Genomic DNA, 54,178 nt, shown 5'->3' with positions numbered 1-54,178 from the left:
CTTCGTGCGCCATCTCAGGGGCGCGTCTTGGGGGAAGGCGCGGCGAAGCCGCATGCCTTCAGGGGCGCGGGGAACTGCGCGACCAGCCACGACGAAAGCCGCGGCCGGCAACGCACAGCACCCCGCAGACGCTCAGGCCTTGCCCTCAAGCTGCAGCAGGACTTCATTCGGGGTGGCCCCGCCGAAGCGCCGGTCCCGCGAAGCGAACTCCACGCACGCCCGCCACAGATCCCGCCGGTCGAAGTCCGGCCACAGGACGTCCTGGAAGACCATCTCCGCGTACGCGCTCTGCCAGAGCAGATAGTTGGACGTGCGCTGTTCGCCGCTGGGCCGCAGGAACAGGTCGACGTCGGGCATGTCCGGGTAGTAGAGATACTTCGCGAACGTCTTCTCGCTGACCTTCGACGGGTCGAGCCGGCCTGCCTTCACGTCCTCGGCGAGAGCCATCGCCGCGTCGGCGATCTCGGCGCGGCCGCCGTAGTTCATGCAGAAGTAGAGGGTGAGCCGGTCGTTGTCCTTGGTCTGTTCCTGGGAGATCTCCAGCTCCCTGGCGACCGACTTCCACAGCTTGGGCATGCGCCCGACCCAGCGGACCCGGATGCCGAGCTCGTCGAGCTGGTCGCGGGTCTTGCGGATGAAGTCCCGGTTGAAGTTCATGAGGAAGCGGACCTCGTCGGGCGACCGCTTCCAGTTCTCGGTGGAGAAGGCGTAGAGCGAGATCGCGCCGACGCCCAGTTCGACGGCGCCCTGGAGGACGTCGAGGACGCGTTCGGCGCCGACCTTGTGGCCCTCGGTGCGCGGCAGCCCGCGCTCCTTCGCCCACCGCCCGTTGCCGTCCATGACGATGGCGACGTGATTCGGCACCAGCTCGCCCGGGATCTTCGGCGGCCGCGCGCCCGACGGATGCGGTTCGGGTGTGACGTACTCCCGGCGGGACCGTCCGAGGATTCCGCGACGTGCCATGTTTCCGGCCTCTCCCCTAGCTCAGTTGGCTCAGTGTGCAGCTCGATCAACGGCTCACCGGCGTTCGCCGGCTCGCCTCAGCTCTTCTCGACGTAGCGCAGGGACCGCAGTCCGCGCTCCAGGTGCCAGTGCAGATAGGCCGACACCAGGCCGCTGCCCTCCCGCACGAAGCGTGGCTCGCTCGCGTCGGCCGTCTCCCAGTCCCCGGTGAGCAGCGCGCCAAGGAGGGTGAGGGCCTGCGGTGAGGGTACGACGCTGCCGGGCACCCGGCAGTCGACGCAGACGGAGCCGCCCGCGCCGACCGAGAAGAACCGGTTGGGTCCGGGCAGGCCGCACTTGGCGCAGTCGCCGAAGGTGGGCGCGTACCCGTTGACGGCGAGGGAGCGCAGGAGGAACGCGTCGAGGACGAGGTGCGGCTCGTGCTCGCCGCGCGCGAGGGTGCGCAGGGCGCCGACGAGGAGCAGGTACTGCTGGACGGCCGGTTCGCCCTCATGATCGGTGAACCGTTCCGCCGTCTCCAGCATGGCGGTGCCCGCGGTGTAGCGGGCGTAGTCGGTGACGATGGAGCCGCCGTACGCGGCGATGGTCTCGCTCTGCGTGCACAGCGGCAGGCCGCGGCCGATGAGTTCGCTGCCGCGCGCGAAGAACTGCACGTCGACGTGGGAGAACGGTTCGAGCCGCGCGCCGAACTTGGACTTGGTGCGGCGTACGCCGCGGGCGACCGCGCGGACCCGGCCGTGGCCGCGCGTGAGGAGGGTGATGATGCGGTCGGCCTCGCCGAGCTTCTGCGTCCGCAGGACGATCCCGTCGTCCCTGAAGAGACTCATCGCACACCCCGGCGGGCGGCGGCGTCGTCTTCGGGGAGCGGGGTCATGTCTCCATTCTGCCTTGCCCCGCCGACTGCCCGGTGCCCGGTCAGGGGACCTCGCCCCGGCTCCTTCTGTTCGCGTAGGCCGTGGCGGCGCGCAGCCGCTCCGTGGTGGTGGCCTCCCGCACCATGTCGGGCGCGCAGTCCCATTCCCGGCCGCCGCCGAACGGCCGCAGTTGTACGTACGGGCCCTCGTGCCCCATGACCCGTCCCACCCGGCCGGTGCTCATGTCGACCGCGTACGAACCGATCGCTGGCTTCATCGGGTGGCGCTCCTGTCCGATAGTGCGTCCTGCCGCGCGGGGGTACGGCGGCCACGGCGACCAGGGGGCGCCGCGCGTCAACCGGACAACGCCACGGTTCCTCCGATGGACACGGGGCAGTCGGTGCGTTTGGCCAACCGCCCTCCGTTCGCCTCAGGCGCGGGCGGGCGGGCACAGGTTTCCGACCGTCCTTTCGAGTCGGCGGCGCCGGCCCGCGGCGCCCAGGTGGAGCACGATCCCGGTGGTGCAGAGCGCGAGGGCGGCGAGGAGGCCGAGCCCGAGGGCGGCGAGGGCCGCCGGGCCGGGTCCTTCGGTGGCCAGGAGCCGGTGCAGGGCCTCACCCTGGTCCCGTGCCGGCGTTCCGCGCAGGGCCGTGGCGGCGCGGCGCGCGAACGGGACCACGGCCGCGCACGCGGCCAGGAGCGGCAGCAGGGCGGCCGCGAGCAGCCGGCGGCCCCTGCGCCGGGTGGCGTGGATGTCGTCGAGGAGGCTGTCGCGTTCGTGGCGGATCTGCTGGACGTAGAGGGCGTAGAGCTCGTACTCGCCCGGCTGCCGGGCCGGTGCGGCGGCCGAGGGCAGGGCGGTGACGGTCTGGAGCGAGGCGTTGCGGGCCGCCTCGTCCTGTTCGTAGCGGGCCTCCACGGTGCCGAACCGGATGACGTCGCCGTGGCTGAGCGGGCGGGCGGCGGTGACGGGGGCGCCGTTGACGCGGGTGCCGTTGCGGGAGCACAGGTCCTCGATGACGACCCTGCCCCCGCCGACGGCCTTCAGCACGGCGTGGCGTCCGCTGACGCCCGGGTCGTCGAGGCGCAGGCCGCAGGTGTCCGCGCGGCCGACCAGGAACGGGCCGCCGGAGACGTCGACGATCGCGCCGCGCAGGGGTTCCGGGCCCAGCAGGGTCAGACGGTGGGCGCCGCCGCTCGGAGTGCTCATGGCGGCCTTGACGTGCGGGTGCGGCGGTCCGGTTTCGTGGGTTTTACACGGCCCGCCGATGTGTCGGGTACCGGTGCCGGACGGTGACGTTCCGGGGCGGGCGCGGGCTCAGTGCACGCCCCGTGTGCGCCGTTCGGCCCGCTTCTCGATGCCCCGGAAATGTGTGGCCATGGCCTGCTGCGCGGCGGCGGCGTCCCCGGCGCGCAGGGCGGTCACGATGGCGCGGTGCCGTTCGACGGTGACCTCGGGCGCCGGGTCCCCGGCCCACCGGCGGGCCCCGGCGACCCGGTCGAAGACGTTCCAGAACGCGCCGAGCAACTGCGGGATCAGCTCGTTGCCGAGCGAGCGGCAGAGCGTCTCGTGGAAGGCGCGGTCCAGGTCGGCGAAGGGCTCACCGGCCTCGCCCGCCTCGCTCATCCGCCGTACGAGCGCGTCGAGCCGGTCCAGGGTCTCGGCGTCGGGCGGGGCGGCCGCGATCCGGCGGACGAGACCCTCCTCCAGGATCTCGCGGACCTGGAGGATCTCGGCGAGGGCGTGCGCGTCGTCGCCGGGGCGCAGGAGGGTGCGGAAGGTGAGGCCGTCGGCGAGCGGGGTCAGCGAGGCCTGGCCGACGTAGGTGCCGTGGCCGTGCCGGATCTCCACGATGTCGAGCGCCTGGAGGGCTTTGAGCGCTTCGCGCACCGAGTTGCGGCTGACGCCGAGCGAGGCCGTCAGCTCGGCCTCGGTGGGCAGGAGTTCGCCGGGGCGCAGCCCTTCGTCGAGGATCCGCTGGGTCACCGCGCGCTGGACCTGGCGGCTGACGCGGCGGGGGTGGACGGCCGGACGCGTGGGCTCCTCTGACATGCGCCGCATCGTAGGCGCCCTGGACATCCCACGTCCCACCTCCGGGTGAAACTCCTTGCGCGATCTCTTGACCGCCCCTCCCGGTCCTCTTATGGTCGCGTCGCTGCCCAAGACGTAGGACGTTGGATCTCCGGGTCACGGAAGTCACGTCGGCCACGGAGCCGTTGCGAGTCATCGGAGGCACCATGAGCGATCACGACGCGACCGGCCGCCGCTCCTTCCTCAAGTACACCGGCGCCCTGGGCGCGGCGGCCGCCGTCTCCGCGTCCCTCTCCGCCTGCTCCTCCGGGCCGAAGTCGACGAACGACACGGGCGACGACGACGGGGGCGGCTCCACCTCCCTGACGGCCGTCATCGGCTACGGCAACGACGGCAGCTGGGACCCGACCCAGACGGCGTCCGCCTTCGCGATGGCCGGCAACCAGCACATCTACGAGGGGCTCGTCGACACCGACCCGATCACCCGGGCCCCGTACGCGGCGCTCGCCACCGAGGTCCCGGACGAGGCGCAGCTCAAGGGCGCGACCTGGCGGTTCACCCTGCGCCAGGGCGCCAAGTGGCACGACGGGAAGCCGGTCACCGCCGACGACGTGGTCTTCGTCTTCGACCGGATCCTCGACCCGAAGACGCAGACGCTCGCCAAGGGCTTCTTCGAGAGCTGGCTGAAGGAGGTCAGGAAGACCGGGGACTCCTCGGTCGAACTGGTCCTGAAGTTCCCGTTCCCCGAGGGGGTCGCGCGGCTGACCCTCGCGAAGATCATGCCCAAGCACGTGTTCTCGCAGCCCGGCGCGTGGGACGACGCGATGAAGGGCAAGGCCGTCGGCTCGGGACCGTACCGGCAGACCTCGCACCAGCCGAAGACGAACACCACCTTCGCCGCGTTCGACGACTACAACGGCCCCCGCAGGCCCGCCTTCAAGAAGATGAACTGGCTGACCATCGTCGACGCCGCGCCCCGCGTCGCGAAGATCTCCGGCGGCAGCGCGGACGCGCAGATCGCCGACAACATCCCCTACGCCAACATCCAGCGCCTCCAACAGGACGGCCTCACCGTCGAGGGCGGCGCCGGGATGAACAACCTGTTCCTGATGTTCAACACCGCGCACAAGCCGTTCGACGACGTACGGGTGCGGCAGGCGCTGCACTACGCGATCGACACCAAGAAGATGATCGAGGTCGCGCTCAAGGGGCACGGCAAGGCGGCGCGTTCGTTCCTCGACGAGGGCAACCCGACCTTCCGCCCCGCGAGGACCGTGTACGCGTACGACCCCGAGAAGGCCAAGAAGTTGTTGAAGGAGGCCGGGGTCAGCGGGCTGCGCATCAACCTCATGGCCGTCAACGTGTCCTGGATCGTCGACTGCCTGCCGACCGTCAAGGCCTCCTGGGACGCGATCGGCGTGCAGACCACGCTCGACCCGCAGGAGACCACCGCCGTCTTCACCAAGATGGACCAGAAGAAGGACTACCAGGTGGTGGCGGCGGCCTCGAACCCGAACCAGTTCGGCCTCGACGCCGACCTGATCATGCGCTACAACTACGGCCCCGACAACCTGTGGATGGGCTACGCGCGCTGGGCCGACGACCCCACCGCCAAGCAGCTCTTCCGCCAGATGGACCAGGCCACCCGGGAACCCGACGCCGCCCGCAAGAAGACGATGATCCAGGACTACCTCGACACCGTCGCCGAGCAGGCCGTCATCTACCCCGTCGTGCACAACGAGCTGATGACCGCGTGGGACGCCCACAAGATCACCGGAGTGCGGGCGCAGCCCTACCCCGGCATCAACCTTCTGAAGGCGCACCCCGCGTAAAGCCCCCGCCAGCCAGAGGAGCCCCTCTCCGTGGCCGTGATCGCCAGAATCCTCGCCCGGCGGCTCGTGCTGCTCGTGCCGCTGCTGCTCGGCATCGCCGCGTTCGTGTTCCTCGTGATGCGCTTCGCCGACATCGACCCGGCGTCCGCGTACTTCCAGGGCGCGAACCCGACGCCGGAGCAACTGCACGAGTTCCGCGAGCGCAACGGGCTCCTCGACCCGCTGCCCCTGCGCTATCTGCACTTCGTCGGCGACCTGCTCCACGGCGACCTGGGCATCAGCGTGCTGACCCGGCAGCCCGTCGTGGAGCAGGTGACGACCGCGCTGCCGCTCACCCTGCAACTGACGTTCCTCGGGCTCGGCATCGCCGTCGTCGTGTCCCTGGTGCTCGGAGTCAGCGCCGCCATCCACCGCGACCGGACCTGGGACCAGATCGTCCGCGTCGTGTCGCTGACCGGCGTCGCCGCGCCCGGCTTCTGGCTGGCCCTGCTGATGATCCAGTACCTGGCGGTGAACCGGGGCTGGTTCCCGACCGGCGGCTACGTCAACCCGGCCGACTCCCTCACCGGCTGGCTGCGGACCATGACGCTGCCCGCGCTCGCCCTGTCCCTGCCGGTCGCGGCCCAGCTCACCCGGATCGTACGGACGGCGGTCGTGGAGGAACTCGACAAGGACTACGTGCGCACGGCCGTCGGCAGCGGGCTCCCGCCGGTCGTCGTGGTCGGCCGCAACGTCCTGCGCAACGCCCTGATCAACCCGCTCACCGTGCTCGGCCTGCGCGTGGGCTATCTGCTGGGCGGGGCGGTGGTCGTCGAGACGATCTTCTCCCTGCCCGGGATGGGGAAGCTGATGATCGACGCGGTGAAGAACGGCGACCCGGCGGTGGTCCAGGGCGTCGTCCTGACCACGGCCGTCGGGTTCGTCGTCATCAACCTGGTGATCGACGTGCTGTACCTCCTGGTCAACCCGCGCCTGCGGGCGGCCTCATGAGCCGGTTCGACCCGCGCGGGCTGCGCCGCCTGCCCGTCCTCTCCCGGATCGCCCTCGGCGTGATCACCGTCGTCGTCCTCATGGCCGTCCTCGCCCCGCTGCTCGCGCCGCACGACCCGCTCGACCAGCAGCCGCAGGTCGACGGCGTCGGCCACCCCTCCGCCGACCACTGGATGGGCCAGGACAGCCTCGGCCGCGACATCCTCAGCCGGCTCATGTACGGGGCACGGTGGTCGCTCGCCATCGGGCTCGGGGCGACACTGCTCGCGCTCCTCGCCGGCGCGGTCCTCGGCGCGGTCGCGGCGACCTCCAGCAAGGCGGCGGACGAGACGGTCATGCGCTGCCTCGACGTCGTCATGGCGTTCCCCGGCATCGCCCTCGCGGCCGTCCTCGTCGCCGTGTTCGGCGGCGGCATCCCGGTCCTCATCTGCGCGCTCGCGTTCCTCTTCACCCCACCGATCGCCCGGGTCGTGCGCGCCAACGTCCTCGACCAGTACGGCGAGGACTACGTCACCGCCGAACGGGTCATCGGGGCCCGCACCCGGCACATCGTGGTCAAGCACGTCGCCATCAACTGCGCGGCCCCGATCCTCGTCTTCTGCACCGTGCAGGTCGCGGAGGCCATCGTCTTCGAGGCGTCCCTGTCCTTCATCGGCGCGGGCGTCCGGCCGCCGGACCCGTCGTGGGGCAGCGTCATCGCCGACGGCAAGAACATGGTCCTGATCGGCGGCTGGTGGGCGACCGTCTTCCCCGGCCTCCTCATGCTGGTCACGGTCCTGTCCCTGAACATCCTCAGCGAGGGCGTCTCCGACGCGTGGGCCGCGCCCGCCGCGCGCGACGTCCCCACGACGAAGGAGCCCGACCGGCTTGAGACGGCCGCCCCCGGCACCGGCAAGGTCCTGGAACTCCCCGGCCTCACGGAGGCGGCGGCCCGCCTGCGCGCCCGGGGGCGCCCCCTGCCCGACGCCCCGCCCGTCCTCTCCGTACGGGACCTGGCCATCGGCTTCGACGGACGGCACGGCGGGGTCGACATCGTCGACGGCATCAGCTTCGACGTACGGCCCGGCGAAGTCCTCGGCCTGGTCGGCGAGTCCGGCTGCGGCAAGTCGCTGACCGCGCTGACCGTGATGGGCCTGCACCCGGCGGGTGCCCGGATCCGCGGCCACGTCACCTTCGAAGGACGCGAACTCGTCGGCCTCCCGATGAGCGCCCGGCGCCGCCTCCTCGGCCACGACATGGCGATGATCTACCAGGACGCGCTGTCGTCCCTGAACCCGGCGATGACGGTACGGGCCCAGCTCAGACAGGTGGCCCGGCGCGGCGGCCGGCGCTCCCCCGCCGAACTCCTCGACCTCGTCGGGCTCGACCCGGACCGCACCCTGCGCAGCTTCCCGCACGAACTCTCCGGTGGACAGCGCCAGCGCGTCCTCATCGCCATGGCGCTCTCCCGCGACCCGAAGCTGATCATCGCCGACGAGCCGACGACGGCGCTCGACGTGACCGTGCAGGCCCAGGTCATCGAGTTGCTGCTGCGGCTCCGCGCCGAACTCGGCTTCGCGCTCGTCCTCGTCTCCCACGACCTCGCACTCGTCGCCGACGTCACCGACCGCGTCGTCGTCATGTACGGCGGCCAGATCGTGGAGACGGGCGTGACGGCCGACCTGGTCGAGGCCCCCCACCACCACTACACGCGGGGCCTCCTCGGCTCGGTCCTCTCCCTGGAGGCGTCGGCGGCCCGCCTGACCCAGATCAGGGGCGTGGTCCCGTCCCCGGCGGACTTCCCCCCGGGCTGCCGCTTCGCGGACCGGTGCCCGCTGGCGTCACCGGTGTGCAGGGAGACCACGCCGCTGCTGGAGGGCGCCCGCACCCACCGCACGGCCTGCCACCATCCGGCCTCCAGGGGCGCGGGGAACCGCGCGAGCGACCACGACGAACCCGTGGCCGCGGACGCCTCCTCCGTCCCCACGGCGCACCGCGCGGCCCCTACCGACACGGAGCCGAGATGAAAGCCCCCCTCATCGAACTGGCCGACGTGCACGTCACGCACAAGGCCCGCTCCGGCGGCCTGTTCACCCGCGACCACGTCCACGCCCTCACGGCAGCCGACCTGGCCATCGCCCCCGGCGAGACACTCGGTGTCGTGGGCGAATCGGGCTGCGGCAAGTCAACGCTGGCCAAGGTCCTGGTGGGCGTCCAGCGCCCGACGACCGGCACGGTCACCTACCGGGGCGACGACCTGTGGACCATGCCCACCGCCGAACGCCGCGCAGCGCTCGGCACGGGCGTCGGCATGATCTTCCAGGACCCGTCGACGGCCCTCAACCGCCGCCTGACCGTACGCCAGATCATCCGCGACCCGCTGGACGTGCACCGCCGCGGCACACCCGCCGAGCGGGCCGACCGCGTACAGGAGCTGCTGTCCCTGGTGGGCCTGCCGAAGCCGCTGGCCGACGTGCTCCCCGGCCAGCTCTCCGGCGGCCAGCGCCAGCGCGTCGCCATCGCCCGCGCACTGGCCCTGGAACCGGAGCTGGTGGTGGCGGACGAACCGACGAGCGCCCTCGACGTGTCCGTGCGCGCCCAGATCCTCAACCTCCTCCTCGACCTGAAGGAGCGCCTGGGCCTCGCCCTGGTCTTCGTCTCGCACGACATCCAGACGGTGCGGCGGATGAGCGACCGGGTGATCACCATGTATCTGGGCCGGATCGTGGAGGAGACCCCGGCGGCCGACGTCCTCGACCGCTCCCGCCACCCCTACACCCGCGCCCTCTTCTCGGCCACGCCCGGCCTCCTGGACCCCATCGACCCGATCCCCCTGACGGGCCCGGTCCCCTCGGCCACGCGCCCGCCGTCCGGCTGCCCGTTCCGCACCCGCTGCTGGCGGGCGGACGTGACGTGCGCGACGACGATGCCGGGCCCGCGCGGCGCGGACGGCCACGTCTTCCGGTGCCATCACCCGGTGGACGCGGAACAGTCGACGCACGACCTGGTGCACGAGGTGTAGCGGCCGCGGGGAAATCAAGCCCCCCCCCCCGGCGATTGAGGAGCGGGGGCCGGGGCGGAGCCCCGGGGCTGGGCGCCGTCGCCGGGTGCCGCGCCGTCGTGGCCGGGCGCGCAGTTCCCCGCGCCCCTGGGTCAGCTGGGCGTGCGCGCCGCCACCGTCAGCAAGCGGCTCACCTCGTCCGTGCACATGGTCAGGGCCGCGCCCACCGTCCCCAGGACGTCCCGTTCGGCGGCCGAGTACGGGCCGTCCGCGAGGGCGATGCGGGCGCCTTGCAGCAGGATCGATTCGCGGCCTGCCGGGGCGAGGTGCGGGGCGAGCGGGTCGAGGGCCTCGTGGAGCTCTATGGCCAGACCGGCGCCGGGCCCACAGTGCTCGGGCAGGCGCCCCGCGTCCGTGACCAACCCCTCCACGAGCGCGGCCAGTTGGACCTCGGAGGAGTCCTCGAAGCCCGCCGTGCGCAGCACCCCGACGGCGCACTCGAGCGAGGGGCGGGACATGGCGCCGCCCGTCGCGAGCACCGCGAGGACGACCGTGTGCACGGCGTCGCGCAGCATCCCGGAGAAGCGGTGCGTGGTGGGGTGGTCGAGCGCGTCCGTGCCGAACCGGCCCTCGCAGGCGGCGCAGCGGACGACGGGCCCGGTCTCGCCGCGCGGCACCACGGGGACGCCGAGCACGGTGAAGCGGCGGCGGCCCGTGCACCGCTGGTAGTTGCGGTCGCCACCGCAGTCGGGGCAGAAGAACTCGCCGTCCCCCACGGTGGTCCATGTGGTGTGCACGCCCAGAACCCGCGAGTTCCCGGTTCGTCGCATACGTCCCCAAATCGGCAGCACGTCGCACACCTCCCTGACGGCGCCGCAACATCGCGGCGTTGGCGTGATGTTAGCCACATTGCCCGCGCGGCGTCAGCACCTTGGTCACGCGGAGGTCACGAAGAAGCCACCCCCTGGCCGGTACACGACGCGGCCCCGCACCCCGACAAAAGGGGTACGGGGCCGCGAACGCGCAGCTCAGTCGGGTCAGCGCGCGGCGCGGTTGACGGCGGAGACGACCGCCTTCAGCGACGCACGTGTCGTATTCGCGTCGATGCCGATGCCCCACAGAACCTTGTCGCCGATGGCGACCTCGATGTACGAGGCGGCGACGGCGGAGGCGCCCTCGCTCATCGTGTGCTCCTGGTAGTCCAGCAGACGGGCGTCGATGCCGATGCCCTGCAGCGCGTGGAAGAACGCGGAGATCGGACCGTTGCCGGTGCCGACCAGGACCTGCTCGACGCCGTCGACCTCGGCCTCGACGGTCAGCGTGTCGACGCCGTCGGTGTCCGTGGTCGTCTGCCCGGCCTTGACCTGGATGCGGCCCCACGGGTTCTCGGGGTTCGGCAGGTACTCGTCGCGGAAGATGTTCCAGATGTCCTTGGGCGTGACCTCGCCGCCCTCGGCGTCTGTCTTGGTCTGGATGACCTTGGAGAACTCGACCTGCATACGGCGCGGCAGGTCCAGGCTGTGGTCGTTCTTCAGGACGTAGGCGATGCCGCCCTTGCCGGACTGCGAGTTGACGCGGATGACGGCCTCGTAGGAGCGGCCGACGTCCTTGGGGTCGATCGGCAGGTACGGGACGGCCCACTCGATCTCGTCGACGGTCTTGCCGGCCTGCGCGGCGCGGTTCTCCATCGCCTCGAAGCCCTTCTTGATGGCGTCCTGGTGGGAGCCGGAGAAGGCGGTGTAGACCAGGTCGCCCGCGTAGGGGTGGCGCGGGTGGACCTCCATCTGGGTGCAGTACTCGGCGGTGCGACGGATCTCGTCGATCTCCGAGAAGTCGATCTGCGGGTCGACGCCCTGGGAGAACAGGTTCATGCCCAGGGTCACCAGGTCGACGTTGCCGGTGCGCTCGCCCTGGCCGAACAGGCAGCCCTCGATGCGGTCGGCGCCAGCCATCAGCGCCAGCTCGGCGGCGGCGACGGCGGTGCCCCGGTCGTTGTGCGGGTGCACGGACAGGCACACGTACTCGCGGCGCGTCAGATTGCGGCTCATCCACTCGAAGCGGTCCGCGTGCGTGGACGGCGTGGAGCGCTCGACGGTGGCGGGCAGGTTCAGGATGATCTCGCGGTCCGGGCCCGGCTGCCACTCGTCGCAGACGGCCTCGCAGACCTCCAGGGCGAAGTCCAGCTCGGTGTCGGTGAAGATCTCCGGGCTGTACTGGTAGCCGAAGACCGTCTCGGGGCCGAGCAGCTTCTCCGCGTACTCCATGACCAGCCGCGTGCCGTCGACGGCGATCTGCTTGACGGCGTCCTTGGAGCCGCGGAAGACGACCTCGCGCCAGACCGGCGCCGTCGCGTTGTACAGGTGGACCGTGGCGCGCTTGGCGCCCACCAGGGACTCCACGGTCCGCGCGATCAGCTCCTCGCGGGCCTGGGTCAGTACGGAGATGGTGACGTCGTCCGGGATGGCGTCCGGGTCCTCGATGATCGACCGTACGAAGTCGAAGTCCGTCTGCCCGGAGCTCGGGAAGCCGACCTCGATCTCCTTGTAGCCCATGCGGACCAGCAGGTCGAACATCTCGCGCTTGCGGGCGGGCGACATGGGGTCGATCAGCGCCTGGTTGCCGTCGCGCAGGTCGGTGGAGAGCCAGCGGGGCGCCTTGGTGATGCGGTTGTCCGGCCAGGTGCGGTCGGCGATGTCCACCTGCTCGTACTGGCCGTACTTGTGGATCGGCATCGACGTGGGGCGCTGGAAGTTAGGCATGTGCGTGGGGCTCCTCGGAGGGTGGCCGGTGAGGCGGCCGACGGCGCAACGCCAAACTCCGCGGGGAGGGGGTCGGCCTCGACTACAGGCCCTCGCCGCGGCAGCTAAGGAGAAGCATCCCGAAACACATGATGCCTCGCACTCTAACCGAGACGCGGCGGGCGTGAAGGCCCGTATCAGTATGCGGGATCACCCATACGGCGTTCACGCAGCGCTCATACAGCAGAGGGGCGGCAGGTACCGGGTAAGGGGTGATCAATACCTCTATTTCGCTAATCATGGTGGCAGGTAGTGACAGCGGCATGACCCAGTGCCACATTGCTGCGCATGACCGCCAACCCAACGGGGAACCCGAAGGGGTTCGAGCCCGTCTTCTGCACGATCATCCCGCCGCACCTCCAGGACCGGGTCGCCCAGTCCGACAACCGGGCGGTCGCGGCCAAGGCCCGCAAGAGCCTCGAACGTGACGCCCTGGAGCGCACCCGCCGTCGGATGACGACCGTCCTCGGCGCCCCTTCCGTCGCCCCGCCGCCCGGCGCGGGCCCCGATCAGACACCGCACCGCACCATCTACGACGCCGGCCACGGCACGGACCTGCCGGGTCGCAAGATCCGCGGCGAGGGGGACCAGCCCGCCCAGGACGCGACCGTCAACCGCGCGTACGCGGGGCTCGGCGCGACCTTCGAGCTCTACCTCCAGAAGTACGGCCGCTACTCCATCGACGGCGAGGGCCTGCCGCTGAACGCGACGGTCCACTACGACCAGGACTACGACAACGCCTTCTGGAACGGCGAGCAGATGGTGTTCGGCGACGGGGACGGCGAGATCTTCCTCGACTTCACCCTCCCCATCGACGTCATCGGCCACGAGCTGACCCACGGCGTCACGCAGTACACGGCGAACCTGACCTACTTCGGCCAGCCCGGCGCGCTGAACGAGTCGCTGTCGGACGTCTTCGGCTCCCTCATCAAGCAGTACTCGCTCGGCCAGACCGCCGCCGAGGCCGACTGGCTGATCGGCGCGGGCCTGCTCGCCCCGAACGTCACCGGCGTCGCCCTGCGCTCCATGAAGGCCCCCGGCACCGCCTACGACGACGACGTGCTCGGCAAGGACCCGCAACCCGCCGACATGGCCCACTTCGTGCGGACCGGCCGGGACAACGGCGGGGTGCACATCAACTCCGGCATCCCCAACCACGCCTTCTACATCCTCGCCGAGACCCTCGGCGGCAACGCGTGGGAGCGGGCCGGACAGATCTGGTACGACACGCTGACCGGCGGCCGGCTGAAGCACGACGCCCTCTTCCACGACTTCGCGAAGGCGACGGTCAAGAGCGCGCAGGCCCGCTACGGCGGCGGCGAGGAGTACCAGGCCGTCCTGAAGGCGTGGGAGCAGGTCGGGGTCCCCACCCACTGACCTGACCGGATTCCCGCCCCTGACCAGGCGGCCGATGTGGAGTAGACAGGGACCCATGCGTATCCACGTCTCACGCACGGGCGGCTTCGCCGGGATCGACCGCCACGCGACGGTCGACACGGCCGGCCGCACCGACGCCCATGAGTGGCATGCCCTGGCCGAGAAGGCGCTGGCCGCGGGCCGGAGCACGCCACCCATAGGCGTCCCCGACGGGTTCAGCTACACCCTCACCGTGGACGGGCAGACCGTGTACTGCGCGGACCCCCGGCTCACCGAGGAACAGCGCAAACTGATCACGCGTGTGCTCAAAGAAGGAGCGTAAGTCCCGGTTCCCGCAAGGCCGTTGACTTCGTACTGACCGGTACGGATGATCGCGGCCATGGCCACTACCGCAGGCGCGCTCCCGTCCTTCCCGCCCGGCTTCCAGTGGGGCGTGTCCACCTCGGCCCATCAGATCGAGGGCGCCGCCGACCGGCGCGCGCCCTCCATATGGGACCGGTTCTCCGCCGAGCCCGGCCGGATCAAGGACGGCTCGACGGCGGACACCGCCTGCGACCACGTGGCCCGCCACCGCGAGGACGTGGCGCTCATCGGCGACCTGGGCGTGGACGCCTACCGCTTCTCCCTCTCCTGGCCGCGCGTCCTGTCCCCCGGCGGCCTCGACTTCTACGACCGCCTCGTCGACGAACTGTGCGCGCAGGGCATCCGCCCGGTGCCGACCCTCTTCCACTGGGACCTGCCGGTGTCCGTCGCGGAGGCGGGCGGCTGGCTGGAGCGGTCGACGGCGACACGGTTCGCCGAGTACGTCACCACGGTCGCGGCCCGCCTCGGCGACCGCGTCGAGCAGTGGATCACCCTGAACGAACCCGCCGAACACACCCTGCTCGGCCACGCGCTCGGCGAACACGCCCCCGGCGCCAAGCTCCTCTTCGACGCGCTGCCGGTCGCCCACCACCAGCTCCTCGCGCACGGCCTCGCGGCGCGGGCCCTGCGCGCGGCGGGCGCCCGGTCGATCGGCATCGCCAACTCCCACGGCCCGACCTGGCCCGCCTCCGACGACCCGGCCGACACGGCGGCGGCCGACCTGTACGACACGATCCTGAACCGGCTCTTCGCCGACCCGCTGCTGCTCGGCGCGTACCCGGAGGGCTTCGCGGAGCTGATGCCGGGCGACGACGTGGCGGCCGACCTGAAGCTGATCTCCGAGTCCACGCTCGACTGGTACGGCGTCAACTACTACCAGCCGACGCAGGTGGGCGCCCCGACCGCGAGCGACGGGGAGTTCTCCGGCCTCACCCTCCCCGCCGAACTCCCCTTCTCCGTACGGGAGATCACCGGCCACCCCGTGACGGACTTCGGCTGGCCGGTGGTGCCGGACGCGCTCACGTCCCTCCTCACCGGCTTCCGCGAGCGCTACGGCGACCGGCTCCCACCCGTGATCATCACCGAGAACGGCTGCGCGTACGAGGGCACCGACGACCAGGACCGGATCGCGTACCTGGACGGTCATCTGCGGGCGCTGCACCGGGCGATGGCGGCGGGGGTGGACGTACGCGGCTACTTCGTCTGGTCGCTCCTTGACAACTGGGAGTGGGCCGAGGGCTACACCAAGCGGTTCGGCCTCGTGCACGTCGACTTCGCGACGCAGGCCCGCACGCCGAAAGCGTCGTACCGGTGGCTGCGGGACGCGCTGCGCGCCCAGCGCGCATGACGGCGGTGAGCGGCGAGGCGCTGCGGGAACCGGTCGAACGGGTCGGCCGCGGCTGGACCACCGCCCTCTCCCTCGCCAACGGCGCGATCTGGGTCGGCTGGTACGGCCCGCTGCAGATCCTGCTCGCCAAGCAGTCCGAGCACTTCGCGCCCGGCACCGGCATGTCGAAGGAGTCGCTGCTCGCCTGGGTGACAGGGGTCGGCGCGGTGGTGTCCCTCGCGGCGAACCCGCTGTTCGGCGCCGTCTCCGACCGCACCGTCTCCCGCCACGGACGGCGTACGCCCTGGATCGTGGCCGGCACCGCCGGCGGCGCGCTCTCCCTGCTCCTGCTCGGCGGCGCGGGCGCGGTGTGGGTGCTCTTCGCGGGCTGGTGCCTCGTGCAGCTGACGCTGAACGCGGCGTTCGCGGCGGTCACGGCGGCCGTCCCCGACCGGGTGCCGCGGCTGCAACGCGGCGCGGTCGGCGGCTGGCTCGGGGCGGCGCAGATCCTCGGCGTGGTCGTCGGCACGGGGCTCGCGACGGTGGCGGGCGGGGTCGGGGCCGGTTATGCGGCGTGCGCGGTGTTCACCGTGGTGGGCGTCGCCCCGTACGTACTGCTCCACCGGGACCTGCGCCTGGACCCGGCCGACCGCCCGGCGTGGTCCTGGCGGGGGTTCGCGGCGGGCTTCCGGCTGAGCCCGCGCAGGCATCCGGACCTCGGCTGGGCGTGGCTGACCCGCTTCCTGATCAACCTCGGCAACGCGCTCGTCCTCCTCTACCTCTTCTACTACCTGCGCGACCGCCTCCACCACGACGACCCGGAATCCGGCGTGCTCGTCCTCACCGCCGTGAACGGGGTGACCCTGCTCGCCACCGTCGTCGTCGGCGGCGTCTGGTCGGACCGGGTGGGGCGCCGCAAACCGTTCGTGCTGTGGTCGGGCGTGCTCATGGCGGCGGCGACCGCCCTCCTCTCCGGATGGCAGACATGGCCCGGCGCGATCGTCGCGGCGGCCGTCCTCGGGATCGGCTTCGGGATCTTCACCTCGGTCGACTTCGCGCTGATGACGGACGTGCTCCCGGCCGCGCTCGACCGCGGCAAGGACCTCGGCGTCATCAACATCGCCAACTCCCTGCCCCAGGTCGCCGCGCCCGCGCTCGCGGCGCCGCTCGTCAACCACCTCGGCGGCTACCGGGTGCTGTACCTGGTAGCCGCGGCCGTAGGGCTGTGCGGGGCGCTCCTCGTCCGCAAAATCCGCTCGGTGGACTGAGGAGGCATGCCGTAGCCTCCGCGCCCATGACCGAAGCCGACGCCGACACCCACTCCGCCGCCCTCCTCAGCCGCATCGAGCGGTACTACGACGCCGTGCCGCGCGCCGCCGCCCGCGTCGAGGAACACGGCTCCCTCACGCTCTTCGTCCGCGAAGGTGCGGGCTGGCCGTACTACGCCCGGCCCGCGCTCCGCCCCGACGCGCCACCGCCCAGCGCCGCCGACGTGACCGCCGTGGCCGCGCGCCAGCGGGAGCTGGGGGTGCCCGAGGCGTTCGAATGGGTCGCGGAAACGACGCCCGGGATGCGGGCGGCCGTCGAGGAGGCCGGGCTGCGGATCAGCGCGCATCCGCTGATGGCGCGCGGCGCCTCCGCTCCGCTCCCCGACCCGCACCCGCTCGTCCGGGTCCTCAATGCGCGGGACCCGTTCCTCGCCGCCGCTCTCGCGCTGCCGCACGTGGCGTTCGCCGAACCCGGTACGGGGGTCGGCTCCGCCGGGGCCGCGGAACTCTCCTCCATGGTCGCCGAACGCGCCGGGGACGGCAGCGTCCCCGACGCCCAGGACCGCATCCGCGCGGGCCGCCTCGTCCTCGCCGCCGCCGTCGAGAACGGGGTCGTTCTCTGCTCCGGCATGCACTTGCCCGTCGGCGACGTCACGGAGATCGCGGGCGTCGGAACGCTGCCCGTGGCGCGGCGACGGGGTCTCGGTCTGGCGGTGACTTCCGCCCTGCTCTCCGAGGCGGTGGCCTCCGGCGCTTCTACGGTGTTCTTGTCGGCCGGGGACGATGAGGTTGCCCGGATCTATGCGCGGCTGGGTTTTGCCCCGGTGGGCACGGCGATGATCGCCTCCGCGCCGGACCCGTCAAGCCCCTCCGGCGATTGAGGAGCGGGGGCCGGGGCGGAGCCCCGGGGCTGGACGCTAGGGGGCCCAGCTACAGGGCGCCCATGTCTTGAGCCACCCAGACCGACGGGTAGAACGGGCGGTACCCCAGTTCCCGGCGGATACGGGACGTGGACAGCACCGCTCGCCAAGGATCCGGGTCCACCTGCTCGTACAGGGCCGGCGGCACCGGAAGTCCGTTCAGGGCGTACACGTCCACGGTGGTCAGCGGAGCGTCATCCGCGATGTTGTAGACGCCCTTCGCCCCCGGCGCGTACAGAAGGCGTTGGAGGCCCTGGGCGACATCCGCGTGGTGGCCCATGTGGAGGCGCTGGGTGGCGGGCCAGTTCGGGGCCCATTGCATCGCGTTCACGAGGTGGGGGTCACCGTCGCCGTAGACGAAGGGGAGCCGCGCGATGCGGAGGTCGGTGAGCCCGTCCATGGCCGCCAGCGCCTGCTCCGCCTCCCACTTGGATTCCGGGTAGGCGCCCCACATGGGCCCACCCGGCACCGTCTCGTCGGACTCCACCAGGGGCCGCCCCCGCCCGGCCCCGTAGACGAGCCCCGTGCTGACCTGCACGAACCTCCGAACCCCAGCGGCCACCGCCGCCCGCCCCAGTTCGATCGCCGCGTCCCGGTTGACCGCGCGGGCCTCCTCGTCCGGCACGCCCCGGAACGCCGCGGCGACGTTGACCACCGCGTCGACCCCCGCCGTCGCCTTGCCGAGCGCCTCGGTGTCCCGGAGATCGCCGATCACGACCTGCGCCCCCAGCTCGGCGAACCGTTCCGCGCGGGACGCGTCCCGCACCATGACCCGGACCTCGTCGCCGGGCGCCGCGCTCTGCAGCAGCCGGGGCACGAACCGCTTGCCGACCTGCCCGGTCGCGCCTGTCACCAATGTCAGCATGGCCGCCTCCTCGTCGTCGTAGCCATGCCCCTCACGATCGGCGCGGCAGCGGGCGGGCGGGAGAGACGCGCTTATCCAGGGAGCGGCACGCCCTGGATAAGCCGGGCGGCCCGCGCGACCCTGAAGGGGTGAACCGTGGAGAACTCGCCGACTTCCTGCGCCGCTCCCGCACCCGCCTGGCCCCGTCGGACGTGGGTCTGACGGCGGGCGCCCGGCGCCGTACGCCGGGCCTGCGCCGCGAGGAGGTGGCGCAGCTCGCGGGGATGTCCGTCGACTACTACACGCGGCTTGAGCAGCGGCGCGGCTCGCACCCTTCCCGTCAGATGCTCAACGCCCTCGCCCGCGCCCTGCGCCTGACGGTGGACGAGCGCGACCACCTGTTCCATCTGGCGGGCGAGGAGCCGCCCCGCACAGGCGGCTCGTCCACGCACGTACGGCCGGGTCTGCTGCTGATCCTGGACCGGCTGCACGACCTGCCGGCGCAGGTGCTGAGCGACTGGGGCGAGGTGCTGGCGCAGAACACGATGGCGGTGGCCCTGTCGGGCGAGCACACGGGCGAGAACCTGGTGCGCCGCTACTTCACGGACCCGGCGCTCCGCGCGATGGTCCCGCCGGAGGACTACGAGACGCACGCCCGCGCCCACGTGGCGCATCTGCGCGCGGTCGTCGGGGCGCGCCCGGACGACCCGGGCCCGGCCGCCCTCGTCGCGGAACTGCGGGCGAGCAACCCGCACTTCGCGGACCTGTGGGCGTCGCACGAGGTGGCGGTACGGCACGCGTCGACCAAGCGCTTCCTGCACCCGGTGGTCGGCACCTTGGACCTGGACTGCGAGGTGCTGCTGAGCGACGGCCACGACCAGCAGCTCATCGTGCACTCGGCGCGGCCGGGCACGGACACGTACGAGCGCCTGGAGCTGCTGAGGGTGATCGGCCTCCAGGACCTCACCCCCACCGGTGGCTCCAGGGGCTAGAATCCGAGCTTGCGGAGCTGGCGCGGGTCGCGCTGCCAGTCCTTGGCGACCTTGACGTGCAGGTCGAGGTAGACGGGCGTGCCGAGCAGCGCCTCGATCTGCTTGCGGGACTTGATGCCGACTTCCTTGAGGCGCTTGCCCTTGGGCCCGATGATGATGCCCTTCTGGCTGGGCCGCTCGATGTAGACGAAGGCGTGGATGTCGAGGAGCGGCTTGTCGGCGGGCCGGTCCTCGCGCGGCAGCATCTCCTCGACGACGACGGCGATGGAGTGCGGCAGCTCATCCCGTACGCCTTCGAGCGCGGCCTCGCGGATCAGCTCGGCGACCATGACCTGCTCGGGCTCGTCGGTGAGGTCGCCCTCGGGGTAGAGGGCGGGGCCCTCCGGAAGCAGCGGCACGATGAGGTCGGCGAGCAGGCCGACCTGCTTGTCGGCGACGGCCGAGACGGGGATGATCTCCGCCCATTCGAAGCCCAGCTCCTTGCCGAGCTGGTCGATGGCGATGAGCTGCTCGGCGAGGGCCTTGCTGTCGACGAGGTCGGTCTTGGTGACGACGGCGATCTTCGGCGTCTTCTTGATGGACGCGAGTTCCTTGGCGATGAACCGGTCGCCGGGCCCGATCTTCTCGTTGGCGGGCAGGCAGAAGCCGATGACGTCGACCTCGGCCCAGGTGGTGCGCACGACGTCGTTGAGCCGCTCGCCGAGGAGGGTGCGCGGCTTGTGGAGCCCGGGGGTGTCCACGAGGATCAGCTGCGCGTCCTCGCGGTGCACGATGCCGCGCACGGTGTGCCGTGTGGTCTGCGGCTGGTCGGCGGTGATGGCCACCTTCTTGCCGACCAGAGCGTTCGTGAGGGTGGACTTGCCCGCGTTGGGACGGCCGACGAAGCAGGCGAAGCCGGCGCGGTGGGCGGATCCGGCGGCGGGGGTGTGAACGCTCATGGCGCCCATTGTCCCTGATCCGGAACGCCCGCGAGCACCGAGAGGTCCCGGTAACGCCCCGGCAACACGAAACACGGCGGAAACGTCGAGGTACGGATCCCGAAACGCGGACCGGTGACGCTGAGGCGCATGCCTGCCACGCCTGTCACGCCCAGCCCCCTCGCGGCCCCCGCCCTGGACACCGGCGACACCGCCTGGCTGCTCGCCGCCACGGCCCTCGTCCTCCTCATGACGCCCGGTCTGGCGCTGTTCTACGGCGGCATGGTCCGGGCGAAGAGCGTCCTCAACATGCTCATGATGAGCTTCGTCTCGATCGCGCTGGTGACGGTGGTCTGGCTGGTGGCGGGCTATTCGCTCGCCTTCGGCGACGACTCGTTCGCGGGCCTGATCGGTGGCCTGGAGCACGCGGGCATGGCGGGCATCGGCCCGCAGTCCCTCACCGGCACGGTCCCCACCTTCCTCTTCACCACCTTCCAGCTGACGTTCGCGATCATCACGGCGGCGCTGATCAGCGGCGCCGTGGCGGACCGGACGAAGTTCGCGGCGTGGCTGGTCTTCGTCCCGGTGTGGGCGCTGCTCGTATACGTCCCGGTGGCGCACTGGGTGTGGGGCCCGGGCGGCTGGATCGGGCAGCACCTGGGCACACTCGACTTCGCGGGCGGCCTGGTCGTCGAGATCGCCTCGGGCGCGTCGGGCCTCGCCCTGTGCCTGGTCCTGGGCCCGCGCGCGGGCTTCAAGAAGGAGGCGATGCGCCCGCACAACCTCCCCATGGTCGTGATGGGCGCGGGCCTGCTCTGGTTCGGCTGGCTCGGCTTCAACGGCGGCTCGGCCCTCGGCGCGAACGGCCTGGCCGCCGCCTCCCTCTTCAACACGCTGATCGCGGGCTGCACGGGCCTGCTGGGCTGGCTGTTCGTGGAGCAGCGGCGGGACGGCCACCCGACGACGTTCGGCGCGGCGTCCGGCGCGGTGGCGGGCCTGGTGGCGATCACCCCGGCGTGCGGCGTGGTGGGTGTCGTGGGCGCGGCTGTCGTAGGACTCGCCGCCGGGGTCGTCTGCTCGTACGCGGTGGCCTGGAAGCTCAAGTTCCACTACGACGACTCGCTGGACGTGGTCGGCGTGCACTTCGTCGGCGGAGTCGTGGGCACGCTGCTGATCGGCCTGTTCGCCACATCGGCGATGACGGGCTCGACGGCGAAGGAGGGCCTGCTGTACGGCGGCGGCCTCGGCCAGCTCGGCAAACAGCTCCTGGCCGTCCTGGTGGTGGCGGCCTACACCTTCCTGGTGACGTACGGGATCGGGAAGGCGCTGCACAAACTGATGGGCTTCCGGGCGTCGGCGGAGGAGGAGCTGACGGGCCTGGACCAGACGGTGCACGCGGAGAGTGCGTACGATCACGGCGTCCTGGGCGCCACGGTCCACCCCGCGTCCGCCCCCGCCGCCCGAAAGGTCGCGCCATGAAGCTGATCACCGCGGTCGTCAAGCCGTTCCGCCTGGACGAGGTCAAGACGGCGCTCCAGGAGCTGGGCGTGGACGGTCTGACGGTGACGGAGGCCAGCGGCTACGGGCGCCAGCGCGGGCACACCGAGGTGTACCGGGGCGCGGAGTACCAGGTCGACCTCGTACCGAAGGTGCGGATCGAGGTCGTCGTGGAGGACGCGGACGCGGAACCGGCGATGGACGCGATCGTCCGCGCGGCCCGCACCGGCAAGATCGGCGACGGCAAGGTGTGGGCGGTCCCGGTGGAGAGCGTGATCAGGGTCAGGACAGGCGAAAGGGGCCCGGACGCGGTCTGAGCCCCTTGATTCACTAGAGGTTCTTGCCGCAGACGGGCCAGGCGTTCGGCCCCTGGGCGGCGAGCACCTTCTCGGCGACGGAGATCTGCTCGCCCTTGGTGGCGAGGTTCGCGCTCGACGCGTACGCGGTGCCGCCGTACGCGGACCAGGTGGACGACGTGAACTGCAGACCCCCGTAGAAGCCGTTGCCGGTGTTCGCCGCCCAGTCGCCGCTGGACTCGCACTGCGCGACGGCGTCCCAGTCGTGCGCGGAGGCGCTCGTCGCCGCGGAGGCCGAACTCGTACCCGCGAGGACCATGGCCCCGGCGGCGCCGGCGAGGGCGCCGGTGGCGGCGAGACGGCGGACGCGGGAGGTACGGGCGGCGGTGGGACGGGCGGAGAAGATCACGGAAAAGCCTTCGTTCGGGGACGGTGACGGCCGCGGCGCGCTCCCCGTGCCGGGGACGCGCTCCGAGCGCTCTCGGCGCCGGGCGACCTCTCCACCATGGCCCGCGCACCCACACCGCTCCCATGGGTCACAGGCCCTCCCGCAGGGACCTCCGCCCTGTCCCAGGGCCCGGCCCGACAGAGGTGTTAAGCCCCGGGCCAAAGGTCCCCGGGCCCCGTCACGGCGCGCCCGGCAACCCCCACCCCTCACCACCACACGGCAGGACCGACGCCCCTGACCTGGCCTGAGGTGACGATCCCCACACCATCACCTCACCCGGCCTGGACGGTGTCCCGCACGGTTCCGTCGGGGCCCGCGAGGAAGACGGGCGTGCCGGAGCCGCCGAGATCGCGCACGGCGGCCACGTCCTCCTCGGGCAGGGCGTCCGCGCCGGAGACGACGGCGGCGGCCTCCAGGGACTGCGCGCCGGACGCGACGGCCATGGCGACGGCCGTCCGCAGCGCGCTCAGCTTCAGCGAGTCGAGGGCGACGGTCCCGGCGACGTACGTACGCCCGGTCTCGTCGCGCACGGCGGCGCCCTCGGGCACACCGTTGCGGGCCCGCGCGGAACGGGCCAGGGTGACGATCTTGCGGTCCTCGGGGCCGAGGTCGGTGCTCTCAGTCATGGGGTGAGCATAAGGAGAACGACCGGCCCGGCGACGCTCAGGGCCGGTCGAGCCGGAGCCGCTCGGCGCGCGGCAGCCCGGCGACGACCAGGTCGTACGAGTCCTCGACGAGCTCCCGCACCAACCGGTCCGGGAGCGCGCCGACGGTCACGGTGTTCCAGTGCCGCTTGTTCATGTGCCAGCCGGGCACGACGACACCCGCGTACTCCTCCCGCAGCCGCACGGCGTCCTCGGGATCGCACTTGAGATTGACGGTGAGGGGTTCCTTGTCCAGAGAGCTCAGCGCGAAAACCTTCCCCAGCACCTTGAAGACGGACGTCTCCGGGTTGAAGGGAAACTCCTCGACCGCCGCGTTGAACGACAGGCACAGGGCGCGCAGCTCCTGGGGCGTCACTCCTCGCCCGCCTCCTTCTCGTCCTCGTCGGGAACGGGCTCCACGAGCACGGTGACGATCTTGTTCCGTCGCCCGGCGGCGGCCTCGGCGGTGAGCCGCAGGCGCCGCTCGTCGGGCAGGGTGACGACGGACGAGGCCCCGGCGATGGGAACGCGCCCCAGCGCCTTGGCGAGCAGCCCGCCGACGGTCTCGACGTCCTCGTCGTCGTACTCCTCGATGCCGTACAGCTCACCGAGGTCCCCGATGTCGAGCCGCGCGGTGACCCGGAAGCGGTCGTCACCCAGCTCCTCGACGGGCGGCAGCTCACGGTCGTACTCGTCGGTGATCTCGCCGACGATCTCCTCGAGGATGTCCTCGATGGTGACGATGCCGGCGGTGCCGCCGTACTCATCGATCACAACAGCGACATGATTACGAAGCTGCTGCATCTCCCGCAGCAGATCCCCGGCGTTCTTCGTGTCGGGAACGAAGGTCGCGGGCCGCATGGCGGTGGAAACCAGCTCGGCCTCGGAATCCCGATTGATATGGGTCTTCCGAACAAGATCCTTCAGATAAACGATGCCCACAACATCATCCTCGCTCTCCCCCACCACCGGAATCCGGGAGAACCCGGACCGGAGGGCGAGCGTGAGAGCCTGCCGGATGGTCTTGTACCGCTCGATGACGACGAGATCGGTACGGGGCACCATGACCTCGCGAACCAGCGTGTCGCCCAGCTCGAAGACGGAGTGCACCATGCGGCGCTCCTCGTCCTCGATGAGGGACTCCGCCTCGGCGAGGTCGACCATGGCCCGCAGCTCGGCCTCGGAGGCGAAGGGCCCGCGCCGGAACCCCTTGCCGGGCGTGAGGGCGTTGCCGATGAGGATGAGCAGCGGCGGAATGGGCCCCATGACACGGGCGAGCGGCAGCAGCACATAGGCGGCCGCGGTGGCGGTGTTGAGCGGATGCTGCCGCCCGATGGTCCGGGGCGAGACCCCGACCGCCACGTAGGACACCAGCACCATCACACCGATGGCGACGAGCAACGCCTGCCACGTGGCGGCGAACTCCTCAAGACACGCATAGGTGACAAGAGCGGCAGCGGCCATCTCGCACGCGACACGCACCAGCAACGCGACGTTGAGGTAACGCGTCGGGTCGGCGGCGACCTGCGCCAGTTTGGCGCTGCCGCGCCGCCCGGACCGTACGGCCTCGTCGGCGCGGAAACTGGAGGTGCGGGCGATACCGGCCTCGGCGCACGCGGCGAGCCAGGCGACGACGACCAGTGCGACGGCCCCGGCGATCAACGAGAAGCTCATGACACGGTCGGCGCCGGAGACGGCCCGCTCAACCCCTTCTCGGCACGCCAGCCGTCCACGATGGCGGCCTGGAGCCCGAACATCTCGGCCTTCTCGTCAGGCTCCTCGTGGTCGTAGCCGAGCAGATGCAGCACTCCATGAACGGTCAGAAGCTGAAGCTCCTCGTCCATGGAGTGCCGCGTAGGAGCCTCGGCACCCTGCCGCGTGGCGACCTCGGGGCACAGCACGATGTCACCGAGCAGCCCCTGGGGCGGCTCGTCGTCGTCCTTCATGGGCGGCCGCAGCTCGTCCATGGGGAAGGACATGACATCGGTCGGCCCCGGCAGGTCCATCCACTGGACGTGCAGTTGCTCCATGGCGTCGGCGTCCACGACGATCACCGAGAGCTCGGAGAGCGGGTGGATACGCATCCGCGCGAGCGCGTAGCGGGCGATGTCGAGGATCGCCTGCTCGTCGACCTCGGTTCCGGACTCGTTGTTGACGTCGATCGACATGGGGCTCTCGAACTACTTTCCTTGGGTCCCTCTGGAGGAGCGGCCCTTGTGGGTGCCGTTCTCCGTACCGTTCTCGGTGTCGTACTTCTCGTACGCGTCGACGATACGGCCGACCAGCTTGTGCCGGACGACATCCTGGGACGACAGCCGCGAGAAGTGCACGTCGTCGACGCCGTCGAGGATGTCCTGCACCTGCCGCAGCCCGCTCTTCGTGCCACCGGGCAGGTCGACCTGCGTCACGTCACCGGTGATGACGATCTTCGAGTCGAACCCGAGCCGAGTGAGGAACATCTTCATCTGCTCGGGGCTTGTGTTCTGGGCCTCGTCGAGAATGATGAAGGCGTCATTCAGGGTCCGCCCACGCATGTAGGCGAGCGGCGCCACCTCGATGGTCCCCGCGGCCATCAACCGCGGAATGGAGTCCGGGTCGAGCATGTCGTGCAGGGCGTCGTAGAGAGGCCGCAGATAAGGATCGATCTTCTCGTACAGCGTCCCCGGCAAAAACCCGAGCCGCTCCCCGGCCTCCACCGCAGGCCGCGTCAGAATGATGCGATTGACCTGCTTGGACTGGAGCGCCTGCACGGCCTTCGCCATGGCCAGATACGTCTTGCCGGTACCGGCGGGCCCGATCCCGAAGACGATGGTGTGCTTGTCGATGGCGTCGACGTACCGCTTCTGATTGAGCGTCTTCGGCCGGATCGTGCGCCCACGCGACGACAGGATGTTCTGCGTGAGCACCTGCGCCGGAGTCTCACTCCCATCCCCCTGACCACTCTCCGTGGCCTTCAACATGGCGATGGACCGCTCCACGGCGTCCTCTGTCATCGGTGCCCCTGTCCTCAGGACCAGCATCATCTCGTCGAACAGGCGCTGCACCAAGGCCACTTCCCCCGGCCGCCCCGTCGCGCTGATCTCATTGCCCCGGACATGAATATCGGCCTCCGGGAAAGCCTCCTCGATCACACGCAACAAAGCATCACCGGAGCCCAGAACCTCGACCATCGGGTGCTTGGCCGGGACGGTGAACTGCGCACGTGCGCTGGATGGTGTCTGCGTCATGGGCGGGCTCTGAGGGCCGCATTCTCCTTGTGACAGCCGATGTCTGATGTGCGTCCCAGCGTACGACGCTCCGCTCGGTGACCCGAAGTGTTTTCGCGCCGCTGCTCATCGGGGGGCCGGGTTTTCATCGGCCCCCTTCCATCGTGCGCCCGGCGCTGCGGCCCAGCCCCGGGGCTCTGCCCCGGACCCCGCTCCTCAATCGCCGGAGGGGCTTAAACGGGCGATATGGGTAAGCCGATGGTCGGCGGGAGGGGGCGGTCGGGGTATGTGCGCGCGCAGCACTCGCGCACGCGGTGAGGGCAGCCGAAGAGAGCGGCGATGCCATCAAGATGGCGAGCACGGACATGCCCCGGGCGCCCCCGTACCCACCCACACACCTGTCGGATCGAAACGGATGGCCGCCAGGAGACCCCAGACGGCCACCCTCCATTCAAGCGTTCAAGCGTTCACGCCGACCGCCCGAACCCGATCGTCGGCACCGCCCGCCGCAACGGCCACGGCCGCCCGACATCAGGCAGCAACGGCTCCAGGAACGCATACCGCTCAAGCGCCGCAGGATCCTGCTCACCCCGCTCCTCGATCGCATGGATCTGCCGCCACCAGGCCGCCACCTCCGCCCACCCGGGCGCCGACAACGACCCCCCGAACTCCTGCACGGACAGCGCCGCGGTGAGCCCCGCGAACGCGAGCCGGTCCGCCAGCGGCCACCCCGCCAGCGTCCCGGTCACGAACCCGGCGACGAAGACGTCCCCCGCCCCGGTCGGATCCAGCGCCTCGACCTCGATGGCCGGCACGGACGCGGTCTCACCGGTCCGCCCGTCGACGGCGTACGCCCCCTCCGACCCGAGCGTGACGACGGCCAGCGGCACGTACTCCGTCAGCGCGTGCGCCGCGTCCCGGGGACACGACGTACGGGTGTACCGCATGGCCTCCTCCGCGTTGGGCAGGAACGCCTCGCACGACCGCAGATCGTGGAGCGCCGAGAGATCCCACCGCCCGGTCTCGTCCCACCCGACGTCCGCGAAGATCCGCGTCCCGTTCCGCGCCGCCTCCCCCACCCAGGCCGCCTCGACCCCCGGCACGAGCGAGGCGACGGCGGCCCGGGCCCGCGGCGGGCACCGGGGCGCGGGCTCCTCCGGCGGCGGCTCGTGCCCGTGGCTGACCATGGTGCGTTCGCCTTCGTACGCCATGGAGACGGTGACGGGCGAGTGCCAGCCGGGCACGGACCGCGAGTAGCTCAGGTCGATCCCCTCGCCCCGCTCCAGCGTGTCCCAGCAGTACTCCCCGTAGTGGTCGTCCCCGAACGCGGCGGCGAGCGACGTCCGCAGCCCGAGCCGCGCGAGCGCCGCCGCCATGTTGGCGACGCCGCCGGGGCTCGACCCCATGCCGCGCGCCCAGGACTCGGTGCCGCGCACGGGCGCGCTGTCGAGCCCGGTGAAGACGATGTCGAGGAAGACGGTGCCGGTGAGGTACACGTCGCAGTCGGGGTCGCCGGGCGCGCGAAGGGCCGCGAGAGGGTCCGTGTGCGCCGTTTCGGGCCGGGCCGGTTCGGGGTGGGTCACGTCCTTCTCCCCTGCAGAGGTACGGGTCCGGCCAGTGTGCCCGAAGCCACCCGCCACCTGGGCGGTTGACATGGTCCCGAACCCGGCCCGGGTCACCCCTCCCCCCCCCGCCGTGGCTACCAGCGCGGGACGGCCGGCGTGACCCACTCCGGGTCGAGCACCCGCATGGCCGCCGCGTCGTCCCGGTCCCGCAGCGCGGCGAACCGTTCGTCGAGCCACCGTTCGTGCAGGACCCGCACCTTGTCCGGGTCGAGCTCGACACCGAGTCCGGGCGCGTCGGTGACGGCGACGCGCCCACCGTCGAAGGAGAGCCGCTCGGTGAGCACGTCCTCGGACTGCCACGGGTAGTGCGAGTCACACGCATGATGCAGGTCGGGCACGGTGGCGGCGACGTGTGTCATGGCGGCGAGGCTGATGCCGAGATGGGTGTTGGAGTGCATGGAGATGCCGACGCCCCATGTACGACAGACAGCGGCGAGCGCCTGCGTGTTGCGCAGCCCGCCCCAGTAGTGGTGATCGGACAGCACCACCTGAACGGCACCACGACGAAACGCTTCCGCGACCTCCCCAAAAGTGGTCACACACATGTTGGTGGCGAGCGGCACTCCCGCCCGGGCGGCGACCTCGGCCATGGCGGGCGTCCCGAGCGCGGGGTCCTCCAGATACTCCAGGACGTCCCGCAGCTCGTCGGCGACCTTGAGCGAGGTCTCGACGGACCAGGCCCCGTTGGGGTCGAGCCGCAGCGGCTTCCCGGGGAACGCCTCGGCCAGGGCCCGTACAGCGGCGATCTCCTCCTCCGGGGGGAAGCATCCGCCCTTGAGCTTGAAGGACTGGAACCCGTACCGCTCGTGGAAGAGCCGGGCCTGTGCGACGACCCCGGCGGGATCGAGCGCGGCCCCCCAGTCGTCGGGCTCGCCCCCGGCGTCCTCCGGGTGGGTGGCGTACTTGTAGAAGAGGTAGGCGCTGTACTCGACGGAGTCCCGCACCTTCCCTCCGAGCAGCGCGTGCACGGGCAGCCCCACCGCTTTGCCGAGCGCGTCGAGGCAGGCGACCTCAAACCCGGAGACGACGGAGAGCCGCAGCTTGTCGGCGGTCTGGACGCCGCGCAGCCCGCCGACGTCGACCTGGTGGCTGACGCGTGAGCCGTCGACGGCGACGGTGTCGGCGAGACCGAACAGCCCGTTCACATCACTGACCGACCGCCCGACGATCCGCTCGGCGAGGGGCCGGGCCAGCTCCAGGTACTTGGCGTCCCCGTAGGTCTCGCCGACGCCGGTGACACCGTCCGCGGTGGTGACCTCGACGATGAGCCGGGGCGTGTAGGGCTGGTGCAGCCCTTGCGTGTTCAGCAGCGGCGGATCCGCGACGAGGATCGGCGTGAGACGGACGTCGGCGATGGTGAGGTCGGTCATCGGGCGGCTCCTGCGTCGACGGGCGCGCGGACGACATCCCCCTACGTGGATGCTGTCCACACATGTGACTGGAGCCTACGAAGCGGCGAGACGGCCAGTCAACGGCACCAAAAAGCAGCGCCCGGACGGAAAGCCACCGCAACTACCCCCGCCCCCCATCCCCAAACCGAATGTGCCGCAGCTCACACAGCCCCGACTTCTTCCAACACCCCGCCCCTTGATACAAATTGGCCGCGCCCCAACGTCCCCGGTTCGGTCCCGTTCGCAAAGACGTCGCGCCCCCAACCCCCTCCCCATACCACCCCCTTGCCCAAAACCGGCCCAGCGCGGCGGCCTCGGCAGGGGGTCCGTCCACAGGACTGCCCGTGTCTTCGCGCGCTCCCCGGCCCGCACTGATCGCCCTCTTCACGGCCGGCTATCTCGCTGCATACCTGCTCCCCACCGTCGTCGGCCGCCTCGCCGACAGCCTGCGGCTTTCCCCGACCCAGGCGGGCCTGATCGGCAGCGCGCTGCTGCTCAGCTCCGCCGGCGCGGGCTTCACGCTCGCGGCCCGCGTCGAACGGATCGGCGCCCGCCGCGCCGCCCGCGCGGGCCTCCTCCTCGCGACCGCCGGCTACGGCACGGCGGCGCTCTCCACCTCCCTCCCGCTGGTCGTCGCGGGTGCGATGATCGGCGGCTTCGGCTCGGGCACGGCGACGGCGGTCGCCGCCACCGGGATCGCCGCGCAGAAGGACCCGCACCGCGCGTCCACGCTCGGTCTGCTGAGCGTCTCGGCGCTCGCGGGCGCCCTGTATCTGTCGATCCCACGGATCAGCCCGACGGGCCACGCCCTGCCGTTCGCGGCGCTCGCGCTCACGGCGCTCGCGGTGTGGCCGGCGACCCGCCGCCTGTCGGACCCCGCGAACGAGGACACCGTCCCCACCCACACCCACGCGGACCCGGCGGCCCCCAAGTCCCCGCTCCCCCACGCCCGTTCCGGCGCGGCGCTCGCCGCCGTCATCGTCTGCTGGTCGATGGCGCAGAACTCGCTGTGGGGCGTGAGCAGCCGCATCGGCACCGTCCAGGCGGGCCTCAGCGAGGTCACCGTGGGCAGTGTCTTCGCGATCGCCCTCGGCGCGGGCCTGCTCGGCGTGGTCGGCGCGGGCGCGCTCGGCACCCGTATGGGCCGCGCGCTGCCCATCGGCGCCGGTACGGCGGCCATCGCCTGCTGCATCGCGGTGAGCGCCCGCGCCGAGGGACTGGCCACCTTCGCGACGGGCGAGATCGCCTGGAACACCCTCTACCCGGTGGTGCTCTCCTACCTGCTGGGCCTCGCCGCTTCCCTCGACCCGCGGGGCCGCTGGGCGGTCCTGGTCGGCTCGGCGTCCTCGCTCGGCACGGCGTGCGGCCCGCTGGTGGGCAGCTCGCTGTCGCAGGCGGTCGGCTTCCCGGCGATGGGCGCGGCACTGGCGACCGTACTGCTCCTGCTCGCGGTGCCGCTTACGGCGGTGGCCCTGCACACCGGCGGACGCCCGCTGTTCGCGGGCGCGGCCCGGCGCCGCAGCGGCGCCCCGGTCGGCGCGACAGTCCCGCCGTCGGGCCTGCTCGAACAGCCGGTGGTCGAGGTGGAGCTGCACCCGCTGGAGACGCCCGCCGCCACCGTCCACACCAGGGACGAGTTCACGACGGCGGGCCCGGACGGGCTTCAGCCCGAGATGTCGTCCAGCGGATACGCCTCGACCTCGGCGAGATAGCGGGCGCGCCGCGCCTCGTCCTCCGCGCTGCCGTCGAGGAAGGACGCCACGAACGAGTTGCGGGCCAGCTCCCGCACCCGTTCGTGGTCCAGCGCCAGCGCCTCGTGGACGGCGTGGAAGGTGTCGCCGACGTAGCCGCCGAAGTAGGCGGGGTCGTCGGAGTTGACGGTGCACAGCAGCCCGGCGTCCATCATCTTGACGAGCGGATGCTCCTCCAGGACGTCGATGGCGCGCAGCCGCACGTTGGACAGCGGGCAGAGCGTCAGCGGAATCCGGTCCCGTACGAGGCGGGCGACCAGCTCCGGGTCCTCCAGGGACCGCAGCCCGTGGTCGACGCGCTCGACGCCCAGCACATCGAGGGCCTCCCACACGTACGACGGATCGCCCTCCTCCCCCGCGTGCGCGACCTTCCGCAGACCCAGCGCGCCCGCGGCCTCGTACACCTCACGGAACTTGGACGCGGGGTTGCCGACCTCGGCGGAGTCGAGGCCGACGCCCACGATCCGGTCCAGGTACGGCTTCGCCGCCTCCAGGGTCTCCATCGCCGACTCGGCGGACTGGTCGCGCAGGAAGCACATGATCAGCTTGGTGGAGATCCCGTGCCGCTCCTCGCTGCGCGCGAGCGCCCGGTGCAGCCCCTCGATCACGGTGCCGATGGCGACGCCGCGCGCGGTGTGCGCCTGCGGGTCGAAGAAGATCTCGGCGTGGCGGACGCCCTGCTCGGCGGCGCGCGCGAGATAGGCGTCGGCGAGCGCCTCGAAGTCGTCCTCCGTGATGAGGACGGCCATCAGCTCGTAGTAGAGGTTCAGGAAGGACTGGAGGTCGTCGAAGAGGTAGGCCTTGCGCAGGGCCTCGGTGTCGGCGTACGGCAGGGTGATGCCGTTGCGGTCGGCGAGGGCGAAGGCCAGCTCGGGTTCGAGGGTGCCTTCGATGTGGAGGTGGAGCTCGGCCTTGGGGATGCGTGCGAGTGGTGCGAGGGACATCCGAGCATCGTACGCATCCCCTGAGGGTTCCCCGAGGTCAGCGGCGTTTCGGCACCGGTACGCGGTCCAGGTCGCGGGCGACGGTCAGCTCGCCGTCGAACCCCGTGGCCCGCGCCTGCCGCGCGAACTCCTCGGGGTCGGTGTAGCGCTGGCTGAAGTGCGTGAGGACGAGATGGCGCACGCCGCCGTCGCGCGCGACCCGGGCGGCCTGCCCGGCGGTGAGGTGCCCGTGATCGGAGGCGAGCCGCTCGTCCTCGTCGAGGAAGGTCGACTCGATGACGAGCAGATCGCACCCCTCGGCCAGCTCGGTCACGCCGTCGCACAACCGGGTGTCCATGACGAACGCGACACGCTGCCCGCGCCGCACCTCGCTGACGTCGTCGAGCGTGACGTCGCCGATCCGCCCCTCGCGCTGGATCCGGCCCACGTCCGGCCCGGCGATCCCGTGCGCGGCGAGCCGCTCGGGCAGCATGCGGCGGCCGTCCGGCTCGACCAGGCGGTAGCCGTACGACTCGACGGGGTGGGAAAGGCGGCGCGCGTCGAGCCGGTAGGCGGGGGTGTCGGCCAGCACCGCGCCCTCCCCGCTGACCGGCTCCTCCGCGATGTCGACGGTCTCGCGGTACGCGGTCGAGTACCGCAGCCGGTCGAAGAACCGCTGGCCGGAGGCCGGGTAGTGGGCGGTCACCGGGTGCGGTACGCGGTCCAGGTTGATGCGCTGGATGACACCGGCGAGGCCGAGCGAGTGGTCACCGTGGAAGTGGGTGACGCAGATCCGGTTCAGGTCGTGCGCGGCGACCCCGGCGCGCAGCATCTGGCGCTGCGTGCCCTCGCCGGGGTCGAAGAGGATGCCTTCGCTGTCCCAGCGCAGCAGGTAGCCGTTGTGGTTGCGGTGGCGTGTCGGCACCTGGCTTGCGGTGCCGAGCACGACGAACTCCCGTACGGACACGAGGCGTTATCCGGGGGGCCACTGGAGGCCGCGGCCGCCCAGGACGTGGACGTGCGCGTGGAAGACGGTCTGGCCCGCGCCGCTGCCCGTGTTGAACACCAGGCGGTAGCTGTCCAGCTTCTCGTCCTTCGCGACCTCGCCGGCCTCGCGGAGCACGTCCGCGGCGACCTCCGGTGCGGCGGCGGCCAGGGAGGCGGCGTCCGGGTGGTGGAGGCGCGGGATGACCAGGACGTGCGTCGGGGCCTGGGGGTTGATGTCCCGGAACGCGACGGTGGTCTCCGTCTCGCGGACCAGGGTGGCGGGTACGTCCCCCGCGACGATCTTGCAGAACAGGCAGTCCGCCTGGGGTTCGCCGGTCACGACGGGTCTCCTTCTACGGGTCGTCTCATACGGCGGCATGCTATCGATCAGCCCCGCGTAAGCCTCTACGAGGTTGGGGCTCGAGTGCGGCTCGCGTGATGCCTGCCCGCACAGTTCCCCGCGCCCCTCAGCGTCTGCCCCCATCGCGCCGACCTCGGGTGCGGGTCACGTCGTGGTTGCTCGCGCAGTTCCCCGCGCCCCTGAGGGGCGCACTTCGTGCGCCGTCTCAGGGGGCGCAGGCTCGGGGGAGGCGCGGCGAAGCCGCGGCCTCCAGGGGCGCGGGGAACTGCGCGACCAGCCACGACGGCGGGCCACCCGGCGACGCGCCAACACACGGCAGACGCCACCCGCAACGCACCGCACCCCGCACCGATCCGTCACCCCGCAGACGGACCCGGCAGCGGCGGAGCCGATTTCGCTGGGGTTTCCTCCAAGCCCGCCAGCGCCAAGCGAACCGCCTCGTCCAGCTGCGGGTCACGCCCCGCCGCGGCGTCCTGGGGCGTGACGACGACCTCCACATCCGGGTCGACGCCATGGTTCTCGACGCCCCAACCCGCCCCCTCCATCCAGGTCGCATACTTCGGCTGGGTGACGAGCGTCCCGTCGACGAGCCGATACCGGCTGTCGATCCCGATGACGCCGCCCCAGGTCCGTACGCCCACGACGGGCCCGATCCCGAGCGCCTTGATCGCCGCGGTGACGATGTCGCCGTCGGAGCCGGAGAACTCGTCGGCGACGGCGACGACGGGCCCCCGGGGCGCGTCCATCGGGTAGCTGAAGGGCCGGCTGCCGCGCGGTACGTCCCAGCCGACGACGCGCCGGGCGAGTTTCTCCACGACGAGCTGGGACGTGTGCCCGCCCCGGTTCTCGCGGATGTCGACGACAAGCCCTTCGTGGGCGACCTCGACGGCGAAGTCGCGGTGGATCTGGGCCCAGCCGGGCGCCTGCATGTCGGGCACGTGGAGGTACCCGAGCCGCCCGCCCGAGCACGAGTCGACGTAGGCGCGCCGGTCGGCGACCCACGCGTGGTACCGGAGGGGTTCCTCGTCGGCGACGGGCACGATGACGACGTGGCGGGGGTCGCCGCCGCCCGCCGGGGACACAGTCAGTTCGACGGGCTGTCCGGCCGTCCCGACGAGCAGCGGCGCGGGCCCCGTCACGGGGTCGACGGGCCGCCCGCCGACCGCCAGGATCGCGTCCCCGGCGCGCACGGCGACGCCGGGCGCGGTGAGCGGGGAGCGGGCGCGCGGGTCGGAGGTCTCCGAGGGCAGCACGCGGTCGACGACCCACCGGTGCGTGCCGTCGGGCCCGTCGGTGTGCCGGGAGATGTCGGCCCCGAGGAGCCCTTGCCGGCGCGCGGCGGAGCCGCCCCCGCCACCGGGGACGACGTAAGCGTGGGACGTCCCCAGTTCGCCCTGCACCTCCCACAGCAGGTCGACGAGGTCGTCGTGCGTGGCGATCTGGTCGAGCAGCGGCCGGTACCGGTCGAGGACCCCGTCCCAGTCGACCCCGTCCATGTCGGGCCGCCAGAAGTTGTCCCGCATGAGGCGTCCGGCCTCGTCGTACATCTGGCGCCATTCGGCGGCGGGTTCGACGCGCTGGCTGATCCGGGCGAGGTCGACGGTGATGTGGGTGTCGCTGTCGTCGTCGTGGGAGGGTCGCCGGTCGCTGGGTACGACCTTGAGCGCCTCGCCGGTCCACAGGAGGACCCGTTTGCCGTCGCCGGTGACCTCGAAGTGGTCGGCGTCGGAGCCGATCTCCTCGACGCGCTGCTGTACGAGGTCGTAGCGCTCGAGGCGGGTCTTGGGGTCGGGGTCTGCGCGGTCGGCGCGGGTGTCGCCGAGGACGCCGCGCACGGGGTGGCGCAGCCAGAGGACGCCGTCCTTGGCGGTCCGCAGCGTCGAGTAGCGGGCGGCCTCGACGGGGAAGGGCACGATCCGGTCGGCGAGCCCCTCGATGTCGACGCGGGTGACGGGCGTGCCCTCGCTGTCGGGCGTCTCGGAGCCGGGCGCGTCGCCCGTGTCGAAGGGGCGGCCGTGCCGCTGCGGTCCGAACGGCGAGGGTGTCGTCGCGGCGAGCGCGAGCAGATGCGGCCGGGAGCCGCTCACGAACGCGAGGTCGAAGGCGTGCTCGTCGTAGACGGGGTCGAAGGAGCGGGCGGAGAGGAACACCAGGTGCTTGCCGTCGAGGGTGAACGCGGGCGCGTAGTCCCGGAACCGGGGCGGGGTCGCCTCGGTGACGGCGAGGTCGGCGGTGTTGGCGAGCTTGAGCTGGCGCAGGCTGTGCGGTCCGGGGTGGGACCAGGCGAGCCAGGCGGAGTCGGGCGAGAAGGCGAGCCCGGTGGCGTGCCCGTCCTCGCTGCGGTCGACCTCGCGGACGTCGCCGGTGTCCCGTTCGACGAGCAGGATCCGTCCGTCGTGCGCGGCGACGGCGACGCGCCCGCCGTCCGGCGCGACGGTCAGCCCGAGGACGCGGCCGAGCCGCCCGGCCCCGAGCCGGCGCGGGGTGGCGCCGGGCGCGGCGCCGGTGGCGGGGGCGAACTCCAGGGCGTCGTCGCCCTCGGCGTCGGTCACCCACACGACGTGTTCCTCGCCGTCGACGCGGAAGGTGTGCGGCAGGCGGGCCCGTACGCCCGGCTCGGCCGCGAGGGCGCGGGCCGGGCCGCCGCGGTGGGTCACCCAGTGCACGGCCCCGCGCACGGAGACGGCGCTGCCGCGCCCGGTGTGGTCGGGCGAGGCGGCCCCGAACCAGTGGGCGGCGTCGACGGGGCGCGGCTGGAGGCGTGCGCGCTGTCCGCCGAGCCGCACGTCGACCGGGCGGGGTTCGGCCCCGTCCAGGTCGTCGACGAGCCACAGCCGCCCGGCGCTCGCGTAGGTGACGCGGGTGCCGTCGGTCGCGGCGTGCCGCGCGTAGAAGCCGTCGAGGGGGGTGTGGCGGCGCAGGTCGGAGCCGTCGGGCAGGGAGGAGTACAGCGCGCCCGTGCCCTCGTGGTCGCAGAGGAAGGCGACCCGGCCGCCGACCCACATCGGGTGCTCGATGTTCCCGGCGAGGTCGGTGTGGAGCCGGACGAAGTCGCCGCCGCCGTCCCGGTCGATCCACAGCTTGCCCGCGGTGCCGCCCCGGTACCGCTTCCAGTACGCGGCCTCGCGGCCCATCGGCGCGGAGACCAGGAGCACGGCGGAGTCCGGCCCGTACGCGACCCCGCCGACGGGCCCGTACGGCAGGATCTCGGCGGGGCCGCCGTCGAGCGGCACGGCGCGCGCCCAGCTCCGGCGCGCCGTGGCCTGTCCGTGCGTGCTGACGGCGAGGACCCGCCCGTCCGGGGTCCAGCCGCGCACGCCGGTGGTCCAACTGCCCCAGTAGGTGAGGCGGTCGGCCGCTCCGCCGTCGAGCGGCGCGACGTGCACCTCGGGCGCGCCGTCGCGCCGTGACGTCCAGGCGACCGTCGTGCCGTCCGGGGAGATCCGCGGGTGGTTCACGGGTACGTCGTCGGCGCTGACGCGCCAGGCGCGGCCGCCGTCGAGGGGCGCGGCCCACACGTCGTTCTCGGCGGTGAAGACCACCGTCTCGCCGTGCGGGTGCGGGAACCGGAGGTAGGCAGGGCTCGTCACCCGGCCCACTCTATGGGCCGGTCAGCGCTCGTTGCGGGTCATTTGCCCTGGAAGCACGAGCAGTTGGGGTCGGGGACCTTGACCGTCTGCGTCACGGTCTCGGTCACCGTGCGCGTCGCCCCCGGCTGGGGGGAGTGCGGCGCCGGCTGCTGCGGCTGCGGCTTGTTCGACGGCTTGGTGTACGAGTACGTGGGCCTGGAGCTGTTCGACGCGGCGCAGTTGCCGAGGACCTGGAGGCGGAACCACACCTTGTCGTCGACCCGCGCGATCGTGGTGCCGCGCACGCACTTGCCGGGCACGACCCCGTAGATCCATCCCTCGATCCTGATGTCCTTGCCGTCCCGGGTCCGGCCCCGGCAGTCGACCTTGACCTCGTCCGGCGTCGAACCTGCGGACGGGGAACGGCCGCTGTACGCCGCCGTGCAACTGATCCAGGACACCTGGGCGTGCGTCCGGTTCAACTCCGCGGTGGCCTGGGCGTCGGTGGTGGCGGCGACGTCGACCGTGTTCAGGTCGCCGTCGACCGGCTGGCACGCGACGGCCCCGCCCACCACCACGGCCGCAATACCGCCTACGGCGAGCAGTCGCGCGGGCCGCGACCGCCGCCGCGGCCCCGGGGCCCGTAACCGTCGCACATCCCTACTGATCCGCCTCATATCCCCCATGGACGGCAGAATGCCACCGGCTCCCCCGCGCGGGTAGAGCCGTTGCAGCCAGGGTTGCGCGCGCCTCTCAGCCCCAGCGTCCCGTGCGGCCGAGCAGCAGCGCGACGGCCGCCGTCCCGGCCGTCGAGGTCCGCAGCACACTGCGTCCGAGCCGGTACGGGCGCGCTCCCGCCTGCGCGAACACGGCCAGCTCCTCCGGCGACACCCCGCCCTCCGGACCCACGACCAGCACGATCTCACCGTCCGTCGGCAGCTCCGCCGAGGCGAGGGCGGTGCTCGGCGCGTCCCGGTCCTCGTGCAGGACGACGGCCAGATCCGCGTCGGCGAGCAGCGCCGCGACCTCCTTGGTGGACGCCGCCCCCGTGGTCTCGGGGAGCTCCGGGAAGCGGACCCGGCGCGACTGCTTGCCCGCCTCGCGCGCGGTGGCCCGCCACTTGTTCAGCGCCTTCGTCCCGCGCTCGCCCCGCCACTGCGTGACGCAGCGCGACGCCGCCCACGGCACGATCGCGTCGACGCCCGTCTCCGTCATCGTCTCCACGGCCAGCTCCCCGCGGTCGCCCTTGGGCAGCGCCTGCACGACGGTGATCCGGGGCCGCTCGACGGGCTCGGACCTGACCGGCCCCACCTCCACGACCAGCCGGTCCTTGCCCTCGGCCGCCGCGACGACGCCCTCGCTCCACTCCCCGCGCCCGTCCGTGAGGACCAGCGCCTCACCGGCCCGCAGCCGCTTCACGGAGACGGCGTGCCGCCCTTCCGCGCCGTCGAGCACGTACGTGCAGTCGCCCGGCACCGGTCCTTCGACCACGAACACCGGGGCGGTCACACGCCACCCCGCTGCCCCAGCGCGGCCTCGGCGGCGCCCAGTTCGGCGGCGAGGACCTCGACGAGCTGCCCGGCCGGCAGCTCACGGGCGAGGCGGTGGCCCTGGCCCGCCCACAGCGCCATGGCCTGCGGGTCACCCGCCTTCGCGGCGGCCTTGCGCACGGGTGACGTCATGTGGTGGACCTCCGGGTACGCGGCGGGCGCGTACGGTCCGTGCTCGCGCATGAAGCGGTTGACGAGCCCGCGCGCGGGCCGCCCGGAGAACGCCCGGGTCAGCTCGGTGCGGGTGAACAGCGGATCGGTCATGGCCTGTTTGTGGAGCGCGGGCGCGCCCGACTCGGGGGTCACCAGGAACGCGGTGCCGAGCTGGGCGAAATCGGCGCCGGCCGCGAGCACGGCGGCGATCTGGGCGCCGCGCATGATGCCGCCCGCCGCGACGATCGGGAGCGGGACCGCTTCCCGTACCTGCGCGATCAACGCGAGGAGGCCGATGCCGCTGCCGTCCGCCTCGGGGTTGTCGCGGTGGGTGCCCTGGTGGCCGCCCGCCTCGATGCCCTGCACGCAGACGGCGTCGGCGCCGGAGCGCTGTGCGGCGAGCGCCTCGTCGACGGTCGTCACGGTGACGGCGGTACGGGTGCCGGCCTTGCGCAGCGCGTCCACGACCTCGCGGACCGGGCAGCCGAACGTGAAGGTGACCAGCGGCACCGGGTCGTCGAGGAGGATGGCGAGCTTGGCGTCGTAGCCGTCGTCACGGCCGCTGTCGGGGTCGCCGAGCGGCGTCTCGTACCAGCGGGCCTCACCGGCGAGCTGATGGCGGTAGACGTCGACCGCCGCCGGGTCGGCGAGGTCGGGCTGCGGCATGAACAGATTGACCCCGAACGGCCGCGCCGTCAGCCCCCGCACCTGTTTGATCTCCTGGTACATCCCGTCCGCCGTCTTGTACCCGGCGGCGAGGAACCCGAGGCCGCCCGCCTCGGACACGGCCGCGGCGAGCGCGGGCGAGGACCCGCCGCCCGCCATGGGGGCCTGCACGATCGGACAGGGGCAGAGATCGGTCAGAGCGGAGGACATGACGGCATCGTGCCACGGACGCGTCCGGCGACCGAATCGGCGTTTCCGCCTGGCATGTGCCACCCCGCACGGGGTGGCACATGAGGCTCACGCTCAGGCGTCACCGCCCGTTGAAGGCGTCCTTCAGACGGGAGAACAAGCCCTGCTGGCCGGGCTGGAACTGGCCCGTCGGGCGTTCCTCGCCGCGGAGTTTGGCCAGCTCGCGGAGGAGGCGCTCCTGTTCGGGGTCGAGCTTCTGCGGGGTCATCACCTCGACGTGCACGATGAGGTCGCCCCGGCCGCCGCCGCGCAGGTGGGTGATGCCGCGCCCGTGCAGCGGGACCGACTGGCCGGACTGGGTGCCGGGCCGGATGTCGACCTCCTCCATGCCGTCGAGCGTCTCGAGCGGCACCTTCGTGCCGAGGGCCGCCGCCGTCATGGGGATGGTCACCGTGCAGTGCAGATCGTCGCCGCGCCGCTGGAAGACCGGGTGCGGCAGCTCGTGGATCTCGACGTACAGGTCACCGGCGGGACCGCCGCCGGGCCCGACCTCGCCCTCACCGGCGAGCTGGATCCGCGTCCCGTTGTCCACACCGGCCGGGATCTTCACCGTCAGGGTGCGGCGCGAACGGATCCGCCCGTCACCGGCGCACTCCGGGCACGGGGTGGGCACGACGGTGCCGAAGCCCTGGCACTGCGGGCACGGCCGGGAGGTCATGACCTGGCCGAGGAAGGACCGCGTGACCTGCGAGACCTCACCGCGCCCGCGACACATGTCACAGGTCTGCGCGGAGGTCCCGGGCGCGGCGCCCTCACCGCTGCACGTCGAGCAGACGACAGCCGTGTCGACCTGGATGTCCTTGGTGGTGCCGAAGGCGGCCTCGTCCAGCTCGACCTCGAGCCGGATCATGGCGTCCTGGCCCCGGCGCGTGCGCGAGCGCGGCCCGCGCTGCGACGCCGTCCCGAAGAACGCGTCCATGATGTCCGAGAAGTTCCCGAACCCGCCGGCGCCGAAGCCACCGGCCCCGCCGCCGCCCGACTGGGACAGCGGGTCGCCGCCGAGGTCGTAGACCTGCTTCTTCTGCGGGTCCGACAACACCTCGTACGCGGCGTTGATCTCCTTGAACCGCTCCTGCGTCTTCGGGTCCGGATTCACGTCCGGGTGAAGCTCACGGGCGAGCCTTCGGAAGGCCTTCTTGATCTCGTCCTGGGAAGCGTCGCGGCGCACGCCGAGTACGGCGTAGTAGTCCGTGGCCACTTACGACTCCGCCAGGATCTGTCCGACGTAACGTGCCACTGCGCGTACTGCTCCCATCGTTCCCGGGTAATCCATGCGGGTCGGTCCGACCACGCCGAGCTTGGCGACTGCCTCGCCGCCCGAACCGTAGCCGACCGACACGACGGACGTGGAGTTGAGTCCCTCGTGGGCGTTCTCGTGGCCGATGCGTACGGCCATGCCCGAATCACCCACCTCACCAAGCAGCTTGAGGAGCACGACCTGCTCCTCGAGGGCCTCCAGAACGGGCCGGATGGTGAGGGGAAAGTCATGTCCGAAGCGGGTGAGATTGGCGGTGCCGCCGATCATCAGCCGCTCCTCGGTCTCCTCGACCAGTGTCTCCAGAAGGGTGGAGAGCACCGTGGAGACCGTGCCGCGGTCCTCCGCCTCGAAGGCTTCGGGCAGATCCTGCACCAACTGCGGCACGTCGGCGAACTTGCGGCCCGCGACACGGCTGTTCAGCCGGGCCCGCAGATCCGCCAGGGACGGTTCGCCGAACGGCGCCGGGCAGTCGATCATCCGCTGCTCCACGCGCCCGGTGTCCGTGATCAGCACGAGCATCAGACGGGCGGGCGCGAGCGAGAGCAGCTCGACATGGCGCACGGTGGACCGCGTCAGGGACGGGTACTGGACGACCGCGACCTGCCGCGTCAACTGCGCGAGCAGCCGCACGGTCCGGCCGACGACGTCGTCGAGGTCGACGGCGCCCTCCAGGAAGTTCTGGATGGCGCGCCGCTCGGGCGCGGTCATCGGCTTCACCGCGGTGAGCTTGTCGACGAAGAGGCGGTACCCCTTGTCGGTGGGGATGCGCCCCGCACTGGTGTGCGGCTGGGCGATGAACCCCTCCTCCTCCAGGGCGGCCATGTCGTTGCGCACCGTCGCCGGTGAGACGCCCAGGCTGTGCCGCTCGGTCAGCGCCTTGGAGCCGACGGGCTCCTCGGTGCCGACGTAGTCCTGGACGATGGCGCGCAGCACTTCGAGCCTGCGTTCACTGAGCATCGGCGCACACCTCCAGCAACCGTCTCCGAGACCGCCGCGACCAGCGTCGCGATGATCGATGCGATCTTTCCGTTTTGGCACTCACTGCGCGCGAGTGCCAATCGTCCCCGGCTCAGTGTACGGCCGGTGGGTACGGACCAGGCAAGGCCGCTAGCGTCGACCTCATGAAAAGCACGGCGGACATCGACTGGCGGTCGGCGGGCTGGGAGGGACTGGCACCGCGCGTGGGCCGCGTCCGGCTGCCCGGCTGGGACTGCACGACCGGCCTCGTCGTGGGCGACGACGCGGCCCTGCTGATCGACACCGGCTCCTCCCTGCGCGAGGGGGCCCGCCTGCGCGCGGACACCCGCCGCCTGCTCGGCGCGCGCACGCGTGTGGCGCACATCGCGCTCACCCACCCCCACTTCGACCACGTCCTCGGCACGGCCGCCTTCGCGGGCGTCGAGGTGTACGGGGCCGCGGGCATCGACACCGTCCTCGCCGGGGACGGCGCGGACACCCTGCGCGCCGACGCGGTCCGCCACGGCGTGGACCCGGACGCGGCGGCCGAGGCGGCGGACGTCCTGGTCACCCCGGCCCACCGCATCTGCGGCGAACGCACGCTCGACCTGGGCGGCGGCGTCCAGGTCCTGCTCGCGAACGTCGGCCCCGGCCACACCGCCCACGACCTGGCGGTCCTGGTCCCCGGGCCGGAGATCGTCTTCTGCGGCGACCTGGTCGAGGAGTCCGGCGAACCCCAGGCGGGCACGGACGCGTCCCCGCGCCTGTGGCCGGAGGCGCTGGACCGGCTGCTCGCCCTGGGCGGCGACGACGCGCGCTACGTCCCCGGGCACGGATCGGTGGTGAATGCCGACTTTGTCCGCGAGCAGCGCGCCACATTGGCGGCGAGATTCGGCGTGTCGTAGCCCGTACGGACGGGCTTCTCCTATCGTCGGCCGAATGCGCCAGTACAGCCCTGACCTCACGCCGCCCTGGAAGCGGAAGACGTCCGTCCCCGAGGTCCCGGCCGAGCCGGACCTCGTGGTCGAGGAGGTCACCACGGGCTTCTGCGGAGCGGTCGTCCGCGTCGAGAAGACGGCGCAGGGCCCGACAGTGACCCTGGAGGACCGCTTCGGCAAGCACCGCGCGTTCCCGATGGAGCCGCGCGGCTTCCTCCTGGAGGGCAAGGTCGTCACCCTGGTCCGCCCCTCGGCGTCCGCGGCCCCCGCGCGTCCGACCCGTACGGCGTCCGGGTCGGTCGCCGTACCGGGCGCCCGCGCGCGTGTCGCCCGCGCGGGCCGCATCTACGTCGAGGGCAAGCACGACGCCGAGCTGATCGAACGCGTCTGGGGCGACGACCTGCGCATCGAGGGCGTGGCGGTGGAGTTCCTGGAGGGCGTCGACGACCTCCCGGCGATCGTCGCGGAGTTCGCCCCGGGCCCGGACGCGCGCCTCGGCGTACTCGTCGACCATCTGGTCCCCGGTACGAAGGAACACCGCATCGCGCAGTCGGTCACCAGCCCGCACGCCCTGGTCGTCGGCCACCCCTACATCGACATCTGGGAGGCCGTGAAACCGTCCTCCGTCGGCATCGACGCCTGGCCCCGCGTCCCCCACGGCCAGGACTGGAAGACGGGCGTCTGCCGAGCGCTCGGCTGGCGCGTCGCGAACACGGGCGAGGCGTGGCAGCACATCCTGTCCCGGGTCCGTTCGTACAAGGACCTGGAGCCGGCACTCCTGGGCCGAGTGGAAGAGCTGATCGACTTCGTGACAGCCCCAGAGGCGTAGCGCCCCGAAAGGGGCGCGGGGAACTGCGCGACCAGCCACGACGAAACCCGCACGCGCGGCAGAACCGTGCCCTCCACGGCGCGTAGGCGCGAGATCAGTCGACCAGGTCCCGCACGACCCCGTCGGCCAGCAACCGCCCCCGAAGGGTCAGCACGGCCCGCCCCGCGTCAAAGGGCCCCGCCTCCAACAACCCGTCCCCCACAGCCTTCCGCGCGGCACTCAGCCCGGCGGGCTTCAGCAGGGACACCGGACACCCGTCCCTGAGCCGTAGCTCAAGCAGAATCCGCTCGACCCGCCGATCTTCCTCGGCCAAGATCTCCCGCCCCGCGCCCGGCGAACGCCCCTCTGCCAGCGCCCCCGCGTACGCCCCGGGATGCTTCACGTTCCACCACCGCACCCCGCCCACGTGCGAGTGCGCCCCGGGCCCGGCCCCCCACCAGTCGGCCCCGCGCCAGTACAGCTCGTTGTGCAGACACCGCCCGGCCTCCGAGGTGGCCCAGTTCGACACCTCGTACCACTCGAACCCGGCGGAGCGCATCGCCTCGTCGGCGATGAGGTACCGGTCCGCGTGCACGTCGTCGTCGGTCATGGGCACCTCACCGCGCCGGATGCGCCGGGCGAGCTGCGTGCCTTCCTCGACGATGAGCGCGTACGCGGAGATGTGGTCGGGCCCGGCGCCGAGCGCGGCGTCGAGGGAGGCCCGCCAGTCGTCGTCGCTCTCGCCGGGGGTGCCGTAGATCAGGTCCAGGTTGACGTGGTCGAACCCGGCCGCCCGCGCCTCCGCGACGCAGGCCTCGGGCCGCCCGGGGGTGTGCGTACGGTCGAGGACCTTCAACACGTGCTGCCGCGCGCTCTGCATACCGAACGAGACCCGGTTGAAGCCCCCCGCACGCAGCGCGGCAAGGTACGCGGGGTCGACGGACTCCGGGTTCGCCTCCGTCGTCACTTCCGCGTCGTCCGCGAGCCCGAACTCGTCGCGGATCGCGCTGAGCATCCGTACGAGATCGGCGGCGGGCAGCAAGGTCGGCGTGCCGCCGCCGACGAAGACGGTCCGCACGGGGCGCGGGTCGTCCCCGAGCACCTTCCGGGCGAGCCGGACCTCCTCGATCAGGGTCTCGGCGTAGTTGTCGCGGGAGGCGAGGACGCCGCCGCTGCCGCGCAGCTCGGTCGCGGTGTAGGTGTTGAAGTCGCAGTAGCCGCAGCGGGTGGCGCAGTACGGGACGTGCAGGTAGAAGCCGAGGGGCCTGGTGGCGGCGTCGGCGAGGGCGGAGGCGGGCAGCGCCCCGTCGTCGGGCACGGGCTCACCATCGGGGAGGGCGGAAGGCATACCCCCATTGTCCAGCAGCCCGCCGCGATCCTGGCGGGCCGCTCACATGGCCTGGAGCACGAGCAGCGCCAGATCGTCGTCCGGCGGCGCGTCCGCGTACGCGTGCACGAGCCGCCGGATGCGCTCGGCGAGGAGTTGCGCGGTGAGCCCGGCGCAGCCGGAGAGGGCCTGGGCGAGCCCGTCGTTGTCGTCGAACTGGCGGTGGCCCGAGCGCCGCTCGGTGACGCCGTCGGTGACGCAGAGGAGGGTGTCGCCGGTGAGGAGGTCGAACGTCTCGCAGGTGTAGTCGGGGTCGTCGACGACCCCGAGGAGGACTTGCGGGGCGGCGGCGGTGACGACCTCGCCGCCGGGCCGCATCAGCAGCGGCAGCGGGTGTCCGGCGGAGGCGAGGGTGCAGGTGACGGCGCGGCCGTCGGCGGACGGGGTGAGTTCGCCGTAGAGGAGGGAGAGGAAGCGGGAGCTGGAACCTTCCGGCGGGATGCCCTGGCCCCCGGCGGCGGCGAGGGCGCGGGCTGCGGCGTCGGCCGCCTCGGTGGCGTCGTCGAGGAGCAGCCGGTTGAGGCGGTCGAGGACCTGGGCGACGGGGTAGCCCTCGCGGGCGAGGAGCCGCAGCCAGGGGCGGACGAGGCCGATGACGACGGCGGCCTCGGGGCCCTTGCCCTGGATGTCGCCGAGCGCGAAGCACCAGCGGCCGTCCCCGGCGGGGAAGACGTCGTAGAAGTCGCCGCCGGGGCCGCCCGCCTCCTTGGGCTCGTAGACGAGGGCGCTCTGGATGCCGGGGATCTCGGCGATGGCGGTGGGCAGCAGGCCGCGCTGGAGGATGCGGCTGATGGTGGCCTGCCGGGTGAAGCGGCGGGCGGCGCTGACGGCGAGGGCGACGCGGCGGGCGAAGTCCTCGACGAGGCCGGTGACCTCGTCGGGGAAGCGGAGCAGATTGGCCCGCCCGATGACGAGGATGCCGAGGCTGCGGCCGCCGACGGTGAGCCGGTAGGCGAGCGCGGAGCCGGTGTCCTCGGCGTCGGTGTCGCCGCAGGACTCGAACGGCCAGGGCACGGGGACGGCGGCGGTGCGGGCGGCGGCGGGCAGGCGCGGGGGCTCCTTCTCCAGGCGTCCGCGCAGTTCTTCGGTGCGGTTCTCCTGGGCGTGCCAGACGCGGGCGAGCCGGGGCGGGGGCAGCGGGTCGCTCTCGCCGTGCGGCTCGTGGTCGGGGATGCCGGGCGCGGCGCGGCCTTCCTCGTCGTAGAACCAGACGGCGCACCAGTCGGCGAGCCGGGGCACGAGGAGCTGGCCGACGAGCGCGGCGACCACGTCCTCGTCGAGCTGTCCGGCGAGCAGGTCGGAGGCTTCGGCGAGGAAGGAGAGCGCGCCCCGGTTGATCCAGTCGCGGTCCTGGGCGGCGCGGCGGGGCATGGGGGCGAGCAGGTCGGCGGCGCGCAGGCCGCGTTCGAGTGCGCGTACGGCGGAGTGCACGGAGGGTTCGGCCGCGGCCTCGTCGCTCTCGTCGGTCTCGTCGCTCTCGACGGGCAGCCGGGCCCACACCGTCTTGGTGCCGGGCCGGTAGGTGATGCCCCACGCCTCGGCGAGGGTGGCGACGAGGTGGAGGCCGCGCCCGTACTCGGGGGTCTCGGTGGGGCGGGAGGGCTGGTGGCCCCGGACGGCGCGGGCCGGGTGGTGGTCGGTGACCTCGACGACGAGCCCCGCGGGGGTGCCGTCGGCGGCGGGCTCGTCGAGGCGGCACAGCAGGTCGACGCTGGTCCCGGCGTGCACGACTGCGTTGGTGACGAGCTCGCTGACCACGACGACGGCGTCGTCGGTCAGCCGGTCGCCGAGGCGGTCGGCGCCGGGGGCGCCCCGCTCGGTCCACTCGGTGAACGCGGCGCGGACGGAGCGCCGGGCGGCCGCGGGCGCGAGGGGGTTCCCCGGCAGCGAGGTACGGACCATGACCGGTCCGACGTGCGGCTGGTGCTCCGCTACGTCCCCGCCGCCGACGGCGGTGTCCCGCTGGATAGGAATGGACCCCACGTTCGGCTCCTGAGCAGTTCGGGCAAAGACGCCTCAGGCGACACGAACAGAGTGACAGACTGACCACGCCCATAAGCACCGAGTTACCGAAGTGGGCCGCCATGAGTGAGAACAGTGCTATGCGTGTGCATCAAAGCGGGCCCGGGAGCGACGGCGACGGCACCATCCGTCCGCCCGACCTCCGGCCGCTCCTCGCCGCTCTGTCGGCTGCCCGCGACGGGAACTTCACCCGTCTCCCCGACACCGGGGAGGGCATGGTCGGTGAGCTGGGGGCCGTCTTCAACCAGCTCATAGACCGCAGTGTGCACTTCAACGCGGAGCTGACGCGGGTGCGCCGGGAGATCGTCCGGCACGGCCGGCTCGACGAGCGCCTGGAGGCGAGCCCGGGGCAGGGCGCGTGGGCGACCCGGATCGCCGACGTCAACACCATCATCGGCGCCCTGGTCGCGCCCACCGCCAATGCGACGCGGGTGCTCGACGCGGTGGCGGGCGGTGATCTGACCCAGCGTGTCGACCTGCACGACGGGAACCGTCAACTCCGCGGTGATCTGCGGCGGTTGGGCCGGGCGGTGAACAAGATGGTGGACCAGCTCTCCCTGTTCACGGGCGAGGTGACCCGGGTGGCGCGGGAGGTCGGCACCGAGGGCCGGCTCGGCGGCCGGGCGAAGGCGCAGGGTCTCGCGGGCAGTTGGCGTGACGTCACCGAGGCGGTCAACACGATGGCGTCCCGGCTGACGGCGCAGGTCCGGGACATCGCGCTGGTGACGACGGCGGTGGCGCGGGGCGACCTGACGCGTACGGTCACGATCGAGGCGACGGGCGAGCTGCTCGAACTGAAGCTGACCGTCAACACGATGGTCGATCAGTTGTCCGCGTTCGCCGACGAGGTGACCCGGGTGGCCCGTGAGGTGGGTACCGAGGGTCAGCTCGGCGGGCGCGCGCAGGTCCGGGGTGTGTCGGGCGTCTGGAAGGATCTGACCGACAACGTCAACTTCATGGCGTCCAATCTCACCTCTCAGGTGCGCAATATCGCGCAGGTGACCACGGCCGTGGCCAACGGCGACCTGAGCCAGAAGATCATGGTTGACGCGCAGGGCGAGATCCTCGAACTGAAATCGACCATCAACACGATGGTCGACCAGCTGTCCGCCTTCGCCGACGAGGTGACCCGGGTGGCCCGCGAGGTCGGTACCGAGGGCCAGCTCGGCGGGCGCGCCCAGGTCCGGGGTGTGTCGGGCGTCTGGAAGGACCTCACCGACAACGTCAACTTCATGGCCGACAACCTGACGTCGCAGGTCCGGAACATCGCGCTTGTCTCCACGGCGGTGGCGCAGGGCGACCTCGGCAAGAAGATCACGGTCGAGGCGAAGGGCGAGATCCTCGAACTGAAGTCGACCATCAACACGATGGTCGACCAGTTGTCCGCCTTCGCCGACGAGGTCACGCGCGTGGCCCGCGAGGTCGGCACCGAGGGGAACCTCGGCGGTCAGGCACAGGTCCGGGGTGTCTCCGGCGTGTGGAAGGACCTGACCGACAACGTCAACTTCATGGCGTCGAACCTGACCTCCCAGGTGCGCAACATCGCCCAGGTCACGACGGCGGTCGCCCAGGGTGACCTGTCGAAGAAGATCTCCGTCGACGCGCGCGGCGAGATCCTGGAGCTGAAGGACACCGTCAACACGATGGTGGAGCAGTTGCGGGGCTTCGCCGACGAGGTCACGCGCGTGGCCCGCGAGGTCGGCACGGACGGCCGGCTCGGCGGGCGCGCGACCGTGCACGGCGTCTCCGGCGTGTGGAAGGACCTGACGGACAACGTCAACTACATGGCGGACAACCTGACCTCCCAGGTCCGCAACATCGCCCAGGTCGCCACGGCGGTGGCCCAGGGCGACCTGTCGAAGAAGATCGACGTCGACGCGCGCGGTGAGATCCTCGAACTGAAGACGACCATCAACACGATGGTCGACACCCTCTCCTCGTTCTCCTCCGAGGTCACGCGTGTGGCCCGCGAGGTCGGCTCCGAGGGCCAGCTCGGCGGTCAGGCGCGCGTCGAGGGCGTCTACGGCACGTGGAAGCGCCTGACGACGAACGTGAACGAGCTGGCGTCGAACCTGACCACGCAGGTCCGCGCCATCGCCGAGGTGGCGTCCGCGGTGACCCAGGGCGACATGTCCCGCTCCATCGCGGTGGAGACGCGCGGCGAGGTCGCCGAGCTGAAGGACAACATCAACCTGATGGTGGCCAACCTGCGCGAGACGACCCGCGCGAAGGACTGGCTGGAGTCGAACCTGGCGCGCCTCGCCGCCCTGATGCAGGGCCACCGGGACCTGATGGAGGTCGCGGACCTGATCCTGCGGGAGCTGACCCCGCTGGTGAATGCCCAGTACGGGGCCTTCTTCCTGGCGGAGCCCGACGAGAGCGACACCCCGCTGCGGACGACCATCCCCACCAAGGGGCTCGCCTACATCGCGGCCTACGCCTCGGCGGCCGCCTCGGTCGTCGACACCGGGGGCATGCCCGTCCACGGTCTCGTACGGCAGGCGGCCCTGGAGAAGAAGCGCATTCTGGTGGAGGAGGCGCCGCCGGACTACATCAAGATCAACAGTGGGCTCGGGGAGGCCGCGCCCGCCTCCGTCGTCATCATCCCGATCCTGTTCGAGGACAAGCTGCTCGGCGTCATCGAGCTGGCGTCGTTCTCCCGCTTCTCCGACGTGCACCTGGCCTTCTTCGACCAGTTCGTGAACACGATCGGCGTCGCGATCAACACCATCATCGCCAACTCCCGCACCGAGTCCCTGCTCGGGGAGTCCCAGCGCCTCGCGACCCAGTTGCAGGAGCGCTCGGACGAGCTGCAACGACAGCAGGCCGAGTTGCAGCGCTCGAACGCCGAGCTGGAGGAGAAGGCGGCCCTGCTCGCGACGAGCTCGCAGTACAAGTCGGAGTTCCTCGCGAACATGTCGCACGAGCTGCGCACCCCGCTCAACTCGCTGCTCATCCTGGCGCGGCTGCTCTCCGACAATCCGGACGGCCACCTCAACGACCAGGAGGTGCAGTTCGCGACGACGATCCACCGCTCGGGCTCGGACCTGCTCCAGCTCATCAACGACATCCTCGACCTCTCCAAGATCGAGGCCGGGCGCATGGACGTACGGCCCAAGAAGCTCCCGCTCATCAAGCTCCTGGACTACGTGCACGCCACGTTCCGCCCGATCACCCTCGACCGGGGGCTCGCCTTCGACGTGTCGGTCGGCGAGGACGTGCCGCGCGAGGTCTTCTCCGACGAGCAGCGCATCCAGCAGATCCTGCGCAACCTGCTGTCGAACGCGATCAAGTTCACCGCCAACGGCAAGGTCGAGCTGAAGGTTACGCGCGTCAAGGACCTTGAGCACCAGTTCGTGCGGGACAGCGACGACCTGATCGCGTTCGCCGTCTCCGACACCGGCATCGGCATCGCCCGCGACAAGCTCCCCGTCATCTTCGAGGCGTTCCAGCAGGCCGACGGCACCACCAACCGCAAGTACGGCGGCACCGGGCTCGGCCTGTCCATCAGCCGGGAGATCGCCGGGCTGCTCGGCGGGCGCATCATCGCCGAGAGCGAGCCGGGCAAGGGCTCCACCTTCACCCTGTACGTGCCCGTGGCGCACCCCGGGCACGAGCCGCTGGCCGAGGCGCCCCAGACGGACCCGGCACCCGCCGTCCCCGCGCAGGCCGAGCCGCGCGAGGACGGTTCCCCGGAGGCGTACACGGTCCACGAGCAGGAGGACAACTGGCCGACGCCGACGAAGCTGGAGCGGTGGAAGACCGGTCTCGCGGGCGAGGTGCTTCCGGGGCGCCGCGTCCTCATCGTCGACGACGACATCCGCAACGTCTTCGCGCTCACCCACGTCCTCGGCCGCGTCGGCATGCCCGTCCTGTACGCGGAGAACGGCCGCGAGGGCATCGAGACCCTGGAGCGCAACCCCGACATCGGGCTCGTCCTGATGGACATCATGATGCCGGAGATGGACGGCTACGAGACGATCTCCGTCATCCGCGCGACCCCCCGCTGGGCCGGGCTGCCCATCGTGGCGCTCACCGCGAAGGCGATGCCCGGCGACCGGGAGAAGTCGATCGCCAAGGGCGCCAACGACTACGTGCCCAAGCCGGTGGACGTCGACCAATTGCTGACCGTCGTGTGCGACCTCCTGGCGCCCGAGCCCCACGACCCGGACGAACCCGACGACGCGGACGGGTTCACCGCACCGGACGGGCCCGGGAGCCCCGCGGGCGCGGGCGTACCCGTCGCCCCGCCGACGACCGATCGAGGACCGGCATGATGACCACTGCAGAGCTGACAGAGCCGGCGGACCAACGGGCGAGCATCCTGCTCGTCGACGACATGGAGGACAACCTCGTCGCGCTGGAGGCGGTCCTCGGATCGCTCAACGAGCCGCTGGTGCGGGCCCGCTCGGGCGAGGAGGCGATGAAGGCGCTCCTGCGGCGCCGCTTCGCCGTCATCCTGCTCGACATCCGTATGCCGGGCATGGACGGCTTCGAGACGGCGACCAACATCAAGCGCCTCGACCAGACGAAGAACGTGCCGATCATCTTCCTCACCGGCACGGACTCCGACGACGCCGGATACGCCTTCCGCGGTTACGCGACGGGCGCCGCCGACTACCTCACCAAGCCCTTCGACCCCTGGGTGCTGCGCGCGAAGGTCACCGTCTTCCTCGACCTGCACCGCAAGAACCAGCAGTTGGAGCGGCTCCTCGCCCGCGAGCAGCAGCAGTTCGACGCGCTGGCGTCCCGGATGGCGTCGATCGAGCACCATCTGTCGCAGGCCGCCGACCCCGACGTACGGGAGCTGCGCCACCATCTGACGCGGATGGAGGAGACGATGCGCACGATGAGGCGCCCCTGACCCGTGCGGCGGGGCGCCTCCCCGTCAGCCCTCGCGGGTCCCGGCGTACATGTCGTCGAGCAGCTCCTTGTACTCGCGCTCCACGACGGGCCGCTTCAGCTTGAGGCTCGGCGTCAGCTCGCCGTGCTCCACGTCGAGGTCGCGGGGCAGCAGCTTGAACTTCTTGATGGTCTGCCAGCGCTGCAGGCCCTCGTTCAGCTCGCGTACGTAGCCCTCGATGAGCTGCACCGTCGCGGGGGCGGCGACGACCTCCGCGTAGGACTTGCCGTCGAGGCCGTTCTCCTTGGCCCACTCCAGGATCGCGACCTCGTCGAGGGCGATGAGCGCGGTGCAGAAGTTCCGGTCGGCGCCGTGCACCAGGATGTTCGACACGTACGGGCAGACGGCCTTGAACTGACCCTCGACCTCGGCCGGGGCGATGTACTTGCCGCCCGACGTCTTGATCAGGTCCTTCTTGCGGTCGGTGATCCTCAGATAGCCGTCGACGGACAGCTCGCCGATGTCCCCGGTGTGGAACCAGCCGTCGCTCTCCAGGACCTCCGCGGTCTTCTCGGGCAGTCCGTGGTAGCCCTCCATGATGCCGGGGCCGCGCAGCAGGATCTCGCCGTCGTCCGCGATCCGCACCTCGGTGCCGGGCAGCGGCTTGCCGACCGTGCCGGTGCGGTACGCCTCGCCGGGGTTGACGAAGGACGCGGCCGAGGACTCGGTGAGGCCGTAGCCCTCCAGGATGTGGACGCCCGCACCGGCGAAGAAGTAGCCGATCTCGGGGGCGAGCGCCGCCGACCCCGAGATGCAGGCGCGCAGCCGCCCGCCGAACGCCTCGCGCAGCTTGCTGTAGACCAGCGCGTCGGCGATCTTGTGCTTGGAGGAGAGGCCGAACGGCGCGGAGGCGACGCCGGTGCGGCGGAAGTTGTCCTGGGTGACCTTCGCGTACTCGCGGGCGACGCCCACCGCCCACTGGAAGATCTTGAACTTGGCGTTGCCGCCGGCCCGTGCCTTGGCCGCGACGCCGTTGTAGACCTTTTCGAAGATGCGCGGCACGGCCGCCATGTAGGTCGGCTGCACGACCGGCAGATTCTCGATGATCTTGTCGACGCGGCCGTCGACGGCCGTCACGTGCCCGACCTCGATCTGGCCGCTGGTCAGCACCTTGCCGAAGACGTGGGCGAGCGGCAGCCACAGGTACTGCACGTCGTCCGGGCCGACGAGGCCGGTCGCGGCGATCGCCTTCGCCATGTACGACCAGTTGTCGTGCGGCAGCCGGACACCCTTCGGGCGGCCGGTCGTCCCGGAGGTGTAGATGAGGGTGGCGAGCTGGTCCTTGCCGATCGCGGCGACGCGCTCCTTGACGACGTCCGGGTTCTTCTCCAGGTACGCCGTGCCGCGCGCCTCCAGGTCCTCCAGGGTGAGGACCCAGCCGTCGGGGTCGGCGGCGTCGGGCTCGACACCGGTCGCGTCGATGACGACGACGTGCTTCAGCTCGGGCAGCTCGGACCGGCGCTCACGGGCCTTGGCGAGCTGCGCCGCGTCCTCGGCGACCAGCACCTTCGACTCGGAGTCAGCCAGGATGAACGCGGACTCCTCCGCGTTGGTCTGCGGGTAGACCGTGGTGGTCGCCGCGCCCGCGCACATGATGCCGAGGTCGGCGAGGATCCACTCGACCCGTGTGGAGGAGGCGAGCGCCACCCGCTCCTCGGCCGCGATTCCCAGCTCCACGAGGCCGGCGGCGATGGCGTAGACCCGCTGCGCGGCCTGCGCCCAGCTCAGCGACTTCCACTCGTCGGGGCCGCCGGCGGCGGGCGCCGGTACGGGATAGCGGTAGGCCTCGGCATCGGGTGTGGCCGCGACGCGCTCCAGGAAGAGAGACGCCACGGAGGGCGGACGGTTCTCGATCAGGGTCTGTGTGTCGCTCACGACGTCCTCCGGGGCCCGCGCGACTGTTGCTGCGCGGCTGTTGAAACGCGGCTTGTTTAACTGGCGAGTAACCATGGAGCAGTGATCAGGGTAAAGGGCGCTCGCCCGGCGCGTAAGGGGCTCCGGCCTTCGACTTTGTCCTGGTTGCCCCCGTGGTCCCGGTACGCACAGGGCGCACGGACAAGCGGTGGGGGGGGGGGGGGGGTGGGGTGGAGCGGCCCCCCCGGGAGAGGGGGGGGGGGGGGGTGGTGTGTTAT

At 71.8% G+C, this 54,178-nt stretch carries 45 protein-coding genes and 1 pseudogene; 17 read left to right on the top strand and 29 right to left on the bottom strand.

What is annotated here, in order from left to right:
• Positions 1-132 precede the first annotated feature (132 nt).
• The 5 genes from ABZ877_RS37260 to ABZ877_RS37240 form a co-directional block, all read right to left on the bottom strand.
• Entirely contained in the window at positions 133-963 is an 831-nt protein-coding gene (locus tag ABZ877_RS37260) for an isoprenyl transferase (RefSeq protein ID WP_361080616.1), read from the bottom strand.
• A gap of 77 nt (positions 964-1,040) precedes the next feature.
• A complete protein-coding gene (recO, locus tag ABZ877_RS37255) occupies positions 1,041-1,790 on the bottom strand; it encodes a DNA repair protein RecO (protein WP_361080614.1) in 750 nt (249 codons plus the stop codon).
• Between the two features lie 88 nt (positions 1,791-1,878).
• On the bottom strand, positions 1,879-2,094 hold the full coding sequence (locus ABZ877_RS37250; protein WP_356492875.1) for a hypothetical protein: 216 nt from the start codon (positions 2,092-2,094) through the stop codon (positions 1,879-1,881).
• A gap of 153 nt (positions 2,095-2,247) precedes the next feature.
• The gene (locus tag ABZ877_RS37245; protein ID WP_361080611.1) at positions 2,248-3,027 is read right to left on the bottom strand and encodes an FHA domain-containing protein; all 780 of its coding nucleotides are present in this window, start codon (positions 3,025-3,027) and stop codon (positions 2,248-2,250) included.
• Positions 3,028-3,135: 108 nt separating this feature from the next.
• Complete coding sequence (locus tag ABZ877_RS37240) at positions 3,136-3,879, bottom strand: FCD domain-containing protein (RefSeq protein WP_361080609.1); 744 nt, start codon at positions 3,877-3,879, stop codon at positions 3,136-3,138.
• A 176-nt stretch (positions 3,880-4,055) separates the two neighbouring features.
• On the opposite strand from ABZ877_RS37240, the gene ABZ877_RS37235 reads away from it, so the two are divergent.
• Genes ABZ877_RS37235 through ABZ877_RS37220 form a run of 4 tightly spaced genes read left to right on the top strand, consistent with a single transcriptional unit; the run spans position 4,056 to position 9,672 of the window.
• Positions 4,056-5,681: an ABC transporter substrate-binding protein gene (locus ABZ877_RS37235; protein WP_361080607.1), complete on the top strand. Its 1,626-nt coding sequence runs from the start codon at positions 4,056-4,058 to the stop codon at positions 5,679-5,681.
• Positions 5,682-5,711: 30 nt separating this feature from the next.
• Positions 5,712-6,671, top strand: coding sequence for an ABC transporter permease (locus tag ABZ877_RS37230; RefSeq protein ID WP_361080605.1), 960 nt, complete (start codon positions 5,712-5,714; stop codon positions 6,669-6,671).
• Positions 6,668-8,677, top strand: a complete 2,010-nt coding sequence (locus ABZ877_RS37225; protein ID WP_361080603.1) for a dipeptide/oligopeptide/nickel ABC transporter permease/ATP-binding protein — start codon at positions 6,668-6,670, stop codon at positions 8,675-8,677. The genes ABZ877_RS37230 and ABZ877_RS37225 overlap by 4 nt, the downstream gene beginning before the upstream one ends.
• A complete protein-coding gene (locus ABZ877_RS37220; protein ID WP_361080601.1) occupies positions 8,674-9,672 on the top strand; it encodes an ABC transporter ATP-binding protein in 999 nt (332 codons plus the stop codon). The genes ABZ877_RS37225 and ABZ877_RS37220 overlap by 4 nt, the downstream gene beginning before the upstream one ends.
• Before the next feature lie 131 nt (positions 9,673-9,803).
• Here ABZ877_RS37220 and ABZ877_RS37215 read toward each other — a convergent pair whose 3' ends face one another.
• Both ABZ877_RS37215 and leuA read right to left on the bottom strand, forming a co-directional pair.
• Positions 9,804-10,481 carry a TerB family tellurite resistance protein gene (locus ABZ877_RS37215; protein ID WP_361080599.1) on the bottom strand — a complete coding sequence of 226 codons (678 nt, stop codon included), beginning with the start codon at positions 10,479-10,481 and terminating at the stop codon, positions 9,804-9,806.
• Positions 10,482-10,688: 207 nt separating this feature from the next.
• Entirely contained in the window at positions 10,689-12,410 is a 1,722-nt protein-coding gene (gene leuA / locus ABZ877_RS37210) for a 2-isopropylmalate synthase (RefSeq protein ID WP_361080597.1), read from the bottom strand.
• Between the two features lie 327 nt (positions 12,411-12,737).
• Here leuA and ABZ877_RS37205 point away from each other — a divergent pair, with 327 nt between their 5' ends.
• Genes ABZ877_RS37205 through ABZ877_RS37185 form a run of 5 tightly spaced genes read left to right on the top strand, consistent with a single transcriptional unit; the run spans position 12,738 to position 17,665 of the window.
• Positions 12,738-13,826: a M4 family metallopeptidase gene (locus ABZ877_RS37205; protein ID WP_361080595.1), complete on the top strand. Its 1,089-nt coding sequence runs from the start codon at positions 12,738-12,740 to the stop codon at positions 13,824-13,826.
• 55 nt (positions 13,827-13,881) lie between these two features.
• Positions 13,882-14,148 (top strand): protealysin inhibitor emfourin, encoded by a 267-nt coding sequence (locus ABZ877_RS37200; RefSeq protein ID WP_361080593.1) that lies wholly within the window; start codon positions 13,882-13,884, stop codon positions 14,146-14,148.
• 57 nt (positions 14,149-14,205) lie between these two features.
• Entirely contained in the window at positions 14,206-15,537 is a 1,332-nt protein-coding gene (locus ABZ877_RS37195) for a GH1 family beta-glucosidase (RefSeq protein WP_361080591.1), read from the top strand.
• On the top strand, positions 15,534-16,784 hold the full coding sequence (locus tag ABZ877_RS37190) for an MFS transporter (protein ID WP_361080589.1): 1,251 nt from the start codon (positions 15,534-15,536) through the stop codon (positions 16,782-16,784). The genes ABZ877_RS37195 and ABZ877_RS37190 overlap by 4 nt, the downstream gene beginning before the upstream one ends.
• A 26-nt stretch (positions 16,785-16,810) precedes the next feature.
• Positions 16,811-17,665: a GNAT family N-acetyltransferase gene (locus ABZ877_RS37185; protein WP_361080587.1), complete on the top strand. Its 855-nt coding sequence runs from the start codon at positions 16,811-16,813 to the stop codon at positions 17,663-17,665.
• A gap of 49 nt (positions 17,666-17,714) precedes the next feature.
• On the opposite strand, the gene ABZ877_RS37180 is transcribed toward ABZ877_RS37185, so the two are convergent.
• The gene (locus ABZ877_RS37180; RefSeq protein WP_361080585.1) at positions 17,715-18,569 is read right to left on the bottom strand and encodes an NAD(P)-dependent oxidoreductase; all 855 of its coding nucleotides are present in this window, start codon (positions 18,567-18,569) and stop codon (positions 17,715-17,717) included.
• 128 nt (positions 18,570-18,697) lie between these two features.
• Here ABZ877_RS37180 and ABZ877_RS37175 point away from each other — a divergent pair, with 128 nt between their 5' ends.
• Positions 18,698-19,540, top strand: coding sequence for a helix-turn-helix transcriptional regulator (locus ABZ877_RS37175; protein ID WP_361080583.1), 843 nt, complete (start codon positions 18,698-18,700; stop codon positions 19,538-19,540).
• Here the strand turns inward: ABZ877_RS37175 and era are convergent.
• Entirely contained in the window at positions 19,537-20,487 is a 951-nt protein-coding gene (gene era / locus ABZ877_RS37170) for a GTPase Era (RefSeq protein WP_361080581.1), read from the bottom strand. The two genes, ABZ877_RS37175 and era, sit on opposite strands and share 4 nt — an antisense overlap.
• Positions 20,488-20,607: 120 nt before the next feature.
• Between era and ABZ877_RS37165 the strand changes: the two genes are divergently transcribed.
• Complete coding sequence (locus tag ABZ877_RS37165; RefSeq protein WP_361080579.1) at positions 20,608-21,936, top strand: ammonium transporter; 1,329 nt, start codon at positions 20,608-20,610, stop codon at positions 21,934-21,936.
• The gene (locus ABZ877_RS37160) at positions 21,933-22,271 is read left to right on the top strand and encodes a P-II family nitrogen regulator (RefSeq protein ID WP_361080577.1); all 339 of its coding nucleotides are present in this window, start codon (positions 21,933-21,935) and stop codon (positions 22,269-22,271) included. The genes ABZ877_RS37165 and ABZ877_RS37160 overlap by 4 nt, the downstream gene beginning before the upstream one ends.
• Positions 22,272-22,293: 22 nt before the next feature.
• On the opposite strand, the pseudogene ABZ877_RS37155 reads toward ABZ877_RS37160, so the two are convergent.
• The 8 genes and pseudogenes from ABZ877_RS37155 to ABZ877_RS37120 all read right to left on the bottom strand — a co-directional run.
• Positions 22,294-22,659, bottom strand: a pseudogene (locus ABZ877_RS37155) (transglycosylase family protein); the annotation flags it as partial.
• A gap of 311 nt (positions 22,660-22,970) precedes the next feature.
• On the bottom strand, positions 22,971-23,324 hold the full coding sequence (locus ABZ877_RS37150; RefSeq protein WP_361080575.1) for a cytidine deaminase: 354 nt from the start codon (positions 23,322-23,324) through the stop codon (positions 22,971-22,973).
• Between the two features lie 37 nt (positions 23,325-23,361).
• Complete coding sequence (locus tag ABZ877_RS37145; protein ID WP_361080573.1) at positions 23,362-23,718, bottom strand: MmcQ/YjbR family DNA-binding protein; 357 nt, start codon at positions 23,716-23,718, stop codon at positions 23,362-23,364.
• Complete coding sequence (locus ABZ877_RS37140; protein WP_361080571.1) at positions 23,715-25,016, bottom strand: hemolysin family protein; 1,302 nt, start codon at positions 25,014-25,016, stop codon at positions 23,715-23,717. The genes ABZ877_RS37145 and ABZ877_RS37140 overlap by 4 nt, the downstream gene beginning before the upstream one ends.
• Positions 25,013-25,510, bottom strand: a complete 498-nt coding sequence (ybeY, locus tag ABZ877_RS37135; protein WP_361080569.1) for an rRNA maturation RNase YbeY — start codon at positions 25,508-25,510, stop codon at positions 25,013-25,015. Before ybeY ends, ABZ877_RS37140 begins: the two co-directional genes overlap by 4 nt.
• A gap of 12 nt (positions 25,511-25,522) precedes the next feature.
• Positions 25,523-26,569 (bottom strand): PhoH family protein, encoded by a 1,047-nt coding sequence (locus ABZ877_RS37130; RefSeq protein WP_361080567.1) that lies wholly within the window; start codon positions 26,567-26,569, stop codon positions 25,523-25,525.
• A 446-nt stretch (positions 26,570-27,015) separates the two neighbouring features.
• Complete coding sequence (locus ABZ877_RS37125) at positions 27,016-28,131, bottom strand: PfkB family carbohydrate kinase (RefSeq protein WP_361080565.1); 1,116 nt, start codon at positions 28,129-28,131, stop codon at positions 27,016-27,018.
• A 116-nt stretch (positions 28,132-28,247) separates the two neighbouring features.
• On the bottom strand, positions 28,248-29,543 hold the full coding sequence (locus tag ABZ877_RS37120; protein ID WP_361080563.1) for a glucarate dehydratase family protein: 1,296 nt from the start codon (positions 29,541-29,543) through the stop codon (positions 28,248-28,250).
• A gap of 365 nt (positions 29,544-29,908) precedes the next feature.
• On the opposite strand from ABZ877_RS37120, the gene ABZ877_RS37115 reads away from it, so the two are divergent.
• Positions 29,909-31,276: an MFS transporter gene (locus ABZ877_RS37115; RefSeq protein ID WP_361080561.1), complete on the top strand. Its 1,368-nt coding sequence runs from the start codon at positions 29,909-29,911 to the stop codon at positions 31,274-31,276.
• Here ABZ877_RS37115 and ABZ877_RS37110 read toward each other — a convergent pair.
• The 9 genes from ABZ877_RS37110 to hrcA form a co-directional block, all read right to left on the bottom strand.
• Complete coding sequence (locus ABZ877_RS37110; protein WP_361080559.1) at positions 31,228-32,259, bottom strand: adenosine deaminase; 1,032 nt, start codon at positions 32,257-32,259, stop codon at positions 31,228-31,230. The two genes, ABZ877_RS37115 and ABZ877_RS37110, sit on opposite strands and share 49 nt — an antisense overlap.
• Positions 32,260-32,296: 37 nt before the next feature.
• Complete coding sequence (locus ABZ877_RS37105; RefSeq protein WP_361080557.1) at positions 32,297-33,205, bottom strand: ribonuclease Z; 909 nt, start codon at positions 33,203-33,205, stop codon at positions 32,297-32,299.
• 6 nt (positions 33,206-33,211) lie between these two features.
• The gene (locus tag ABZ877_RS37100; RefSeq protein WP_361080555.1) at positions 33,212-33,565 is read right to left on the bottom strand and encodes a histidine triad nucleotide-binding protein; all 354 of its coding nucleotides are present in this window, start codon (positions 33,563-33,565) and stop codon (positions 33,212-33,214) included.
• Positions 33,566-33,942: 377 nt separating this feature from the next.
• Positions 33,943-37,185, bottom strand: a complete 3,243-nt coding sequence (locus tag ABZ877_RS37095; protein WP_361080553.1) for a PDZ domain-containing protein — start codon at positions 37,183-37,185, stop codon at positions 33,943-33,945.
• Between the two features lie 29 nt (positions 37,186-37,214).
• Positions 37,215-37,733, bottom strand: coding sequence for a hypothetical protein (locus ABZ877_RS37090; protein WP_361080551.1), 519 nt, complete (start codon positions 37,731-37,733; stop codon positions 37,215-37,217).
• A gap of 175 nt (positions 37,734-37,908) precedes the next feature.
• The gene (locus tag ABZ877_RS37085; RefSeq protein WP_361080549.1) at positions 37,909-38,664 is read right to left on the bottom strand and encodes a 16S rRNA (uracil(1498)-N(3))-methyltransferase; all 756 of its coding nucleotides are present in this window, start codon (positions 38,662-38,664) and stop codon (positions 37,909-37,911) included.
• Entirely contained in the window at positions 38,661-39,734 is a 1,074-nt protein-coding gene (locus ABZ877_RS37080; protein ID WP_361080547.1) for a nitronate monooxygenase, read from the bottom strand. Before ABZ877_RS37080 ends, ABZ877_RS37085 begins: the two co-directional genes overlap by 4 nt.
• A 100-nt stretch (positions 39,735-39,834) precedes the next feature.
• On the bottom strand, positions 39,835-40,971 hold the full coding sequence (gene dnaJ, locus ABZ877_RS37075) for a molecular chaperone DnaJ (RefSeq protein ID WP_361080545.1): 1,137 nt from the start codon (positions 40,969-40,971) through the stop codon (positions 39,835-39,837).
• On the bottom strand, positions 40,972-41,988 hold the full coding sequence (hrcA, locus tag ABZ877_RS37070; RefSeq protein WP_361080543.1) for a heat-inducible transcriptional repressor HrcA: 1,017 nt from the start codon (positions 41,986-41,988) through the stop codon (positions 40,972-40,974).
• 164 nt (positions 41,989-42,152) lie between these two features.
• Here hrcA and ABZ877_RS37065 point away from each other — a divergent pair, with 164 nt between their 5' ends.
• Together ABZ877_RS37065 and ABZ877_RS37060 are read left to right on the top strand one after the other, a co-directional pair.
• A complete protein-coding gene (locus ABZ877_RS37065) occupies positions 42,153-42,893 on the top strand; it encodes an MBL fold metallo-hydrolase (protein WP_361080541.1) in 741 nt (246 codons plus the stop codon).
• Positions 42,894-42,927: 34 nt separating this feature from the next.
• Complete coding sequence (locus ABZ877_RS37060) at positions 42,928-43,755, top strand: DUF3097 domain-containing protein (protein ID WP_361080539.1); 828 nt, start codon at positions 42,928-42,930, stop codon at positions 43,753-43,755.
• Between the two features lie 94 nt (positions 43,756-43,849).
• Here the strand turns inward: ABZ877_RS37060 and hemW are convergent, their stop codons facing one another.
• Together hemW and ABZ877_RS37050 are read right to left on the bottom strand one after the other, a co-directional pair.
• On the bottom strand, positions 43,850-45,082 hold the full coding sequence (hemW, locus tag ABZ877_RS37055) for a radical SAM family heme chaperone HemW (protein WP_361080537.1): 1,233 nt from the start codon (positions 45,080-45,082) through the stop codon (positions 43,850-43,852).
• Between the two features lie 42 nt (positions 45,083-45,124).
• On the bottom strand, positions 45,125-47,023 hold the full coding sequence (locus ABZ877_RS37050) for a SpoIIE family protein phosphatase (protein ID WP_361080620.1): 1,899 nt from the start codon (positions 47,021-47,023) through the stop codon (positions 45,125-45,127).
• A 200-nt stretch (positions 47,024-47,223) separates the two neighbouring features.
• On the opposite strand from ABZ877_RS37050, the gene ABZ877_RS37045 reads away from it, so the two are divergent.
• Positions 47,224-51,420 (top strand): HAMP domain-containing protein, encoded by a 4,197-nt coding sequence (locus tag ABZ877_RS37045; protein WP_361080535.1) that lies wholly within the window; start codon positions 47,224-47,226, stop codon positions 51,418-51,420.
• Positions 51,420-52,007: a response regulator gene (locus tag ABZ877_RS37040; RefSeq protein ID WP_361080618.1), complete on the top strand. Its 588-nt coding sequence runs from the start codon at positions 51,420-51,422 to the stop codon at positions 52,005-52,007. Before ABZ877_RS37045 ends, ABZ877_RS37040 begins: the two co-directional genes overlap by 1 nt.
• 24 nt (positions 52,008-52,031) lie before the next feature.
• Here ABZ877_RS37040 and ABZ877_RS37035 read toward each other — a convergent pair whose 3' ends face one another.
• Positions 52,032-53,921, bottom strand: coding sequence for a long-chain fatty acid--CoA ligase (locus ABZ877_RS37035; RefSeq protein WP_361080533.1), 1,890 nt, complete (start codon positions 53,919-53,921; stop codon positions 52,032-52,034).
• Positions 53,922-54,178: the final 257 nt, after the last annotated feature.

The sequence above is a fragment of the Streptomyces sp. NPDC046939 genome (assembly GCF_040644575.1).
Lineage (GTDB): Bacteria > Actinomycetota > Actinomycetes > Streptomycetales > Streptomycetaceae > Streptomyces.
The sequence above is the reverse complement of the archived record's forward strand: the minus strand, read 5'-3'. Positions and strand labels throughout refer to the sequence as shown.

Bases quoted from the DNA above. Each gene is read 5' to 3' on its own strand.
- ABZ877_RS37260 (WP_361080616.1), bottom strand. From the start codon at position 963: ATGGCACGTCGCGGAATCCTCGGACGGTCCCGCCGGGAGTACGTCACA.
- recO (WP_361080614.1), bottom strand. From the start codon at position 1,790: ATGAGTCTCTTCAGGGACGACGGGATCGTCCTGCGGACGCAGAAGCTC.
- ABZ877_RS37250 (WP_356492875.1), bottom strand. From the start codon at position 2,094: ATGAAGCCAGCGATCGGTTCGTACGCGGTCGACATGAGCACCGGCCGG.
- ABZ877_RS37245 (WP_361080611.1), bottom strand. From the start codon at position 3,027: ATGAGCACTCCGAGCGGCGGCGCCCACCGTCTGACCCTGCTGGGCCCG.
- ABZ877_RS37240 (WP_361080609.1), bottom strand. From the start codon at position 3,879: ATGCGGCGCATGTCAGAGGAGCCCACGCGTCCGGCCGTCCACCCCCGC.
- ABZ877_RS37235 (WP_361080607.1), top strand. From the start codon at position 4,056: ATGAGCGATCACGACGCGACCGGCCGCCGCTCCTTCCTCAAGTACACC.
- ABZ877_RS37225 (WP_361080603.1), top strand. From the start codon at position 6,668: ATGAGCCGGTTCGACCCGCGCGGGCTGCGCCGCCTGCCCGTCCTCTCC.
- ABZ877_RS37220 (WP_361080601.1), top strand. From the start codon at position 8,674: ATGAAAGCCCCCCTCATCGAACTGGCCGACGTGCACGTCACGCACAAG.
- ABZ877_RS37215 (WP_361080599.1), bottom strand. From the start codon at position 10,481: ATGCGACGAACCGGGAACTCGCGGGTTCTGGGCGTGCACACCACATGG.
- leuA (WP_361080597.1), bottom strand. From the start codon at position 12,410: ATGCCTAACTTCCAGCGCCCCACGTCGATGCCGATCCACAAGTACGGC.
- ABZ877_RS37205 (WP_361080595.1), top strand. From the start codon at position 12,738: ATGACCGCCAACCCAACGGGGAACCCGAAGGGGTTCGAGCCCGTCTTC.
- ABZ877_RS37200 (WP_361080593.1), top strand. From the start codon at position 13,882: ATGCGTATCCACGTCTCACGCACGGGCGGCTTCGCCGGGATCGACCGC.
- ABZ877_RS37195 (WP_361080591.1), top strand. From the start codon at position 14,206: ATGGCCACTACCGCAGGCGCGCTCCCGTCCTTCCCGCCCGGCTTCCAG.
- ABZ877_RS37190 (WP_361080589.1), top strand. From the start codon at position 15,534: ATGACGGCGGTGAGCGGCGAGGCGCTGCGGGAACCGGTCGAACGGGTC.
- ABZ877_RS37185 (WP_361080587.1), top strand. From the start codon at position 16,811: ATGACCGAAGCCGACGCCGACACCCACTCCGCCGCCCTCCTCAGCCGC.
- ABZ877_RS37180 (WP_361080585.1), bottom strand. From the start codon at position 18,569: ATGCTGACATTGGTGACAGGCGCGACCGGGCAGGTCGGCAAGCGGTTC.
- era (WP_361080581.1), bottom strand. From the start codon at position 20,487: ATGGGCGCCATGAGCGTTCACACCCCCGCCGCCGGATCCGCCCACCGC.
- ABZ877_RS37165 (WP_361080579.1), top strand. From the start codon at position 20,608: ATGCCTGCCACGCCTGTCACGCCCAGCCCCCTCGCGGCCCCCGCCCTG.
- ABZ877_RS37160 (WP_361080577.1), top strand. From the start codon at position 21,933: ATGAAGCTGATCACCGCGGTCGTCAAGCCGTTCCGCCTGGACGAGGTC.
- ABZ877_RS37150 (WP_361080575.1), bottom strand. From the start codon at position 23,324: ATGACTGAGAGCACCGACCTCGGCCCCGAGGACCGCAAGATCGTCACC.
- ABZ877_RS37140 (WP_361080571.1), bottom strand. From the start codon at position 25,016: ATGAGCTTCTCGTTGATCGCCGGGGCCGTCGCACTGGTCGTCGTCGCC.
- ybeY (WP_361080569.1), bottom strand. From the start codon at position 25,510: ATGTCGATCGACGTCAACAACGAGTCCGGAACCGAGGTCGACGAGCAG.
- ABZ877_RS37130 (WP_361080567.1), bottom strand. From the start codon at position 26,569: ATGACGCAGACACCATCCAGCGCACGTGCGCAGTTCACCGTCCCGGCC.
- ABZ877_RS37120 (WP_361080563.1), bottom strand. From the start codon at position 29,543: ATGACCGACCTCACCATCGCCGACGTCCGTCTCACGCCGATCCTCGTC.
- ABZ877_RS37110 (WP_361080559.1), bottom strand. From the start codon at position 32,259: ATGTCCCTCGCACCACTCGCACGCATCCCCAAGGCCGAGCTCCACCTC.
- ABZ877_RS37080 (WP_361080547.1), bottom strand. From the start codon at position 39,734: ATGTCCTCCGCTCTGACCGATCTCTGCCCCTGTCCGATCGTGCAGGCC.
- hrcA (WP_361080543.1), bottom strand. From the start codon at position 41,988: ATGCTCAGTGAACGCAGGCTCGAAGTGCTGCGCGCCATCGTCCAGGAC.
- ABZ877_RS37065 (WP_361080541.1), top strand. From the start codon at position 42,153: ATGAAAAGCACGGCGGACATCGACTGGCGGTCGGCGGGCTGGGAGGGA.
- ABZ877_RS37060 (WP_361080539.1), top strand. From the start codon at position 42,928: ATGCGCCAGTACAGCCCTGACCTCACGCCGCCCTGGAAGCGGAAGACG.
- hemW (WP_361080537.1), bottom strand. From the start codon at position 45,082: ATGCCTTCCGCCCTCCCCGATGGTGAGCCCGTGCCCGACGACGGGGCG.
- ABZ877_RS37050 (WP_361080620.1), bottom strand. From the start codon at position 47,023: ATGGTCCGTACCTCGCTGCCGGGGAACCCCCTCGCGCCCGCGGCCGCC.
- ABZ877_RS37045 (WP_361080535.1), top strand. From the start codon at position 47,224: ATGCGTGTGCATCAAAGCGGGCCCGGGAGCGACGGCGACGGCACCATC.
- ABZ877_RS37040 (WP_361080618.1), top strand. From the start codon at position 51,420: ATGACCACTGCAGAGCTGACAGAGCCGGCGGACCAACGGGCGAGCATC.